Origin of the sequence: Rugamonas rubra, from assembly GCF_900114705.1 — a bacterium.
Lineage (GTDB): Bacteria > Pseudomonadota > Gammaproteobacteria > Burkholderiales > Burkholderiaceae_D > Rugamonas > Rugamonas rubra.
Genome location: NZ_FOTW01000004.1, coordinates 1 through 56,009, shown reverse-complemented (window position 1 = coordinate 56,009; position 56,009 = coordinate 1). Strand labels below are relative to the sequence as shown.

Here is a 56,009-nt window from a genome sequence, read left to right as displayed (position 1 = left end):
GGTTTTTTTACCTTCGGGGCCGGCCTAGAACTTGTAGCCGACGCTCACGCTCAGGGCCACCGGGTCGAGCTTGACGTCCTGCGTCTGGCCGGTCGAGAAGTGCACCTTGGTCTTCAGGTAGGTCTTGATGACGGTGGCGTCGGCGAACCAGCGCTCGTTGATCCTGACCGTGCCGCCGAGCTGGAAGCTGGCGGCGAACTTGTTGTCGAGCTTGAAGGTGGTGCCCGGGCCGCCGGTGTTGAGCAGCGCCGTCAGCTGCGACGAGCCGGTCTCCTTCTGGAAATAGGCGTAGGTGACGCCGACGCCGACGTAGGGACGCACGCGCGCGTCCGCCGCCAGGAAGCGGTATTGCAGCAGCGCCGTCGGCGGCAGCACCTCCGAGTCGCCGACCTTGCCGGTGCCCTTGATGGCGCCGTCGCCGATCAGGTCGTGCTTGTAGGGCAGGCCCAGGTCGAGCTCGGCCGAGATGTTATCGGTGAGCATGTAGGCGAAGGCCAGGCGCGGCTTGGTGTCCGAGCCGACGTCGGCCTTGGTGTGCGGCAGCGCCGGCGCCGACACGTCGCCGCTGTCGACCTTGGGCGTGATCTTGTTGATGCCGAGGGTGGCCAGCCAGCTGCCGGCGCTCTGCGCCGAGGCGTTCGAGGCGGCGGCCAGCGCGGCGGCCAGCGCCAACACTTTGAGCGCGCGGGGGATTGCTTGATTCATCTTGTCTCCTGATTTTCTATCCGGGGCGCCGTCGCCGGCGCCCGCTGTGTGGGTGCGGCGGCGGCTTACAGCCAGCCCTTGACGACCATCTTCTCGGCCACGTAGCGCGCCAGCAGCAGATAGTTGAACGGCGTCGGGTGGACGTCGTCGGCGAAGGCGTAGTGGCTGACGTCGCCGGCGACCAGGTTGCCGCCGTTGCAGCCCAGCGAGCTGACCAGCGGGTTCTTGGCCGGGTTCAGGTCGCAGGCCATGTCCACGACATTTTTCAGGCCGTAGGGTTCCGGGTTGACGGCCTGGTCGTGGCTGACGGCGTATACGTCGACCAGCAACACCTTGGCCTCGCCGGCCAGGCCGCTGGCCAGTTCGCCGTTGATGGCGTTGACCATGGCGACGATCAGTTGCTGGGTGGCGCTCGACTTGGCCCGGCCGGCCGGCGAGGTGGCCACGTCGGGCACGTTGTTGACGACCACGTAGTTGGCGCCCTTGGCCAGCAGCTGGTTCTTCACCAGCGCGACCAGCTCCCTGCCGGTGGCGGCCATCGGCGCCACCAGTTCGGCGCCGTGCAGCGCGGCATAGTCGGTGCCGGCCTTGACGCCGGCGGCTTCGCCGACGGCCTTGGCCTTGAGCACCATCGGACCGTAGACGGCCTGCGCGCCCACCGCCGCGTTGCCCGGCTGGCCGGCGGCGGCGGTGACGGCGGCGCCGACCACGCTGTCGTCGGTGTGGCCGGCGCGGGCCGACTCGGTGGCCATGGCGAGCCCGATCGCCTGCATGGCGGCAGGAACGTTGCTGGCGCCGGCGGCCAGTTGCGGCACCAGGCTGGCGGCGAAGGCGGCCGCGCCGGCGTCGGTGCCGGCCTTGGCGGCGGCGGCCTGCAGGCCGCTCAGCAGGCCCAGCACGTCGTTGCCGCCGATCATGACGAAGACCATCTCGTCGCCCTTGAACTTGCCGCCGACGGCGGCCAGGTGGTTTTGGATCTGCACCGTCACCGGCACGGTCAGCGCGCCCAGCGCGCTGCCGGTGGCCTTGTTGCCGCCGCCGACGGGGTTGCTGACACGGGCACCGCCCTGGGCGTAGCCGTAACAGCCGGCGTGGTTGACCACCGGCACGGCGAAGCCCTTGCTGGCGTCGCCGTCCAGGCCGGTCTGGGCCGGGCAAGGCGCGCCCAGGCCCAACTGGGCGGCCATCAGCTCGGTCCAGTTCTTGCCGGTCAGCGCGGGGTTGCTGGCGCTGTTGTCGCCGTTGATGTTGAACTTGCCGCCGCCCAGCTTTTGCACGGTGCCGACGGCGTAGCTGCCGACGTCGGACAGGCTGTCGCCGAACGAGATCTGGCTGGCGTATTTGATTTTTTGGGTGTTGCCGCCGGGGCTGGCACCATTGCCGCCGCAGCCGGCCAAGACGGCCAGAGCGAGCGCCGCGAGGGCGATTTTGGTATGACGCATGCTGTCTCCTGAGGATATTTTTATGATATTTACGAACGCATGTGCTATTCGCAATCCGACCAATATGCCAGCCTAGTTCGCACTTGTATAGGGTAAAACTTGTAACGTTTGCACCGCGTCCAACAAAAAAGGCGGCCACTCTGGCCGCCTTGCAATGTTTTCAATTCAAACAACACATATTCCCGTCAGGGATTTAACGGTTGGCCGCCCGGCCGAAGAAATCGCGCGTGGCGCGCAGGCAGAACGGCGCCACCAGGCCGGCGTGGTAGCTGTCGCGCACGGCCTGGTCGGCCTGGCTGGCGCTCTTGCCTTCGAGCAGGGCCGACAGACGCAAGACGCCCTTGGCCGCGCCGAAGGCCAGCTGGGTGTCGGCGTAGTCGCCCAGGCTCGCCGTCGCGTCGACGTTGAGCAGGCTCAGCGTGCCGGCCGGCTTGCCCTGGGCGGCGAAGTAGGCGTAGGCCGCCTCGGCGTTCTTGTACGGCACCACCGGGTCCTGGTCGCCGCCGCACAGCAGCAGCGGCACCGCCGGCAGGTAGTTGCGCAGGTCGTTCTTCAGCAGCCACTTGCGCAGCGGATGGGCCGGCGCGCAGCCGAGCGGATTGGCGTTGCTGGCGTTGCAGGGGGTGGCCCGCAGGTCGGCCAGGTAGCCGTCGCGGTAGCTGGTCTTGAACAGGTGGTCGGCGCCGAAGGAGGCGGCGTAGCCGGCCGCCTGCGGCAGCGAGTCCTGGGCGAACAGCACGTCGTTGGGCAGCTTGCCGGCCGCCACCAGGTCGCCGATGCCCAGCGCGCCGGGGAACAGGCTGTCGATGCCGCTGGCGTACTTGGCCTCGTAGACCTCGGCGCTGCTGCTGTACAGGCCGGCGTTGGCGCGCTGGCCGGCGTTGATCAGCATCGGCAGGAAGGCCGCCGCGCCGCTGCTGGGGGCGCCGCCGAAGATGCTGTCGCCGAACAGGCTCAGCGCGTAGGGGCCGGACAGGCCGGCCGCCGCAGTCACGTTGAACTCGCCGGCGTAGCCGCTCTGCATGGCGCGCTGGGTGGCCAGGGCGACATAGCCGCCCTGCGAGTAGCCGGTCAGCAGCAGGCGGCCGCCGTCCTTGGCGCCGACGGCGGCGAAGGACAGGCGCGCCGCGCGCAGGCCGTCGACCATGTCGCTGGACTGTTGCAGCGCGTCCAGATAGGCGTGGTAGCCCAGGGTCGAACCGGCGTAGCCGGCGTAGTTCGGCGCCACCACGATGTAGCCCTGGGCGGCGAACATGGCGGCCACCAGGCGCGGCTCGGTGGCGCTGAGCTTGCTCATGTCGTTCGCCTTCAACACCGAGGTGCCGTGGGCGTACAGCAACACCGGGCGGGCGCCGCCGCACTGGCCGGCCGTGCCGCCGGACGGCACCATGATGGCGGTGCTGGCCTCGGTGTCCTCGCCGGCCGAGCCGACCGTGTGGTACTTGACGGTGTAGGTGGTGACCGCGCAGCTGGGCGTGCCGGTGATGTTGCTGCTGCCGCGTTGCTGGTCGTCGAGGAACTGTTTGAAGACGGCCGGCTCGAGCGTGTTGACGCTGGCGCCGTTGATGCTGACCGGCACCACGCTGGCCGTGCCGATCAGCTTGCCGCGCAGGGACGGCGGGACCACCGGCGGGGTCGGCACCACCACCACGCCGTCGCCGGAACCGCCGCCACCGCCACCGCCGCCGCAGGCGGACAGGACCAGCAGGGGACTGAGCAGCAGCAGGGAACCCAGCGGCAGCGGGCGGCGGGCCGGGCGGGCCGCATGGGATGGCGGGAATGGATGGACAGGGCGCATGGGCTTTCCTCGACGATGGCAGGGTGCGGCCGGCCCATGGGCCGCCGCGTTGGAACGACACGACGCGGCCGGGCGCACTATCGAGTCGACCGGCGGCCCGCCAATGCTAGCATAGTGGCAACAGGCTACGGCATAGCCTTCAGGAAAAAGTCGCGCGCCGCGCGGACGCAGTACTGCGCCGCCAGCCTGCCGTGGTACATCTCGGCCACCGCCCTGGCCGGGTCGCGGCCCTTGTCGCGCGCCTCGGCGCGGACCCGCTCCTTGGCCCTGGCGAAGCCGGCGCGCGCCGCCAGCCACGACGCCGGCGCGGCGGCGTCGGCCGCCTCCAGGTCGAGCAGCAGCGGCGCCGCGCCGCGCGCGCTGAAATAGCGCTGGGCCGCGCTGGCGTTGGCGAAGGGCACCACCGGATCGTCGCCGCCGCCGCACAGCAGCAGCGCGGCGCGCGGCCGATAGCTGCGCAGGTCGTTGCGCGCCAGCCAGCGGCGCAGGCCGTTGCCGGCCCGGCAGGCCGCCGGCTCGACCGGCTCGGCGCCGCAGGGATGGGCCGCCATGTCGGTCAGGTAGGCCTGGCGGTAGCTGCTGCGCACCAGGTTGTGGGCGGCGAAAAAGGCCGCCGCGCCCTGCCCCTGCGGCTGCGAGTCGAGCGCGAACAGGGCGCCGGACGGCAGCCGGCCTTGGCGCACCAGCTCGTCGAAGCGCTGCGCGCCGGGCAGCAGCGCCTCGATGCCGGCGGCGTAGTCGGGCTCGTATAACTCGGCCGGGCTGGCGTACAGGGCGGCGCCGGCGCGCTGGCCGGAGGTGGTCACCAGCGGCAGGTAGGCCGTGCCCCCCAGCAACGGCTGGCCGCCGAAGATGCCGTCGCCCATCTGCAGCAGCGCGTAGGGGCCGGACATGCCGGCCACCGCCACCAGCGGGAACTCGGCGGCGAAGTCGCGCTCGATCAGGCGCTGGGTCGCCAACGCGACGAAACCGCCCTGCGAATAGCCGCTCAGGAACAGCCGCGGCGCCGCCCGCACGCCCAGTTGCGCGTACACCTCGCGCGCCGCGCGCAGGGCGTCGAGCATGTCGCCGGCCTGCTGTTCGGCGTTCAGGTAGGGGTGGTAGGGCAAGGACGAGGCGCCGTAGCCGGCGTAGTCGGGCGCCACGACGATGAAGCCCTGGGCGACGAACATCGCCGCCACCAGGCGCGCCTCGCCGTTCAGGCGGGCCATGCTGAACTGCTTGTCGAGCACGGTGCCGTGGGCGTACAGCAGCACCGGGCGCGGCCCCTGGCAGGCCGGGTCGGCGCCGGACGGCAGCATGACGACGCTGCTGGCGTCGGTCGGCTCGCCGTGGCCGCCCACGGTCTGGTAGCGCAGCGTGTGGATGGTGATGGCGCAGCGCGGCTCGCCGGCGATGTCCATCAGCGCGCCGCCCTGGGCGTGGCGCAGCACGGCGGCCAGCGTGGCGGGGTCGAGGCTGTCGAGGCTGGCGCCGCCGCCCAGGGCGATCGGCACCAGCGTCGGCCCGTCCAGCACCGCGCCACGGGGCGGCGCCGGCGGCGCGTTGGCGCTGGCGGCGTTGCTGATGGCGTTGGCGGCGCCGACGGGGTTGGCCGCCAGACCTTCGTTGGCGGCGGCGGGCGCGGCCGCCGCCAGTAGCAAAGCGAACAATAGTGGAAGCATGCCAACCTCCCGTCGCCGGTCACGCCAGCCGCAGGGGAACGGCGTGGATCAGGACCGCAACAACGCTTCCATCATACCCGATGAGCCGAATACCGCGCGCCGCAATCGGTCGTTCACGCCGAGCCACTCGGCGTCCTGCGGCGGGGTTTCGACCAGTATCAAATCGGCGCCGCTTTGGTCCATCTCGCGCAGCGCGGCGTACAGGCCGTAGGCGTAGCCGGCCGGGGTGGCCGGCAGCGTCACGTGCGGGCCGGCCGGCGCCGCCAGCGTGTGGACGATCAGGGCGACGCGCTTGCCCTTGGCCTGCAGCCGGGCCAGGCTGTCGGCCAGCTGCGCGCGCTCGAGCATCAACACCGGCGTGTGCGGCGCGTAGTGCGACTCCAGCGTGCCGGAGGCGCGCGGCGCGGCCGCGTCGGGCTGGCCGGGCAGCAGGCCGATGACGTCGGCGATCTGCTGCGCGCTGATGTGGCCGGGACGCAGCAGCACCGGGCCGCGCGTGTCCAGCCGCGACAGGTCGAGGATGGTCGATTCGATGCCGACCTGGCTGGCGCCGCCGTCGAGCACGGCGCCGAGCAGCGGCTCGTCGCCGAACTCGTCGCGCACGTGCTGCGCCGTGGTCGGGCTGACGTTGCCGAACTTGTTGGCCGACGGCGCGGCGACGCCGCCCTTGCCGCCCTTGAAGGCGCTCAGCAGCGCGATGGCCACCGGGTGCGAGGGGCAGCGCAGGCCGACCGTGTCCTGGCCGCCGGAGACGGCGTCGGGAATGTGGGCGTTGCGTTTCAAAATCAGCGTCAGCGGGCCGGGCCAGAAGGCCGCCACCAGCTGGCGCGCGGCCGGCGGGATGTCGCTGGACCAGTAGTCTAGGTCGGCGCCGGGCGCCAGGTGGACGATCACCGGATGGTCGTTGGGACGGCCCTTGGCCTGGTAGATGCGGGCCACCGCCGCCGGGTCCTCGGCGTCGGCGCCCAGGCCGTAGACTGTTTCGGTCGGAAAAGCGACCAGGCCGCCGGATGCGAGGATCGCGGCGGCCTGGACGATTTCCGCGGAGGGAGCGGGGCTCCCGGCAGAATGCTTCATGGCGGTCTTACTGGGTCAGCAGGCGCAGCGCCTCGGCGTACTTGGCGGAGGTCTGGTCCAGCACGTCCTGCGGCACGCTCGGCGCCGGCGCCTTCTTGTTCCACGGCTGGGTTTCCAGCCAGTCGCGGACGAACTGCTTGTCGAAGGACTCGGGCGACTTGCCCACCTGGTAGCTCGACATCGGCCAGAAGCGCGAGGAGTCCGGCGTCAGGATCTCGTCGATCAGGTGCACGGTGCCGTTGGCGTCGAGGCCGAACTCGAACTTGGTGTCGGCGATGATGATGCCGCGCGTGGCCGCGTATTCGGCCGCCAGGGTGTACAGCTTGATCGCCGCTTCCTTGACCTGGCGGGCGATGTCGACGCCGACGATGCGCTCGGCTTCGGCGTAGTCGATGTTCTCGTCGTGCGCGCCGGCCGGGGCCTTGGTCGACGGCGTGAACAGCACCTCGGGCAGCTTCTGCGCTTCCTGCAGGCCGGCCGGCAGCGCGATGCCGCAGATGGCGCCGGTCTTCTGGTAGTCCTTCCAGCCGGAACCGATGATGTAGCCGCGCACGATCGCCTCGATGCCCAGCGGGGTGAACTTCTTGACGACGATGGCGCGGCCGGCGACCTGGTCGGCCTCGTCCGGCGAGACCACCGACACCGGGTCGATGCCGGTCTCGTGGTTAGGCATCAGATCGCCGAATTTCTTGAACCAGAAGTTCGACATCTCGGTCAGCATCTTGCCCTTGTTGGGGATCGGATCGTCGAGGATCACGTCGAAGGCCGACAGGCGGTCGGTCTGCACCACCAGCAGCTTGTCGTCGCCGACCGCGTAGATGTCGCGCACTTTGCCGCGATGCAGGAAGGGCAGCGATTTCAGGTTTGTTTCAAGGATTCCAGCCATCATAATTCCTAACGTATTGAAGAACGGCCTATGCGGCCGTGTTACAGGGCGGCCTATGCGGCCGCGCGGGGGACTACTCGGGGGACTACTCGGGGGACTACTTTATGGCACGACGCGCCGCTGAGCTTACAGCTGCGGCAGCACCGAGCCGCGCACCTTGTCGGCCTGGGTCTTGCGGAATTCGAGCAGCTTGGCTTTCAGGCCGGCGTCGTTCAGCGCCAGCACGGAGACCACGGCCAGCGCCGCGTTGGCCGCGCCCGATTCGCCGATCGCCAGGGTGGCGACGGGAATGCCCTTGGGCATCTGCACGGTCGACAGCAGCGAGTCCAGACCCTTCAGGTATTTCGACGGGATAGGCACGCCGTACACTGGCAGGATGGTCGAAGCGGCCACCACGCCGGCCAGGTGGGCCGCAGCGCCGGCGCCGGCGATGAAGGCCTGGGCGCCGCGCGCTTCCATGTCGGCCAGCCAGGCTTCCAGCTCTTTAGGGGTGCGGTGCGCCGACAGCGCGCGCGCTTCGTAGCTGACGCCGAAGTCTTTGCAGATCTGCGCCGCTTCTTTCATGATGTCCCAATCGGAGGTGGAGCCCATGACGATGCCAACTAAAGTTTTTTCAGACATTTTTATCACTCAAATCAAAAATTGCAGGTTCGCCGGCAAAACCCCGAGGCGTAAAACCAGGGTCAGACCCTAGGGTCTGACCCTCGCTTTCGGTCGCGGGTCTACTCGGCGGATCACGGCGCGCGAACGCGCCAATTTACTCGACTTACTGAGTTACTTGACGATCTGCGACAGCTCGCCGGCCTTGTAGCGCTCGGCCATTTTTTCCAGCGCGATCGGCTTGATCTTGGCGGCCTGGCCTTCGCAACCGAAGGACAGGAAGCGCGCCTTGCACACCATCGTGGCCGCTTCGCGGGCCGGCTTGAGGAAGTCGCGCGGGTCGAACTTGGACGGGTTCTCGAACAGGTATTTACGCACGGCGGCGGTCATCGCCAGACGGATGTCGGTGTCGATGTTGATCTTGCGCACGCCGTGGCGGATGCCTTCCTGGATCTCTTCGACCGGCACACCGTAGGTTTCCTTCATGTCGCCGCCGAATTCGCGGATGATCGCCAGCAGTTCCTGCGGCACCGACGACGAACCGTGCATCACCAGGTGGGTGTTGGGGATGCGCGCGTGGATTTCCTTGATGCGGTCGATGGCCAGGATGTCGCCGGTCGGCTGGCGCGAGAACTTGTAGGCGCCGTGCGAGGTGCCGATGGCGATGGCCAGCGCGTCGCACTGGGTGCGGGCGACGAAGTCGGCGGCCTGGGCCACGTCGGTGAGCAGCTGCTCGCGGGTCATGGCGCCGTCGGCGCCGTGGCCGTCTTCCTTGTCGCCCATCATGGTTTCGAGCGAACCGAGCACGCCCAGTTCGGCCTCGACGGTGACGCCGATGGCGTGCGAGAACTTGACCACCTCGCGCGACACTTCAACGTTGTAGTCGTAGGAGGCGACCGACTTGCCGTCCGCTTCCAGCGAGCCGTCCATCATCACCGAGGTGAAGCCGGAGCGGATCGCCGCCTGGCACACCGCCGGCGACTGGCCGTGGTCCTGGTGCATGACCACCGGGATGTGCGGGTAGGCTTCGACGGCGGCGTCGATCAGGTGGCGCAGGAAGGCCTCGCCGGCGTATTTGCGGGCGCCGGCCGAGGCCTGCATGATGACCGGGCTGCCGACGGCGTCGGCGGCGGCCATGATGGCCTGCACCTGTTCCAGGTTGTTGACGTTGAAAGCCGGCAGGCCGTAACCGTTTTCGGCGGCATGGTCCAGCAGTTGACGCATGGATACGAGAGACATGGTATTACTCCAAACAATAGAAAAACTGGGTTGCCGCGCGCACCGCCCACCGCCTGCGCGGCCGGGCCGGTGCGGCGCCGGCGCTTATTCGAATTCCCCGACTTTGACGATTTTCAATGCATTCGTGCCGCCGACCTGGCCCATCGGCTCGCCCCAGGTGACGACGATCATGTCGCCCTTCTTGGCGATGCCGTGGGTGATCATCAAATCCTCGGCCTGCTTCAACACCACCTTGCTGTCGGCCTGCTGCAGCAGGTGGTAGGCGCGCACGTTGCGGTACAGCGAAGCCTTGCGCTGGGTGGTGACGCTCGGCGTCAGCGCGAAGATCGGCGTATCGATGCTGTGGCGGCTCATCCACAGCGCGGTCGAACCGGACTCGGTCAGCGCGACGATCGCCTTGACCCGCAGGTGGTGGGCGGTGAACAGCGCGCCGTAGGCGATCGACTGGTCGATACGGGTAAATGTCACATTCAGGAAATCGGCGTCGAGCTTGTTGTATTCGGACTGCTCGGCCTCGACGCAAATGGCCGCCATCATCTCGACCGTCTCGATCGGGTACTTGCCCGAGGCGGTTTCGGCCGAGGTCATCACGGCGTCGGTGCCGTCCAGCACCGCGTTGGCGACGTCGGACACCTCGGCCCGGGTCGGCACGGCGTTGAAAATCATCGACTCCATCATCTGCGTCGCGGTGATCGCCAGTTTGTTCGAGGCGCGCGCCATCTTGATCATACGCTTTTGCAGCGCCGGCACCGCCGCGTTGCCCACTTCCACCGCCAGGTCGCCACGGGCCACCATGATGCCGTCGGAGGCGTCGAGGATCTCCTGCAGCACAGGAATGGCCTCGGCCCGTTCGATCTTGGCGATCATCATCGGCTTGTGGTGGAAGGGCTCGCCGGCGATGTTGGCCAGCTGGCGCGCCATCTCCATGTCGGTGGCGCTTTTCGGGAAGGAGATCGCCAGGTAGTCGGCCTGGAAGCTCATCGCCGTCTTGATGTCCTCCATGTCCTTGGCGGTCAGGGCCGGCGCGGTCAGGCCGCCGCCCTGGCGGTTGATGCCCTTGTTGTTGGACAACTCGCCGCCGATCTTGACGGTGGTGAAGATCTCGTGGCCGACGATCTTGTCGACCACCAAGACGATCAGGCCGTCGTTGAGCAGCAGGTGGTCGCCGTTGTGCAAGTCGCGCGGCAGGGCCTTGTAGTCGAGGCCGACGCGCTCCTGGTTGCCCAGTTCGCCGTTCTCGCCCCACTTGGCGTCGAGGATGAACTTGTCGCCGTTGGCCAACTCGATCTTGTTGTTCTCGAACTTGCCGACGCGGATCTTCGGTCCCTGCATGTCCGCCATGATCGCCACCTCGCGGCCGCACTCGGCGGCCGCCTCGCGCACCAGACGGGCACGGTCGATATGGTCCTGCGCCTTGCCATGGGAGAAATTGAGGCGCACGACGTCGACGCCGGCACGGATCATTTTGACCAGGACGTTGAAGTCGGTGGAGGCGGGGCCGATCGTTGCGACGATTTTGGTACCACGGGACATAGGATTCCTTAGCGTGAGGTCTGGCGGACAAGCCCCCGGCCGGCGGCCGGGGACGGACAAACAAAGACTGGCTACTGCTGGCGCGGCGGAAAAACTGACTGCTTACTGTTACTGCTGATTGCTTACTTGGCGGCGCGTTGCGTCAGGATCTCGACGGCCGGCAAGGTCTTACCTTCCAGGAACTCCAGGAAGGCGCCGCCGCCGGTCGAGATATAACCGATCTGGTCGGTGATCTGGTACTTGGCGATGGCCGCCAGCGTGTCGCCGCCGCCGGCGATCGAGAAGGCCTTCGAGTTGGCGATGGCCAGCGCCAGCGTCTTGGTGCCTTCGCCGAACTGGTCGAACTCGAACACGCCGACCGGGCCGTTCCAGACGATGGTGCCGGCGGCGCCGATCTGCGCGGCCAGGATCTGCGCCGTTTTCGGGCCGATGTCCAAAATCATGTCGTCGTCGGCCACATCGGCCACGTCCTTGACGGTGGCCACGGCGGTGGGCGAGAACTCCTTGGCGCACACCACGTCGACCGGGATCGGCACCTGGGCGCCGCGCGCCGCCATCATCGCGATGATGGCCTTGGCCTCTTCCACCAACTCGTTCTCGACCAGCGACTTGCCGATGTTCAGGCCGACCGCCTTCATGAAGGTGTTGGCGATGCCGCCGCCGACGATCAGGTTGTCGACCTTGTCGGCCAGCGCCTTCAGGATCGACAGCTTGGACGACACCTTGGAGCCGGCGACGATGGCCAGCAGCGGACGGGCCGGCGCGCCCAGCGCCTTGCCCAGCGCGTCGAGCTCGGCGGCCAGCAGCGGGCCGGCGCAGGCGACGGGGGCGAACTTGGCGATGCCGTGGGTCGAGGCCTCGGCGCGGTGGGCGGTGCCGAAGGCGTCGTTGACGTAGATGTCGCACAGGGCGGCCATCTTCTGCGCCAGCGCGTCGCTGTTCTTCTTCTCGCCCTGGTTGACGCGGACGTTTTCCAGCAGCACCACCTGGCCGGCCTGCAGGCCTTCCAGGCCGGCGCCGTCGATCCAGTTCTGCTTCAGTTCGACCGGCTGGCCGAGCAATTCGGCCAGGCGGGCGGCGACCGGCGCCAGGCTGTCCTCGGGCTTGAACTCGCCCTCGGTCGGACGGCCCAGGTGCGACGTCACCATGACGATGGCGCCGGCGGCGGCGGCGGCGCGGATCGCCGGCACCGAGGCGCGGATGCGGGTGTCCTCGGTGATGTTGCCGGCGTCGTCCTGCGGCACGTTCAGGTCGGCGCGGATGAACACGCGCTTGGCTTGCAGCGCGTTTTGCGCGATCAGGTCTTGCAGACGGATGAAGTTCAGAACAGCTTGCATGGCTACCCAAAGGATGAGTGGAAGAAAGACCGCTATTTTACCGCAAGCGCGGCGGCAAAACGTTTGTTAAAACAACATCGAATTCGCTCAGGCCAGTGACTACGCTAGCGCCAACCGCAGCGCGGTGAACACGGCCATGCCGAACACGATGGTCTGCAGCATGTTACGCCGCAGCAGGTAGAAAATGATCGCCGCCAGGCCGGCCAGCAGCTTCAAATTCGACAGCGACAGGTGCAGCTGCTGGCCCTCGTTGAGCAGCAGGTCGGGCGCGATGATGGCCGCCAGCGCGCAGGCCGGCGCGTAGCGCAGCATCTCGTGCACCCGGCGCGGAATGGTGATGTGGTGGCCGACCAGCCAGAACGAGCTGCGCGTGGCCGCCGTGGCCAGCGCCAGCGCGGCGATGATGAGCCAGATTTCCCAATCAGCCATGTTGTTTGATTCTCCATTTTTCCGACAGTTCTTCCACCGCCATCGCGGTGACCATGCCCAGCAGCACCGCCGCCAGCAGACCCAGCTTGTACGGCAGGCCGGCCGCCAGCACCGCCACGGCGGCGGCCACCAGCACGCCGCACAGCATCGGCCGGGTCGACACCAGCGGCACCGTGATGCAGATGATGGCCAGCGTGCCGGCGAAGCCCAGGCCCCACTGCGGCGGCACGGCGCTGCCAAGGAAGATGCCGGCGATCGAGCCGATCTGCCAGGCCGCCCAGTTCGGGTACAGCAGGCCCTTCAGGTAGGACAGCTTGCCGACCTGGGGCGCCTCGTCGGGATATTTTTGCAGGAACATGGCGACCGTCATGTCGCCGGCCACGTAGCCGAGCAGGAAGCGCTTGCGCCAGGGCAGGTTGGAGAAGTGCGGCGCCAGCAGCGCCGAGAAGATGACGAAACGCAGATTGACCACCAGGGCGGTGGCGAAGATGACCCAGATCGGCGCGTGGGCGGTGATCAGCGGCAGCGAGGCCAGCTGGGCCGAGCCGGCGAACACCACCAGCGTCATGGCCAGCGCCTGCGGCACCGTCAATCCGGTCTTGACCATGGCGATGCCGACCACCAGGCCCCAGGCGCCGATGCCGAACAGGGTCGGCATGCCGTCCTTCAGGCCGGCCTTCCAACCGGCCTCGTCGTGTTCAGCCACATAGGGCTCGGAGGGCGCGCGCATCGGTTCGGTCATGTGGTTTTCCCGCCACAACCCATTTTCTCTGCGCCAACGCGGCGGCCCGCCGGGCCCGCCAACGATGGCTGGGGCGGCAGGGGCACCGCCGGGCGGCCCGGCGCGGGGCGGTAACAAAGCAAGGGCTGCGGAGTCATTTTATTGCTATTTGCTCACCATTTCAAACGAAACAATTGCTAGCAGCTGAAGAATAATTAAGGCGCCATTTTACCGATGAATTTTGCTCCCTGCGCGAATCCGTTAAAATCGAGGTTTAGCGGACCGTCCCGGCCAGGGCCGGTCCGGCCCATTTTCGACCCACGGAGAACCATCAGATGACCCACGCCACCACGCCAGCCAGCGCCGCAGTTGAGCTCGACGGCAAAGATTTGCCGGCCCACTGCCCCAACCCGGCCATGACACTGTGGTCCTCGCACCCCCGCGTGTTCCTCGAATTCAACAAGGACGGCATCGCCAAGTGCCCCTACTGCGGCACCGCCTACAAGATGAAGCCGGGCGCCGTCGCCGCCCACCACTAAGCCGCCCCAAGCCAGCCAGCAGCAGCAGCAGCACACCGATCCCACCGCGTTCCCGGAGTCCGCATGAAACGTCAGAAGCAGTTGAATGGCAGTGCCGTCGAAGTCGAAACCGCTTTTTACGATGCGCTCAACCGGGCCGATGTCGACGCCCTGATGGCCCTGTGGGCCGACGACGAGGAGATCGTCTGCATCCACCCGGGCGGGCCGCGCCTGATCGGCCACGCCGCCATCCGCGCCTCGTGGAGCGCCCTGCTCGAGCACGGCGGCCTGCACATCCTGCCGTCGCAGCTGCACGAGACGCATAACCTGATGAGCTCGGTGCACACCGTCATCGAGGGCACCAGCGCCGCCAGCGGCGAGGCGGCCCACCTGCTGGCCACCAACGTCTACGTCAAGACGCCGCGCGGCTGGCGCATCGTGCTGCACCACGTCTCGGTCGGCCCCGGTCCGGTGCCGACCGAGTCGCCGGCGCAGATCCTGCACTGAACGCGCCGGCCGCCGGGCAAGCCATGCGCTACCCCGCCCCCCTGTGGCTGCCCAGCGGCCACCTGCAAACCATCTACCCGGCCACCTGCATCGCCAAGCCGGCGGTGGCCTACCGGCGCGAGCGCTGGGAGGCGCCGGACGGCGACTTCGTCGACATCGACTTCGTCGACGGCCGGCCGGGGCAACCCTTCGTGGTGCTGTTCCACGGCCTCGAGGGCTCCTCCGACAGCCACTACGCGCGCGCCCTGATGGCCGCCGCCGCCGCGCGCGGCTGGTCCGGCGCCGTGCCGCACTTTCGCGGCTGCTCCGGCGAGGCCAACCGCGCGCCGCGCTTCTACCACTCCGGCGACGCCGCCGAGATCGACTGGATTTTGCGCCGCCTGCGCGGCCGCGGCACCGGCCTGTTCTACGCCACCGGCGTCTCGCTGGGCGGCAACGCCCTGCTGCGCTGGCTGGGCGAGTCGCAGCACCAGGCCGACTTCGTCGACGCCGCCTGCGCCGTCTCGGCGCCGCTCGACCTGGCGCAGGGCGGCGCGGCCCTGGCGCGCGGCTTCAACCGCGTCTACACGCGCATGTTCCTGCAGACGCTGAAGCCGAAGTGCGAGGCCAAGCTGGCGCAGTACCCCGGCCTGTTCGACCTGGCCGCGCTGCGCGCCGCGCGCGACCTGTACGCCTTCGACAACGTGGTCACCGCGCCGCTGCACGGCTACCGCGACACCGACGACTACTGGCAGCGCGCCAGCGCCAAGCACGTGCTGGGCGACATCACCGTGCCGACCCTGGTGCTGAACGCCCGCAACGACCCCTTCCTGCCCGGCGGCCACCTGCCGCGCCACGCCGCGCCGGCGGTGCTGCTCGACTACCCGGCGCACGGCGGCCACGTCGGCTTCGCCGTCGGCGCCCTGCCGGGACGCATCAACTGGCTGCCGCAGCGTATGATGCACTTTCTGCAGGGCGCCACCGACGACGCCCGCGCCCGCAGCAAGGCCGAGGCCTGAGCGGGCGGCACACAACGGGCCGCCGTCGAGGCGGCCGGAAAAGCACAACATGGATGAGATCGTCAAACAAGCCATCGCCAAATGGCCCAACGTGCCGCACTGCTACGGCTGGCTGGGGCTGGACGCGCGCGGCCAGTGGCGCATGCGCGACGAGCGCGCACAACAACTGGACCTGCCGGGCGACAAGTTGCAGCATACCGCCCTGCTCGCCTTCATCGCCCGCAACTACGACGTCGACGAGCGCGGCTGCTGGTATTTCCAGAACGGCCCGCAGCGCGTCTACCTGAACTTGGAGGCGACGCCCTACATCGCCCGCAGCGAGCCCGGCGAGGGCTGGCGCTTGCACACCGGCGTGACGATGGGGCCGCTGGACGCGGTCTACCTGAGCGTGGCCGGCGCGCTGATCCTGCACAGCGGCACCGTGGTCGCCCAGCTCGACGACCGCGACTTCGCCCAGGTGCTGCCCTTGTTGTGGATGGACGGCGCGGCCGTCGCCGACGAGGCGCTGATGGCCTGGCTGGGGGACGGCAAGGGCGAGCTGAGCCTGCACCTGCGCGACGCCGAGCTGCCGGTGGCGCGGCTGGCGGGGGACGAGGTCGCCGCGCGCTTCGGCTTCGTGCGGCGGCCGGCGCCCTAGGCGGCGGCAGCGAAAAACAGCTTCTTCACGGATTCGCGGGATGCCGGCCTTACCCCGCAAGCGAAGGGGTCTGACTCCCCGCCTTGGCGCCGAATGGGGTCAGACCCCGGCTTCCGCGTCCCGGGGTAGGGGTAAAAAACAGCCGCCAGCGGCGCGGCTCGGGCTAGCGGCGCGGAATGCGTGACTCCGGCAGCGCCATGCTTGCCGGGAAGGCGGACGGCGCCATCGTCTCCGCCGGCGTGGTCGACAGGCGCAGCGTCGGCCCCGGCGCGGCCGCCGACGGCCCCGCCAAATCCTTCTTGCCCCGCTCGCCCAGCTCCTCGCGGCGGCGCGCCTGCAGCTCGCGCTCGCGGGCGTCGATCACGGCCTGGTCGTAGAAGGTGGCGTCGGGCGCCTTGCGGGCGATGGCCAGCTGGTCCAGCGCGGCCAGCACGCCGCCCTGCAGCACATACGACTCGGTCAGCGCCAGATGCTGCAAGGCCTGCTTGCCCTGCGCCGCGTAGGCCTCGGCCAGTAGGTCGAACACCTCCGGCTCCTCCTTGTACAGCTGCGCCTGGTCGCGCAGGTACAGCGTCGCCTGCTCCAGCCTGCCCGCCGCGATCAGCGCCTCGCCGTACTGGTGGGCGATGCCGCGCGACAGCGGAAACTTCAAGCGCGCCGCCTCGGCCTCCTTCAAGGCCAGCGCGATGACGGCGGCGTCCTTCCTCTGCTCCAGCTTGATTTCCAGCGCCGTGCTGACGAAGATCGAGCCGCCCGTCTGCGGCCGGGCGCCGCTGAAGGTGCCGGCCGCCGGCGCCTGCTCGGCGGTGGCGCGCGCCTTGTCCAGCCAGCTCTGCGCCTTGGCCATGTCGCCCTTCTTCAGCGCCACCATCGCCAGGCCGTATTGCGCCGCGCAGATCTGCTGCCGGCTTTGCTGCAACATCTGGTTCTCGAAGAACACCTTGGCCTCGGCCAGGCCCTGCGAACTCTCGTCCTGCAGCACGCGGGCGCGCGAGCGCACCAGGTAGAAGTCCAGGCTGTCGAGGCGCTGCTTGTAGGGCTGCTCGCGGATGCGCGCCTGGATGTCGGCGATGCGCTCGGTGGTCAAGGGGTGGCTTTGCAGATAGGCCGGCGTCAGGTCGCTGTAGGAGCGGCTGGCCGTCTGCATGCGCTGGAAGAAGGCCACCATGCCGCTGCTGTCGAAGCCGGCCTCGCCCATGATCTGGAAGCCGATGCGGTCGGCCTCGCGCTCGGCCTCGCGGCCGAAGTTGAGCTGGCGTTGGATCGCCAGGCCCTGGCCGGCGGCGAACACGCCGATGGCCGCGTCGCCGCCGGCGCCGCCCTTCGCCGCCAGCGCCGCCAGGATCATCGCCGCCAGCGGGATCAGCGCGTCCTGCTTCTGCTGGCCCAGCTGGCGGGCGATGTGGCGCTGCGCCACGTGGCCGATCTCGTGGCCCAGCACCGAGGCCAACTCCGACTCGCTCTGCGCCGCCAGCAGCAGCGCCGAGTGGACGGCGATGAAGCCGCCCGGCAGGGCGAAGGCGTTCAACTGCGGATCGCGCACGGCGAAGAAGAAGTAGTCGAAATTGGTCTCGCCGCGCGCGCCCGGCCGCGCCGCCACCAGCGCGTTGCCGAAGTTGTTCAGGTACTCGAGGATGGGGCCGTCGTCCAGGTAGTCGAGGTTGCGGCGGATGTCGCGCATGATCTCCTCGCCCAGCTTGCGCTCGATCAGCGGCGACAAGTCCTGCCGCTCGGTGTCGCCCAAGGTCGGCAGGTTGGGGATGTTGGACGACGGCAGCACGTTCTGCGCCATCAACAGGGGCGCCGCCAGCAGCGTGGCGGCGGTCAGTAGGCGGCGCAGCGCGTGGCCGGATGGGAAACGTTTGGAATTCACGGTGCTATCATACCCGTTTTGCCGCACCGCCGACCACCCGCCACCTTCTAGCGATCCACGCCATGACCACACAGCCCAGCACGCCTCCAGCAGACCACCTGACCCACTTCGACGCCACCGGCCAAGCCCACATGGTCGACGTCGGCGCCAAGGCGGAGACCCACCGCACGGCCGTGGCCGGCGGCACGATCCGCATGAAGCCGGAGACGCTGGCGATCATCGTGGCGGGCACGGCCAAGAAGGGCGACGTGCTGGGCATTGCCCGCATCGCCGCCATCATGGGCGCCAAGCGCACCAGCGACCTGGTGCCGCTGTGCCACCCGCTGGCGCTGACCCGGGTGACGGTCGACTTCGACGTCGACCAGGCCAACCACAGCGTGCACTGCCGCGCCCAGGTCGAAACCTACGGCAAGACCGGCGTCGAGATGGAGGCGCTGACCGCCGTCCAGGTCGGCCTGCTGACCGTCTACGACATGTGCAAGGCGGTCGACCGCGGCATGGTGATGAGCGACATCCGCGTGATGGAAAAGCACGGCGGCAAGAGCGGCGACTGGACAGCGGATCTTGACAAGTAACAGCGTCCCCGCCGCGCTCGACAGCAACGCGCTGGGTACGCGCGGGGAATCTATTTTTGAAAGCAGGATACTGAGATTTCACGGCAACAAACCTCTGTACCTCTATCAGGAGAAACAGATGAAAAATGGTGAATCGATACTTGCCGACAGACTAGCGGAAAATTTGGCCATCATGGTGCTAACTCGCGTGCCCGGCCTGCAACTGAGCCGCCCGGATCGATCAACAGGGTTAGATTTCATTGCCACGCTAAGTAACCACAGCAATGGCAACGGAGACAGTACCGTGTTCGGAGTGCTGATCAAATCAACGATGAACATCGAAAAAATAGTCGGTCCCGATGGTGTGGTGGAGGGGAACACCGCTGCCTCCATAGCCAAAGTCGCCCAAAATTCCACTGTCCCGGCGGCCCTGCTCGTCATCGACTTGGCGACGGAGGAAGCCCGGTTTGGATGGGTACCCCATCCCGCTCACGATTTTGGTAAACACGGCACTTCGACTGGCCAGCTTCAAACCGTCATAGCCACTAAGATGGAACTAGAGTCCGCGATAACAAAATTTCGTTTGGCGCAGAAAATAGGCAGCGCCAGCACGACCAAATGAAGAGGAAAGACGTGGCATCAGTCCACCGGTTCCCGGTTGCTCAGGCAACATAGGGCGCGGTCGGAGGCCCGTAGCGCCTCACTCACTCGCTTCCCTCTTCAACTCATCGGCCGTGCAAGGCCCGCGATGTTCCAGCGTGCCACAGCACGCGGACTGGCGAAGGACTACGGGGTATCGCATCCATCCATCTTGAAGGCGGCATAGGCAGCGTAGCGGGTGGATAATTAGCGCGGCTAAGCCCCAATGCTCTAGCGCGGCTAAGCCCCAATGCTCTATGATGTGATTATCGCAATTGGTGGGACGTGACTATGCCGACAGGACAATGCCGCCTTTGCCAAGAAGTCGCGGAGCTTCAGTCAAGCCATGTCTTACCCGCCTTCGTGTTTAGGTGGTTACGGGAGTCGGCAGGGGGCGGACACTTGCGAGGCAGTGACGCGCCGAATCGCCGGGTGCAGGACGGGGTAAAGCATCATTGGCTATGCTCTACCTGCGAGGGCGTGCTGAGCATTTCCGAAGGCCATTTCGCCAACAGACTGTTCTTGCCCTACACAAACAATTCGGCGACGCGTGTCAGTTATTCGACATGGCTAATGCACTTCTGCACATCGGTGTCATGGCGAGTGCTACGTGCTGCCGTTGAGCGAAACGAGTTCCAGGCTTGGCCTGCCGAAGCAGTCGCCCGTCTTCACGTCGCCGACGCTGCATGGCGCGACGTGCTACTTGGGAAGCTTCCGCATGCTGGGCTTCAACAGCAGCACATGCTTCCCTTGGATCAGATCGAAAGCACTACCGGAGTGGGCCTCGTGCCGAACATCAATCGCTACCTCATGCGTGCGGTGCAAATGGACTTATGCGTTGCCGGCGAGATGATCTTCACGTTCGCCAAGCTAGGAAGGTTCATTATTCTCGGCTTTGTCCATGAGCCGAAGATGGATCGCTGGAAAGGAACAAAAGTGCATGCGACCGCTGGATTCATCGAGCCACGAAAGTACGCGGTTCCCGGCATGCTGGCCCATTATCTGAACGAGAAGGCGGACAAGATGGCGGAAGCACTCCGCAGTATGTCCGACGCGCAGCACACAAAAGTAGATAAGGCTTTCCGCGATAACGTGGATCAGTACATCGACAGTGACGCCTACGATGCAATGGTTGCGGACATAGAGATGTTCGGGGATGCGGCCTTCTCAAAGCGCTGATCCGGGTGGCACGAGGGGCCAGCAAAAGGTGCGATCAGTTACGGTCGGTGGACAAGACGACACTGGTTCGGCAATGCGCTACACTGGTCCTGACAGCGCACGAACGGAGGATAGTATGACTACACTTGCTCAGGACGCCGGCGAGCATTCGCCGGCCGCCCCCCCAACAGAGGTTCGGCATGACGATGCGCATAGTGAAGCACGGCGGCGGCGCGCTGCCGCGCTGAAGCGCATCGCCGGCTTGTGGGCAGATCGCAAGGATATCCCGGCGGACGGTTTGGAGTACCAGCGCGAGATGAGGGCCGAATGGCGCTAGTCCTCTTCGACACGAACATACTTATCGACGCGCTAAAGGGCTATAAGGTCGCGCTCGACGAACTGGAATACTGGAACGAACCGGCGATCAGCGCGATCACTTGGATGGAATTGTTTGCCGGTGCTAAACCCGACGACATCGACGAGCTGACCCGGTTCATCGCCGATTTCGGCTTCGAAATCATCCACACCGACGACGGGATCATGGCTGCGGCCGCACACATTCGCGGCAAGAGCATACGCCAAGGTCCGAAAATCGCCCTTCCTGATGCCATCATCATGGCGACCTCGATTGCGCGAGGCTTAATCCTCATCACGCGCAACAAGAAGGACTTTAAGGGGCCGCATGTGCGCATTCCTTACGAGTTGGAAACGACAACATCAGTGAAGACTGTCAATGTCGTCCCTCGGGGCACACCGCGTCCCCTTTAGCAAGCTCCATTCTTGTCTGATTGTTACGCCACGTTAGCGCGTATATAATTGACGGAGCAGTAATAGGTGTTTCACAGACGGCCAAGGATCAGGCATACTTGTCGGCTGAACATTGTCTTACAACACTATACCGAGCAGGCGAAAAGGGCTTACGAATGAGCAGCAACACTCCGCCGAGCGAAGCGAAGACCCAGGAATACGAATTCGAACAGATGAACTTGCAGGTGGGTGGACGTATCCAGTTCATCACCCACCGCACCATCAAACCGATCCAGCACTTCTCCACGCTGATCGGCTGGGTCAAGGACGAGTACATGATCGTCAAAATCCCGGTCGAGAACGGCGCCCCGATCGCCCTCAACGACGGCGACAAGCTGACCATCCGCGTCTTCTCCGGCGTCAACGTCTGCTCCTTCGCCTGCACCGTGCAGCGCATCTTCCCGCGCCCGCTGTTCTACGTCCACCTGTCCTTCCCCACCACGATCCAGGGCACCAGCCTGCGCGCGGCCATGCGCGTCAAGGTCGACATCCCGGCCCAGGTCAGCTCGCCGGCCGGCACCACCTCGGTGTTCCTGGTCAACCTGAGCGTGTCCGGCGCGTTGATCGAGTCGCCCAAGAAGCTCACCGACGACGACAACATGGTCGGCCTGTCCTTCTACCTGATCGCCCAGCCCGGCAACCGCCAGGTGCGCATCAACCCCAACGCCACCATCCGCAACATCAACATGGTCAAGCCGGCCAGCGCCGACAAGGCCGAGGTGTTCACCTACGGCGTGCAGTTCATCGACCTCGACCCGGTGCACTACACGATGCTGCAAAATCTGACCTACGAGGCGCTGATCGCCGACCGCCAGAAGATCGTCTGAGCGCCGTCCGGTCCGTGTAAACCCAAAAAACCAGGTCGCGAAACCTGGTTTTTTTGTGCGGCGACGCGCCCGGCGTCGCCTTTTCGCAACAGTCACGCCATTACATGCTGTTTTTCTCGATCGCCGCCTTGGCCGCCGGATTGGTCACGGTGGTGGTGATTTTCCAGGCCAGCGCGGTACCGCCGGTTGGCAGGCTAGGCGTGAAGGTGATCGTCAAGCCATCGATGCCGCTGCCCAGGCCGGTGGCCAAGGTTTCCTTGATGACGCCATCGGCCGCCGTGGTCACGCTGGCGACTTCCTTGGTGGCGACGAAGGCGCTGTCCAGCGGAACGCCGTTGCTGCCGCTCTTGCAGTCGGTCAATACCCCGCCGGCTTCCTGGCCGCACAGCGCCACGGCCGTCTTCAGCGAGGCCACCCCGGAGATCGCGTTGGCGATCTTGGCCTTGGCGGTGTAGTCGCTATAGGCAGGAATAGCCACGGCCGCCAGAATGCCGATGATGGCGACGACGATCATCAATTCGATGAGGGTGAAGCCGGCCTGTGCTTGTTTCTTGATCATGGTCATCGATTTCATTTTGCTACTCCTGAGTGAGGTAAAGATGGGGTGCCACACTCAGGTAACAGCAATCGCCGTGCCAGACCACTTCCAGGGTGAAAGTCGGAGGAAAGCGCCGGCTAGCGCCATTTTTTGTCGGCCGAACTGACTTTTTTTGTCAGTTGGACCGACAAGTATCGGCCGACTGACAATTTTCGTCAGTGCGGCGGCGCCGCGCGACCGGCCCGGTTCAGGCCAGGCGGAAGGCCAGCAGGGTGCCGTCCAGTTCGATCACGTCGCCGTGCCGCAGCAGCGTGTCGGCGCCGTCCAGCGCCACGCCGTTGAGCAGCACCGGCAGCGCGCCCTCGCGTTGTTCGATGCGGTAGGCGGCCGGGGTGCGATGGATCGCCACCACCTGAGCGCCGGGCCGGCCCAGCGAGGTCAGCGGCTTGGTCAGCGCCATGCGCTTGCCGGCGTTGTTGCCGTTCAATATTTCAATATCGGCCAGGGCGTGTGTCGCCAGCGCCGCCATAGCCGCCGTGGCGGCGGCGGCCGAGGGGCGCACGCCGTCGGCGCGGAACTCCATCTCGACCTTGGCCAGGCGGATGATGTCCTTGTCTTGCAGAAAATGTTTGCCGACGCGGTGGCCGTTGACGTAGGTGCCGTTGGTGCTGTGCAGGTCTTCTAGGAAGGAGTCGTCGAGGATGGTGACGATGGCGGCGTGGCGGCCGCTGACGGTGGGGTGGGCCAGCACGATGTCGTTCTGGCTGTGGCGGCCCAGGCTGACGCGCTCCTTGCTCAGGGCCACCTGCCGCTCGACCTGCCCATCATGCGAGATGATGATTTTCGCCAATCTATCCTCCAGCCGGGGCCGCTGGACGGCCATGGAATCGCGCTTAAAAATGATAACGGGGAGCACTAGGCTCCCCGCTATTATTCACTACTCGACTGCGATCCGGCTAATTACAGCATGGCCTTCAGCAGACGCGCCATTTCGGACGGGTTCTTGGTGACGGTGATGCCGCAAGCTTCCATGATTTCCAGTTTGGCTTGCGCGGTGTCGGCACCGCCGGAGATCAGCGCGCCGGCGTGGCCCATGCGCTTGCCCGGAGGAGCGGTGACGCCGGCGATGAAGCCGACCACTGGTTTCTTCATGTTGTCTTTGATCCAGTAAGCCGCGTTGGCTTCGTCCGGACCGCCGATTTCGCCGATCATGATGACCGCGTCGGTATCAGGATCGTCGTTGAACATCTTCATGATGTCGATGTGCTTCAGACCGTTGATCGGGTCGCCGCCGATACCGACTGCGCTCGACTGGCCCAGACCCAGTGCGGTCAGCTGACCGACTGCTTCGTAGGTCAGGGTGCCCGAACGCGAGACCACGCCGATGCGGCCGCGTTTGTGGATGTGGCCTGGCATGATGCCGATCTTGATTTCGTCCGGGGTGATCAGGCCTGGGCAGTTAGGGCCCAGCAGCAGGGTTTTCGAACCCGACTTGGCCATACGGTCCTTCAGCGCCATCATGTCACGGACAGGAATGCCTTCGGTGATGCAAATGGCCAGGTCCATCTCGGCTTCGACGGCTTCCCAGATCGCTGCGGCCGCGCCTGCTGGCGGGACGTAGATGACCGACACGTTGGCGCCGGTTTCTTTTTTCGCTTCGGTGACGTTAGCGAAAATAGGAATGCCTTCGAAATCTTCGCCGGCCTTCTTCGGGTTCACGCCGGCGACGAAAGCGGCTTTGCCGTTTGCGTAGTCGCGGCACATGCGGGTGTGGAACTGGCCGGTCTTGCCGGTGATCCCTTGGGTGACAACTTTGGTATCTTTATTGATCAGAATGGACATGTTGATTCCTTAATTAAGCTTGACCGGCAGCGGCGGCGACGACGCTCTTCGCTGCATCTTCCATGGTGTCGGCCGCGATGATCGGCAAACCGGACTCGGCCAGCATTTTCTTGCCCAGATCTTCGTTGGTGCCCTTCATGCGCACCACCAGCGGTACCTGCAGCGAAACGGCTTTCGACGCGGCGATGACGCCTTCGGCGATGACGTCGCAACGCATGATGCCGCCGAAGATGTTCACCAGGATGGCTTTCAGGCCAGGGTTCTTCAGCATGATCTTGAACGCTTCGGTGACTTTTTCAGCCGTCGCGCCGCCGCCCACGTCCAGGAAGTTGGCCGGCTCGCCGCCGAACAGCTTGATGGTGTCCATGGTGGCCATGGCCAGACCGGCGCCGTTGACCAGGCAACCGATGTTGCCGTCGAGCGAGATGTAGGCCAGGTCGAACTTCGAGGCTTCGACTTCGGCTGGATCTTCTTCGTCCAGGTCGCGGTAGGCGACGATTTCAGGCTGGCGGAACAGGGCGTTGGCGTCGAAGTTGAACTTGGCGTCCAATGCGATGACCTTGCCGGAGCCGGTCAGGATCAGCGGGTTGATTTCGGCCAGCGACGAGTCGGTTTCCCAGTAGGCTTTGTACAGGCCTTGCAGGTTGACGCGGGCGTCGACGATCGACTCGGCGGGCACGCCGATTTTGCTCGAGATGGCATCGGCCTCGGCATCGGTCAGGCCGACGGCTGGATCGATGGCGATCGAGTGCAGCAGTTCCGGGTGGGACTCGGCGACTTCCTCGATGTCCATACCGCCTTCGGACGAGGCCATCAGCACGACGCGTTGCGAAACGCGGTCGGTGACCATCGACACGTACAGTTCCTTCTTGATGTCGGCGCCTTCTTCGATCAGCAGGCGGCGAACTTTCTGGCCTTCAGGGCCGGTCTGGTGCGTGACCAGCTGCATGCCCAGGATCTGCTCGGAGAATTCTTTGACTTGTTCCAGCGACTTGGCCACTTTCACGCCGCCGCCCTTGCCGCGACCGCCGGCATGGATCTGTGCTTTTACAACCCAGACTGGGCCGCCCAAGGTTTCGGCGGCTTTGACCGCTTCTTCTACGGACAGGCACGGGATACCGCGCGGAACCGTCACTCCGTATTTTCGGAGGATTTCTTTGCCTTGATACTCATGGATTTTCATGCTGGCTTCCCTTCTGATGCTGATGTGTAAAGATCGGTTGATACTGCGAAATGTGTGAAACGAAAAGCAGATACTGCTACGCGCTAGCCCGGTGCTGCTTTGGCCACCCAGCGCGGGTAAAACTGCGCCACGGCACCACCATCGGTGCGCAGCGCATGGCATTTGTCGAGTTGAAACGGTTTGTCGTGCGGCTGCTCGGCGCTGGCGTTGGCCGAGTCGTGGGTCGACCAGACGTCGTTGGCGAAGGCCTGCACCGCCGCCGTGGGCAGGATCTGCGCCAGTTCGGTCAGGTGGGTGCAGCCGTGCACGCCGGCCAGGCGGGCCTTGAGCTCGTGGCGGAAACCGCGCATCAGGTTCAGGCCGATCAATTTCTTGTAGTCGGGGCCGATGGTGTTGCAAAAACCGGGATAGGGGACGGCATCGGACACGGCTTCGGCGTCGACGATGGTCAGCTGCAAATCCACGGTGATGCGCAGGGAAAGGTCGTGCAGGGCGTCGCCACCGCTGCGCAGGCCGGAGGCCAGCAGGGTGTCCTTGACTTTGATGTCGGTGATACGGGCGTCAAGGTCCCACAGGCCATCGTCGCGGGCGAACGCTTGGATGTCGATTGCGCGCGTGTGCCGCAGCGCACGTCGGGAAACGGGAGTTGACAGGGACATAAGACCGATGCCGCTTGCGCGGCGGAAAATAGTAAGCAGCCATGTGCTGAACGCACGTGTCCGCAGCTTCTACGGACAACTACCGCACCTGCGGCGCTGCAAAAACCGTAAAAGTGTAGCACACCGCGCCCGCAGTTGCGCCAGAACATGTGCTTTGCAGCATAAATGCGACCTGTTAAGCCAGCTTTGCAGTCAGAAATACAAGACAATGCCGGGGCCGGCGGCGGCGCTTTTCCCGGGTTATAGAAACCATACCCATTCGGCATGACGGCGATGCGTATGGTGAATATCTGCCACCCTCATTCGCCGTCGGCGTCCGGCTCCACGCCGCGCAGGGCGGCGTACACGGCGCGCTGGGAAAAGCCGCGCTGCATCAGGAAGCGCATCTGTTTGTTGCGCTCCTGCGGGTCGGCCGCCACCGTGCCGAACTTGCGCCGCCACACCTCGCAGGCGCGCGCCGTCTCGCCTTCGACCAGGCCGGCCTTCAGCTCCTGCAAGGCCTCGCCGCCGACGCCGTGGCTTTGCAGCTCGGCGACGATGCGGCTGTTGCCGTAGCGGGCCGCGCGGCGGTGCACCAAAGATTCGGAGAAACGCTCGGTCGACAGCCAGTTGTTCTTCTCGAGGAAGTCGAGCAGGGCCTCGACGTCGTCGCCCTCCTCGGCGTGGCGCGCCAGCTTGCGCCCCAGCTCGAGCCGGCTGTGCTCGCGCATCGACAGGTAGCGCAGCGCGCGTCCCTTCAGGCTAAGTTGCGGTGCCGCCATAAAACCCCTTGCGCAATGAGAAAACCACCGGGCCGCGAAACGCGGCTCGGTGGCTGACTGGTGTGGCGGGCCGGTACCCGCCAGCAAACTTCGCCGGGGCCGGCGCGCCTGCTGGCCACGCCCGTCCCGTCCTGCTGTGACTAACTAGTTGCGGCGGGCCTAGTCGACCGCCTTCAGCTTGGCCTCGGCCTTGTCGGCCTTGTCGGCTTTTTCCGGCTTGTCGGCTTTTTCGGCCTTGTCGGCGGTCAGCGCCGGCAGTTCACGCACGCCCAGCGACAGGCGCACCTTGTTTTCGATCTCCCAGGCCAGCTGCGGACGCTCCTTGAGGAAGGCGCGGGCGTTGTCCTTGCCCTGGCCGATGCGTTCGCCGTTGTAGCTGTACCACGAACCGGACTTCTCGACGATCTTCGCATCCGAACCCAGATCGAGGATCTCGCCTTCGCGGGAAGTGCCTTCGCCATACAGAATATCGAAGTGGGCTTCCTTGAACGGCGGCGCGATCTTGTTCTTGACGACCTTGACCTTGGTTTCGTTGCCGATCACCTCGTCGCCCGACTTGATCGAGCCGGTGCGGCGGATGTCCAGCCGCACCGAGGCGTAGAACTTCAGCGCGTTGCCGCCGGTGGTGGTCTCCGGGCTGCCGAACATGACGCCGATCTTCATGCGGATCTGGTTGATGAAGATGACCAGGGTGTTGGTGCGGTTGATCGAGCCGGTCAGCTTGCGCAGCGCCTGCGACATCAAACGGGCCTGCAGGCCGGGCAGCGAGTCGCCCATGTCGCCCTCGATCTCGGCGCGCGGCGTCAACGCCGCCACCGAGTCGATCACCACCATGTCGACGCTGCCCGAACGGACCAGGGCGTCGCAGATTTCCAGCGCCTGTTCGCCCGTGTCCGGCTGCGAGATCAGCAGCTCGTGCAGGTTGACGCCGAGCTTTTGCGCGTAGCCGACGTCGAGCGCGTGCTCGGCGTCGATGAAGGCGCAGGTGCCGCCCAGCTTTTGCATCTCGGCGATGGTCTGCAGGGTCAGCGTGGTCTTGCCGGACGACTCGGGGCCGTAGATTTCCACCACGCGACCGCGCGGCAGGCCGCCGACGCCGAGGGCGATGTCCAGGCCGAGCGAGCCGGTCGAGACGACCTGCACTTCTTCGATCGGGGTGCTGGAGTCCATGCGCATGACGGAACCCTTGCCGAACTGCTTTTCAATCTGGGCCAGCGCGGCGGCCAGCGCCTTCGCCTTTTCAGATGCGGGTACAACAGCTTTTTTATCGTCCATAATCTTCTTTCAGCCCGGGTAAGCGCGGTGAATGGGGGAATTGCGAGTCGAATTCTTCGTGACAGACGACACTGTATAAAAAAACAGTGCTTATTGCAAGCGGGATTTTGCCGCCGCCTTGAAATAGCGCAAAGCGAGCGCAAGGCGAGCGCAAAGCGGCCCTGCGCCGCCCAGCAACGGCGGCGCGACAAAAATTGGCCTCGCCGGGGGAAATGCCACACAATACACACTTACCCCGTCGGATTGCTTGCCATGCGTATTTTACTTGCCGAAGATGATAGTGTGCTGGCCGATGGACTGACGCGCTCGCTGCGCCAGTCCGGCTACGCCATCGATTGCGTGAAGAACGGCCAGGAGGCCGACACCGCCCTGTCGACCCAGGAGTTCGACCTGCTGATCCTCGACCTGGGCCTGCCCAAGATGAGCGGGCTGGAGGTGTTGCGCCGGCTGCGCGCCCGCGCCTCGCTGCTGCCGGTGCTGATTTTGACGGCGGCCGACTCGATCGAGCAGCGCGTCAACGGCCTCGACCTGGGCGCCGACGACTACATGGCCAAGCCCTTCGCCCTGTCCGAGCTGGAGGCGCGGGTGCGCGCGCTGACCCGCCGCGGCGCCGGCGGCGGCGCCACGGTGATCCGCCACGGCCCGCTGTCCTACGACCAGGTCGGCCGCAGCGCCTACATCGGCGAGCAGATGCTCGACCTGTCGGCGCGCGAGCTGGGCCTGCTGGAGATCCTGCTGGCGCGCAGCGGCCGCCTGGTGTCCAAGGAGCAGCTGGTCGACCACCTGTGCGAATGGGGCGAGGAGGTCAGCAACAACGCCATCGAGGTGTATGTGCACCGGCTGCGCAAGAAGATCGAGGTGGGCGGCATCCGCATCGTCACCGTGCGCGGGCTCGGCTACTGCCTGGAGAAATTCAGCGAGGCCGCCAAGGCCGGCGCCGACGCGCCCGAGGCCAAGTGAGCGGGCGCGACGGCGCCCAGGCCGACGAGGCCGGCGCCGAGTTCGGCGGCTACCAGCCGCCCGCCAGCGAGCAGGACGACGACATCCAGCACTCGCTGTTCGGCGAGATCCTCGACTGGATGCTGGCGCCGCTGCTGCTGTTGTGGCCGATGAGCATCGCCATCACCTACCTGGTGGCCAAGACGATCGCCAACCAGCCCTTCGACCACGCCCTCGAGGACAGCGTCACCGTGCTGGCGCAGCAGGTGCGCGAGGTCGACGGCAAGCTGGTCAAGCGCCTGCCCGGCTCGGCGCGCGACATCCTGCGCGCCGACGACGTCGACAGCGTCTACTTCCAGATCGCCGACGCCGACGGCGGCTACGTCGACGGCGACCGCGACCTGCCGCAGCCGCAGGAGGACGACGACATCCGCGCCGGCGCGGTGCGCTTCCGCAACGACAACATGCACGGCACGCCGGTGCGCGTGGCCTACTCCTACATCGAGCTCGACGAGCGCGGCCTGCCCGAGGCCGGCATGGCCCTGGTGCAGGTGGCCGAAACGCTGGAGAAGCGCGGCAAGCTGGCCAACGCCATCATCAAGGGCGTCATCCTGCCGCAGTTCATCGTCCTGCCGATCGTCCTGGCGCTGGTCTGGTTCGCCCTGGCGCGCGGCCTGTCGCCGCTGGCCCAGCTGCAGGAGCGCATCCGCGCGCGCGGCTCGGACGACCTGTCGCCGATCGACTCGAAGCAGGTGCCCGAGGAGATCTCGCCGCTGGTGCGCTCGCTCAACGAGATGCTGGCCCGGCTCTCGCTGTCGATCGAGATGCAGAAGCGCTTCATCGCCGACGCCGCCCACCAGATGAAGACGCCGCTGGCCGGCATGCGCATGCAGTCCGAGCTGGCGCTGCGCCAGACCGACAGCGGCGAGATCCACCGCTCGCTGGAACAACTGGCCAAGAGCTCGGAGGCGGCCACCCGGCTGGTCAACCAGCTGCTGGCGCTGGCGCGGGCGGAAAACCAGCCGCAGGCCGGCACCGCCTACGTGCCGATCGCGCTGGCCGAGCTGGCCCGCAGCGGCGTGCAGGACTGGGTGCCGAGCTCGTTCAGCCAGCGCATCGACCTCGGCTTCGAGCCGCCGGCCGAGCAGATCGACATCGCCGGCAACCCGACCATGCTGCGCGAGATGCTCTCCAACCTGATCGACAACGCGCTGCGCTACACGCCGGCCGGCGGCAGCGTCACGGTGCGCGTGCGCGGCGACGCCGAGCACGCCATCCTCGAGGTCGAGGACACCGGCCCCGGCATCCCCGCCACCGAGCGGGCCCGCGTCTTCGAACGCTTCTACCGCATCCTCGGCAGCAACGTCGAGGGTTCCGGCCTGGGCCTGGCCATCGTCCGCGAGATCGCCCAGCAACACGGCGCCGAGGTCGACGTCTACAGCAACCCGCGCTCCCACCAGGCGAAAATGCCCGGCTGCCTGTTCCGCCTCAGCTTCCCGCGGCTGGCGCCGGCGCCGGCCGAAGAGAACGAACCCGACTACTATGGATAATCCGAGCCCCCCGCCCACCCCGCTGCAGGCCGAGCGGCTGCGCCTGGCGCGCCACTGGCAGGCCACGCGGCGCCTGAGCGCCGGCCTGCTGCTGCTGTGGCTGGGCACCGGCTTCGCCGCCGCCTTCTTCGCCCGCGAGCTGGCCGGCCTCAGCCTGTTCGGCTGGCCGCTGTCGTTCTACCTGGCGGCGCAGGGCGCCTCGCTGGTCTACCTGGCCATCATCGGCGGCTACGCCTGGCGCCTGCGCCGGCTCGACCGCGACTACCGCGCCGCCCGCTTCCAGGACGGCGCGTGAAGGCCGCCCGCACCTTCTTCCAGCGCCTGCGCAGCTACTACCTGCTGTTCACCGGCGGCTTCCTGTGCTTCCTGGTGGCGCTCGCCGTGCTCGAGCAGGAGGGCATGCCGCGCGTCTGGATCGGCTACCTGTTCATGTTCGCCACCATCGTGCTGTACGCCACCATCGGCGTGCTGAGCCGCACCTCCAACGTGCTCGAATACTATGTGGCGGGGCGGCGCGTGCCGGCCCTGTTCAACGGCATGGCGACGGCGGCCGACTGGATCTCGGCGGCCAGCTTCATCAGCCTGGCCGGCGGCCTCTACCTGCACGGCTTCGACGGCCTGGCCTACATCATGGGCTGGACCGGCGGCTACTGCCTGGTGGCGCTGCTGATCGCGCCCTACCTGCGCAAGTTCGAGCAGTACACCATCCCCGACTTCCTCGCCGCCCGCTACGGCGGCGACGGCGGCGGGCGCGCCGTGCGCAGCCTGGCGGTGGCCGCCACCATCGTGGTCTCCTTCACCTACGTGGTGGCGCAGATCTACGCGGTCGGCCTGATCGCCTCGCGCTTCACCGGCGTCGACTTCTCGGTCGGCATCTTCCTCGGCCTGGCCAGCATCCTGGTCTGCTCCTTCCTCGGCGGCATGCGCGCCATCACCTGGACCCAGGTGGCGCAGTACATCATCATCCTGATCGCCTTCCTGATCCCGGCCATCTGGCTGTCGGCCAAGCACGCCGACAACCCGCTGCCCCAGCTCGCCTACGGCCAGCTGCTGCCCAAGCTGGGCGCGCGCGAGGCGGCGCTGGCGGCCGACCCGGGCGAGCGCCAGGTGCGCGCCATCTTCGCCCAGCGCGCCCAGGCCTACGCCGACCAGCTGGCCGGCCTGCCGGCCTCGTGGGACGCCGGCCGCCTGGCCACCCAGCACCAGTTGGCCCGGGTCAAGCAGCGCAACGCCTCGCTGCTGGAGATCCGCGGCGCCGAGCGGGCCCTGCTGGCCTACCCGAAGAACCCCGACGAGGCGGCCCGGCTGTGGGACGAGGCGCGCCGCTGGAACCTGGCGCGCGCCGCGCCGCTGACGCCGCACGGCCAGCCCTTCCCCGGCGCCGACCGCGAACAGTCCGACATCAAACGCAACAACTTCCTCGCCCTGGCGCTGTGCCTGATGCTGGGCACGGCGGCGCTGCCGCACATCCTGATGCGCTCCTACACCACCGCCTCGGTGCACGAGGCCCGCGTCTCGGTGTTCTGGACCCTGTTCTTCATCCTGCTGATCTACCTGACCATCCCGGCGCTGGCGGTGCTGGTCAAGTACGACATCTATTCCGGCCTGGTCGGCAGCGACTTCGCCCGCCTGCCCACCTGGGTGTCGTACTGGGCCAACGTCGACAAGTTGACGCCCTTGATCAGCATCAACGACGTCAACCACGACGGCATCGTCCAGCTGGCCGAGATCGCCATCGACGGCGACGTGCTGGTGCTGGCCACGCCGGAGATCGCCGGCCTGCCCTACGTGATCTCCGGCCTGGTCGCCGCCGGCGGCCTGGCGGCGGCGCTGTCGACCGCCGACGGCCTGCTGCTGGCCATCTCCAACGCCCTCTCGCACGACGTCTACTACAAGATGGTCGACCCGGGCGCCTCGACGCAGAAGCGGGTCACCATCTCCAAGCTGCTGCTGTTGGCGGTGGCCTTCATCGCCGCCTACGCCGCCTCGCAGCGGCCGGGCGACATTTTGTCGCTGGTCGGCGCCGCCTTCTCGCTGGCCGCCTCGACGCTGTTCCCGGCGCTGGTGCTGGGCGTCTGGTGGCGCCGCGCCAACGGCCAGGGCGCCATCGCCGGCATGCTGGCCGGCTTCGCCGTCTGCGTCTACTACATGCTGCACAGCCATCCCGTGCTGGGCAGCGGCGCGGCCGGCCAGTGGTTCCACATCGCGCCCATCTCGGCCGGCGTGTTCGGCGTGCCGGCCGGCCTGCTGGCGGCGGCCGTGGTCAGCCTGCTGACGGCGCCGCCGCCGCCGCGCATCCAGGCCATGATCGCCTACGTGCGGGCGCCCGAGCGCGAGGGCTGAATCCTTCCGCCTTGGCGCGGCAAGGCGGCGCGGCAAGGCGGCGCGGCCGCTTGACGGCCCGGGGCGGGCCGTCGATGCAGCGGGTCGCATTTTCGGCAAGCAGATGTTATCCTGTGGAAATTATCTATTTGGAAAAATAGTAACTCGATCAACACGGAGCAAACATGTCAGCACACCCCGTCCTGCGCGCCGGCTGCCTGGCCGCCACCCTGCTGCTCGGTGCCGCCCAGCTGGCCGCGCCGGCCTTGGCGGCGACCGCGCCGCCCGCAGCGGCCGGCACCGCGCCGCCGCTGGCCGCCTTCTTCAACAATGTGCAGATGAGCGACGCCAAGCTCTCGCCCGACGGCAAATTTCTCGCCGTGCGCGTGGCCGCCGAGGCGGCCCGCGACGGCCTGGTCGTCATCGCCGTCGACACGCTGGCGGCCTTGCGCGTGGCCCAGTTCAGCAATGTCGACATCGGCGACTTCGAATGGGTCAACGCGCAGCGCCTGATCTTCGACAGCCGCGACAACACGGTGGCGCCGGGCGACCAGCGCCACGGCGCCGGCCTGTACGCGGTCGACCGCGAAGGCGCCAACTTCCGCCAGCTGGCCGAGAGCAGCTTCGTGCCGCCGTCGACCACCGGCACCGTCATCAAGCGCAACGTGCAGCCTTGGCACACCTTCCTGCTGGGCCAGCCGGGCGCGCAGACCACCAGCCACGTGTACGTGCAGCGGGCCGGCTGGAACGACGCCAGCGGCGACGTCACCCACTGGGACCTGGTGCAGCTCGACACCACCAGCGGCCTGGCCAACGTCGTGCAACGTCCCGGCAAGGTGCAGTCCTGGCTGCTCGACCAGGCCGGCGAGCCGCGCCTGGCCGTCACCGAGGACCAGGGCAGGGACGCCGTGCACTACCTCGACCCGGCCAACGGCAAATGGCGCAAGCTAGCCGAGTTCGCCTCTTTCGGCGAGTCGCCCGGCAACTTCGTTCCGCTCGGCTTCGGCGCCGACGGCAAGCTCTATGTGCGCGCCCGCGCCGGCCGCGACAAGAGCGGCGTCTACCTGCTCGACCTGGCCAGCGGCCAGATCGCCGCCGAGCCGCTGGTCTCGCTGGCCGACTACGACTTCGGCGGCGCCCTGGTCTATGGCAAGGGCAGGCTGCTCGGCATGCAGGTGCTGTCGGACGCCCGCAGCACCGTCTGGTTCGACACCGCCATGAAGGCGGCCCAGCAGAAAATCGACGCGCTGCTGCCGGCCACCGTCAACCTGGTAGCGGCGGCCCACAACGCCGACTCGCCCTGGCTGCTGGTAAACGCCTATTCCGACACCCAGCCGACCGCCTTCCTGCTGTTCAACACCGCGACGGCGGAACTGAAGACGGTCGGCCACACCCACCCGGACATCGTGGCGGCGCAGATGGGCACCCAGGACCTGGTGCGCTACCCGGCGCGCGACGGCCTGAGCATCCCGGCCTGGTTGACCCTGCCGCGCGGCAAGGACAAGCCGCTGCCGATGGTGCTGCTGGTGCACGGCGGGCCGAACCTGCGTGGCAGCGAGTGGGGCTGGGACGCCGAAGCCCAGTTCCTCGCCTCGCGCGGCTACGCCGTGCTGCAGCCGGAGTTCCGCGGCAGCACCGGCTTCGGCGCCAAACACTTCCGCGCCGGCTGGAAGCAATGGGGCCTGGCCATGCAGGACGACCTGGCCGACGGCGTCAAGTGGGCCGTCACCCAGGGCATCGCCGACCCCAAGCGGGTCTGCATCGCCGGCGCCAGCTACGGCGGCTACGCCGCGCTGATGGGGCTGGTCAACGACCCCGGCCTGTACCAGTGCGGCATCGACTGGGCCGGCGTCAGCGACATCGGCAAGATGTTTTCGAACAGCCACAGCGTGCTGTCGGACATGGGCGACGAATGGCGCAACTACGGCATGCCCGAGCTGATCGGCGACCCGGTCAAGGACGCCGCCCGCTTCCAGGCCACCTCGCCGCTGGCCCAGGCGGCCCGCATCAAGCAGCCGCTGCTGCTGGCCCACGGCAGCGACGACCGCCGCGTGCCGCTCTACCAGGGCAAGGACTTCTACCACGCCGTCAAGGCCGGCAACCCGCAGGTCGAGTGGGTGGTCTACGACGGCGAGGGCCACGGCTGGTCGCTGGCCAAGAACCGCATCGACTTCTGGGGCCGCGTCGAGCGCTTCCTGTCCAAGCACATCGGCGCCCAGCGCCAGCAACCCTGAACCGGACCACCCCGAGGACACCATGCCCCTGCCCCTGACCGGCCGCCTGCTGCGGCCCGTCGGCACCGCCCTGCTGCTGCTCGCCTGCCACCACGCGGCGGCGGCGGACGTCGCCGCCGCCCCTGCGCCGGCCCCTGCGCCGGCCGCCGCCGCCGCCATGCCGCCACCCGCCGCCTTCTTCGACGCCGCCGCCATGAGCGGTGCCAAGCTGTCGCCCGACGGCCGCCACCTGGCCCTGCGCACGGCGGCCCCCGGCGCGCGCGCCCTGCTCGCCGTGGTCGAGCTGGCCACGCTGGAGCGGCGCGCAGTGGCCCAATTCAGCGACTTCGACGTCGCCGAGTTCGAGTGGGTCAATCCGCGCCGCCTGGTCTTCAACACCCGCGACTGGAGCCGCCCGCCCGGGGAGCCGGAGCTCAACCGTGGCCTCTACGCGGTCGACCGCGACGGCGCCAAGCTGCGCGTGCTGACCGAGGACCGCCACGCGCCGCCGCCCGGCCCGCTGGTCAAGCGCCACCTGCAGCCGGCCCATACCTACCTGCTCGGACAGGCCGGCGCCCAGGACTCCGACCGCATCTACGTGCGCCGCGCCGCCTTCAACGACAACACCGGCGACTTCAGCCACTGGGAGCTGGTGCAGCTCGATACCGTCAGCGGCGCCGCCAGCCGGGTGCCGCGCCCCGGCCCGGTGCACGAGTGGCTGCTCGACCAGGACGGCGCGCCGCGCCTGGCGCTGACCCGGCAGGACGGCCGCAGCGCCGTCCACTACCTCGACCCGGCCAAGGACGCTTGGCGCCAACTGGCCGAGTTCCCCGCCTACGCCTACGCGGCCGACTCCTACGCGCCGCTCGGCTTCGGTAGCGGCGGCAAACTCTACGTGCGCACCGACGCCGGCCGCGACAAGAGCGCCGTCTACTCCCTCGACCCGGCCAGCGGCAAGCTGGCCGCCGCGCCGCTGCTGTCCCTGCCCGACTACGACTTCGACGGCGCGCTGGTGCACCGCAATGGCCGCCTGCTGGGCCTGCGCGTGCTGTCCGACGCCCCCTCGATGGTCTGGCTGGACCCGGACATGCAGGCGCAGCAGCGCCGCGTCGACGCCCTGCTGCCCAACACCGTCAACCTGGTGTCGACGGCCGCGCAAGCCGACTCGCCGTGGCTGCTGGTCGAGTCCTACTCCGACACCGAGCCGGCCAGCTTCCTGTTGTTCGACCGCGCCAGCGGCAAGTTGAGCCTGCTCGGCCACAGCCGCCCGGCCATCGCGCCGGCGCGGATGGCGCCACGGCAACTGCTGCGCTATCCGGCGCGCGACGGCCTGAGCATCCCCGTCTGGCTGACCCTGCCGCCCGGCGCCACCAAGCCGCTACCGACGGTGCTGCTGGTGCACGACGGCCCGCAGCGGCGCGGCGCCGACTGGGGCTGGCACGCCGAGGCCCAGTTCCTCGCCTCGCGCGGCTACGCCGTGCTGCAGCCCGAGTACCGTGGCGGCCTGGGCTTCGGCACCCGGCACTTCCGCGCCGGCGCCAGGCAATGGGGCCTGGCGATGCAGGACGACCTGGCCGACGGCGCCCGTTGGGCCGTCGCCCAGGGCATCGCCGACCCCGGCCGCATCTGCCTGGCCGGCGCCGGCTACGGCGGCTACGCCACCCTGATGGGGCTGGCCAAGGAACCGGCGCTGTTCCGCTGCGGCGTGGCCTGGGCCGCCATCACCGACATCGGCCAGCTGTATTCCGGCCGCCACGGCGTACTGGCCGACACCAGCGACGACTGGCAGCGCTACGGCATGCCCGAGCTGGTCGGCGACCCGGTCAAGGACGCCGCCCAGTTCCAGGCCACCTCGCCGCTGGCCCAGGCGGCGCGCATCCGCCAACCGCTGCTGCTGGCCTACAGCGGCGCCGACCGCCGCGTGCCGCTCGCCGAAGGCGAGGCGTTCCACGCCGCCGTCAAGGCCGCCAACCCGCAAGTCGACTGGCTGCGCTACGACGGCGAGCAGGACGACTGGGCGCTGGCGCACACCCGCATCGACTTCTGGGGCCGCGTCGAGCGCTTCCTGGCCAAGCACATCGGGCCGCGCTAGGCGGCGCGAACAAGGCTACGCAGCGGCGCCGAAATGCGCTACGCTAGGGTGGCGCGGGCCGCCCGGCCGGCGCCATCCTTGAGGAGGAGTCGCGCATGTCGTCGGGAAAAATTCTGGTCGCACAGGGGGGCGGGCCGACCGCCGTCATCAACCAGTCGCTGGTCGGCGTGGCGCTCGAGGCGCGCCGCTTCCGCGACGTGAGCCGGGTCTACGGCGCGCGCCACGGCGTGCGCGGCATCGTCGACGAGGACTTCGTCGACCTGACCCAGGAGACCAGCCACAACCTCGAACTGGTCGCCGCCACGCCCTCGTCGGCGCTCGGCTCGACCCGCGACAAGCCCGACATCAAGTACTGCCAGGAGATCTTCCAGGTGCTGCGCGCCCACGAGATCGAGCACTTCTTCTACATCGGCGGCAACGACTCGTCCGACACCGTGCGCATCGTCAGCCTGGAGGCGGCCAAGGCCGGCTACCCGCTGCGCTGCGTGCACATCCCCAAGACCATCGACAACGACCTGGTCGGCAGCGACCACACCCCAGGCTTCCCCTCGGCGGCCCGCTTCGTCGCCCAGGCCTTCGCCGGCGCCAACCTGGACAACGCCGCCCTGCCCGGCGTCTACGTCGGCGTGGTGATGGGCCGCCACGCCGGCTTCCTCACCGCCGCCGCGGCGCTGGGCAAGAAGTTCCCCGACGACGGCCCGCATTTGATCTACCTGCCCGAGCGCGTCTTCGTGCTCGAACAGTTCCTGGCCGACGTCAAGGCCATGTACGCGCGCCACGGCCGCTGCGTGGTCGCCGTCTCCGAGGGCATCCACGACGCCGCCGGCCAGCCCATCGCCGCCCTGCTGGCCAAGGAACTCGAGCGCGACGCCCACGGCAACGTGCAGTTGTCGGGCAACGGCGCGCTGGCCGACCTGCTGTGCGAGGAGATCAAGGCCAGGCTGGGCATCAAGCGGGTGCGCGGCGACACCTTCGGCTACCTGCAGCGCTCCTTCATCGGCTGCGTCTCCGACGTCGACCAGCGCGAGGCGCGCGAGGTCGGCGAGAAGGCCGTGCAGTTCGCCATGTGGGGCCAGCGCGACGGCTCGGTGGCGATCCAGCGCACCGGCTTCTACTCGGTCGACTACGCCCTGCTGCCGCTGGAGGCGGTGGCCGGCAAGACGCGCACCATGGAGGACGAGTTCATCAGCGCCAGCGGCACCGACGTCACCGACGCCTTCCGCCTCTACCTGCGCCCGCTGCTCGGTTCCGGCATGCCGGACGCCTACCGCCTGCGCCCGGCGGCGGTGGAGAAGATCCTCAAACGCTAGCGGCCGGGCCTGGGCTAGGCGGCGTCTTTTTCGCCAAGAAAAATCGGCCGGACCGAGGCCGGATCGAGCGCCGCCTTCGCCAAGGCCAGACTGTGGCTGGTCTGCATGCTCATCCAGGATTCCGCCGAGCGGCCAAAGACCAACTGCAAACGCACGGCCATCTCGGGGGAGAGATCGGATTTACCAGCCAGCAATCTGCTGACGGCGGCGGTGGAGACACCGAGGCTGGCCGCTAAATCCTTCTGTGTCAGCCCGTGCGGTTCCATATAACTGACCTGCAGATACTCGCCTGGATGCATGGTGATCATGGTGCCTCCTTCATTGCGCATTGCGCAACACGTAACAATTGGAGCAAAAAATAACAAAGTCCAGCTTTGTTGTCGTACCTTCCGGCCCTGCCACGCGGTTTGATTTACCTTGGATGAAAAGTACCGCAGATCCCATTCGGCGTCAAACCTCTTCCAGGTCCCGGCAACGTCATGACGATCAAGAATCCACACAAGGCCTTCCTGCATCCAGGTTTGCGCCGATTCTGGCTTTCTGGCGCTCAGGATCTGAGCGGCATCTCGCCCACCTGGGCAAAAGCCCTGCGCTTGGCGCTGGTCCATTTGGACAGCGCCAAGAGTCTCGTCGACATCCAAGCCGCCTACGGCCGTATTAAGAACGTGAAGCTGTTGGCTGGCCACAATCGGCGCTATGCAATGGAGATCAACAGCAATTGGCGCCTCACCTTCAACTGCGACGACCCCAGCTCTGGCGAAGTCACACTGCTCGACATTGAGGACCTGCACCGGCGCGGCGGCGCTAAGCGCCACTAAGCGCCTATGCCGACCGCCTCGCCCGCGCGTCCGCTCAGGGGGTGTAGGCGCCGCAGCTGACCACGTAGCCGTCGACCTTGGTGAAGAACATGGTCTTCGGCTCGATCTTGCCGCTCACCGGGTTGAGGAAACGGTAATTGATCGAACCCTCGTTCTTGGTCTTGAGCACCTCGTTGCGCTGGCGCGCGATGTAGGTGCCGTCGGCGTCGCGCATCTCGCTGAGGTCCTTGCCGACCAGCTTTTGGTTGGCGCCGTGCGCCAGGTTGATGTTCTTGCCGTCGAGGATGGTCACATACAGGTCGCGGTCGACGAACTGGCCCTTCGGCTGGTTGACCTCGGCCACCGCCTTGTCGATGCCGTTCTTTTTCAGGTAGGCGGCCGCCTTGCGCACCATGGCCTGCGCCTCGTCCAAGGTAGCGTGCCCCTCGGCCGCGCCGGCGCCGTGCAAATAGCCGCCGGCCGCCAACAACAGGGCCGCGCGTAGAAATAGTCGTCGCATCATGTTTCGTCTCCAAGGTGAGTGTCTCGGCCCGGCCGCGCCTGCGCGGCGGGGTCCGCCACCGAGCTTACTCCTTGCCAAAAGGCAACTCCAGCACTGTTGGCGTGGCGTGGCGGTAAAGCAACAAACGGCGGCCGCGACGCCCGTGTGGTGCGAACTCAACAATATTCTCTCGCCCGGCCGGCCAGCGTGTGCCAGCACACGGAGCCGGCCGCGCCCTATCTCTACAGTGGGATGTGTCGGGGGGCCGCGCAGCGCCCACCCCGGCTCGACCGGCCAAACCTGGCCGGCACACTCACGGGGAAAACATGAAAACCACCACACTCTTTGCGGCATTGGCTCTGGCTTTGGGCAGCGGCGCCGTCTTGGCCAACGACATCCAGATCGACGCCGGTCTGCTGCCCCAGGACGCGTCGGCGCCGTTTGGCCACCTGTTCACCCACGACGTCGGCCTGTTCACCGACACCATCGACTTCACCGTGCCGACCGGCAGCCTGGGCTCGTCGGCCCACGCGCTCAACCTGATGCTCGGCTCGACCTCGATCTATGACATCAGCGCGCTGAGCTACTCGGTCTGGGGCGGCACCTCGGCCAGCGACACCGTCTGGTACGGCACCTTCCCCGGCAACAACATCTCCTACGACATCGGCCTGAGCACGCCCGGCGCCTACCACATCCGCGTCACCGGCAACGCCGACGGCGTCTACGGCGGCGCCTACGCCATCGCGCTGGTGTCCGGCGTGCCCGAGCCGGAAACCTACGGCATGCTGCTGGCCGGCCTCGGCCTGGTCGGCTTCGTCGCCCGCCGCCGCGCCGTCAAAACGGCCTGACGCCCGCCGTCCGCCCCGCCCCGGGCGCGGACGCAAAAACGGCCCGGACGCTGACGCGCACGGGCCGTTTTTTTATGCGGCGCGCGGCGCGCCGGGCGCGCCGCGCGCCGCCAAACGCTTAGATGACGGTGGTCTGGTGCTCGTCGCCGACGCGGGCGCGGATGCGGCCGATGCGCGAGACGGTCTCGCCGGCGGCCTGCAACTGGGCCACGGCGGCGTCCGCGTTCTCCTGCGAAACGATGACGGTCATGCCGATGCCGCAGTTGAAGACGCGGTGCATCTCGGCGTCGGCCACGCCGCCGTGCTGTTGCAGCCACTGGAACAGCGGCGGCATGGTCCACGCCGTCGAGTCCAGCTCGGCCACCAGGCCGGCCTGCAGCACGCGCGGGATGTTTTCCACCAGGCCGCCGCCGGTGATGTGCACCATGCCCTTGACCTCCATGCTGTCCATCAGCGCCAGCAGCGGCTTGACGTAGATGCGGGTCGGCTCCATCAGCACGTCGGCCAGCTTGCGGCCGTGGAAGTCGCCTTCCAGGTCCGGCTTGGCCACTTCGATGATCTTGCGCACCAGCGAGTAACCGTTCGAGTGCACGCCCGACGAGGCCAGGCCCAGCACCACGTCGCCCGGCACGATCTTGCTGCCGTCGATGATCTTGGATTTCTCCACCGCGCCGACGGCGAAGCCGGCCAGGTCGTACTCGCCGGCCGGGTACATGCTCGGCATTTCCGCCGTTTCGCCGCCGATCAGCGCGCAGCCGGCCAGCTCGCAGCCCTTGGCCACGCCCTTGATGACGTCGGTCGCGGTCGGCACGTCGAGTTTGCCGCAGGCGAAGTAGTCGAGGAAGAACAGCGGCTCGGCGCCCTGCACCAGGATGTCGTTGACGCTCATGGCGACCAGGTCGATGCCGACCGTGTCGTGGCGGTTCAGCTCGAAAGCGAGCTTGAGCTTGGTGCCGACGCCGTCGGTGCCGGACACCAGCACCGGCTCCTTGTACTTCTTGCTGATCTCGAACATGGCGCCGAAACCGCCCAGGCCGCCCATCACGCCCTCGCGCATGGTGCGCTTGGCAAACGGCTTGATCGCTTCGACTAAGGCGTCACCGGCGTCGATATCGACGCCGGCGTCACGGTAGGACAGGGAAACATTAGATGGTTGGCTCATGGTGTATTTGGCAGCGGAGGCGGTAAAATAGAAGGCGGAGACCGGAATTGCGCACATGCGGCGGGCGCAGACTCAAATCCGTTCAATCCGCTATTTTATCAAACTGCCCCGTCCATCAGCCTTTTTATTCCTCTTTTTAACCAGCCGAACTCTGAATCCATGCCATTTCCCCTCTCGCTAGAGCAAAAGCAAACGGCATTTTGGATCGCGGTATGGGGCGCATTCCTGCTCCTGCTGCTCGCTTTGGGCCCCGTGCTGACCCCTTTCCTGGCCGCCGCCATCCTCGCCTACGCCCTCAACCCGGGCGTCGACCGGCTCGACCACCTGCGCTTCCGCCGCTTCGACGTGCCCCGCCCGCTGGCCGTGGTGGTCGTCGTCGTGCTGTTCTTCTGCGCCATCGCCGCCCTGGTGTTGATCGTGGTGCCGGTGCTGCAGAAGGAGATTCCGCTGCTGCAGGCGCAGATTCCGGCCTTTTTGGCCAAGCTCAACGACCTGCTCGGCCCCCGTTTGCAGGAGCTCGGCCTCAAGGTGCGCCTCGACAGCGCCGGCATCAAGAAGATCGTCAGCCAGCAGATGGCCAGCAGCGGCGAGGCGATCTGGAGCGCCGTGCTGGCCTCGGCCCGCGTCGGCGGCACCGCCGTGCTGGGCTGGATCGCCACCGTGGTCTTGATCCCCGTGGTGCTGTTCTACCTGCTGCTCGACTGGCACCCGATGCTGGCGCGCGTCGCCGCCGCCGTGCCGCGCCGCTACATCGGCCGCACCCTGGCCATGGCCAACGAGGTCGACACCCTGCTGGCCCAGTACCTGCGCGGCCAGCTGCTGGTGATGCTGGTGCTGGCGGTGTACTACTCGGTCGGCCTGATGATCGCCGGCTTCGACGTCGCCCTGCCGGTCGGCATCATCACCGGCCTGCTGGTGTTCATCCCCTACCTCGGCTTCGGCCTGGGCCTGGTGCTGGCGCTGATCGCCGCCGTGCTGCAGTTTGCCGACTGGAGCGGCGTCATCGCCGTGGCCGCCATCTACGGCCTGGGCCAGGTCATCGAGGGCTTCTTCCTCACCCCGCGCCTGGTCGGCGAGCGCATCGGCCTCAATCCGCTGGCGGTGATCTTCGCCCTGCTGGCCTTCGGCCAGCTGTTCGGCTTCGTCGGCGTGCTGCTGGCTTTGCCCGCCTCGGCCATCTTAATGGTCGCTTTTAAGCACCTGCGCCGCCACTACCTGAGCAGCAGCTTCTATAATGCGTAACGTTACACAGAAAACGCATATGCAAACTATCAGGACAGGGCGAACGCCATGAAACAACTGGTGCTCGATTTAGGCGCAGACCAGGCGCACAGCCTCGAATCGTTCGAGGTGGGACAAAACGCCGAGGCGACCCAGCTGATGGGCCAGTTCGCCGCGCGCAGCTCGCGCGAGCACTTCGCCTACCTGTGGGGCGAGGCCGGCGTCGGCAAGAGCCACCTGCTCAAGGCGCTGGCCGACACCACGCACGGCGACAAGACGGCGCGCTACATCTCGCCGTTCTCGATCGAATCGGAGTTCGTCTACGTGCCCGAGGTCGACCTGTACCTGCTCGACGACTGCGAAAAGCTGTCGCCGGTGGCGCAGATCGACGCTTTCGCCCTGTTCAACGAGATCCGCGCCAACGGCGCCTTCATGGTCTGCAGCGGCGCCGTGGCGCCGGCCGTGCTGCCGGTGCGCGAGGACCTGCGCACGCGCATGGGCTGGGGCCTGATCTACCAGATCCACGGCCTGAGCGACGACGAGAAGGTGGCCGCCCTGAGCAGCGCCGCCGCCGCCCGCGGCTTGACGCTGTCGCCCGGCGTGTTACCCTACCTGCTGTCCCATTTTCGCCGCGACATGCGTTCGCTGTCGACCATGCTGGACTCGCTCGACCAGTATTCCCTTGAAACCCAACGTCCGATCACCCTGCCGCTGCTGCGCGAATGGCTGCAGGCGGAAGCGAAAGAATGATGAATCTCGCCCTATTTGACCTTGACCACACCCTGCTGCCGATCGACTCGGACCACGAGTGGGGCCAGTTCCTGGTGCGCATCGGCGCCGTCGACGGCGCCCAGTTCGCGCGCCGCAACGACGCCTTCTTCGCCCAGTACCAGGCCGGCACGCTCGACCCGGTCGAATACCTCGAGTTCTCGCTCGGCACCCTGGCGCGCTTTCCGCGCGCCGAACTCGACGCCATGCAGGCGCGCTTCATGGACGAGGTGATCCTGCCGGCCATCAAGCCGCAGGCGCGCGCCCTGCTGCAACGCCACGCCGACGCCGGCGACCTGGTGGCCATCGTCACCGCCACCAACCACTTCGTCACGGCACCCATCGCCAAGGCGCTGGGGGTGGACCACCTGATCGCCGCCATGCCGGAGTTCGACGACGCCGGCCGCCCCACCGGCAAGCTGCTCGGCACGCCGACCCAGGGCGCCGGCAAGGTCACCCACACGCGCGCCTGGCTGGCCGGTCTGGGCCACCGGCTCGAAGACTTCGAGACCAGCCACTTCTACAGCGACTCGCACAACGACCTGCCGCTGATGCAGCTGGTCAGCCACCCCGTCGCCACCAACCCCAACGCCGCGCTGAAAACGCACGCTTCAGCCCAAGGCTGGCCACTACTCGACCTATTCAATGATTAAGAAACTGATCCGCAAAATCCTGGGCACCAAAAACAAGGGCGGACGCGACGCCAACACCCCGGTGGTGCTCGGCCCGCAGGAGCACGGCATCGAGCCACGGCTGCTGTCGTCGAACGCGGTGCGCGTCACCAGCACCCTGCAGGAGGCCGGCTTCGAGGCCTTCGTGGTGGGCGGCGCGGTGCGCGACCTGCTGCTCGGCGTCAAGCCGAAGGACTTCGACATCGCCACCAACGCCACGCCCGAGCAGGTGCGCAAGCTGTTCCGCCGCGCCTTCATCATCGGCAAGCGCTTCCAGATCGTCCACGTCATGTTCGGCCAGGACCTGCTCGAGGTGACCACCTTCCGTGGCACCACCTCCGACTCGGCGCCCAAGGACGAACACGGCCGCGTGCTGCGCGACAACACCTTCGGCTCGCAGGCCGAGGACGCGGTGCGGCGCGATTTCACCATCAACGCCATGTACTACAACCCGGCCAACGAGCAGGTGCTGGACTACCACGGCGGCGTCGAGGACATCCGCGCCAAGACCCTGCGCATCATCGGCCAACCCGAGGCGCGCTTCCGCGAGGACCCGGTGCGCATGCTGCGCGTGGTGCGCTTCGCCGCCAAGCTCAAGTTCACCATCGAGCCGGCCACCGCCGCGCCGATCGCCGTCATGGCGCCGCTGATCAACAACGTGCCGGCCGCCCGCGTCTTCGACGAGATGCTCAAGTTGCTGATGAGCGGCCAGGCGCTGGCCTGCCTGCAGCAGCTGCGCAAGGAGGGCCTGCACCACGGCCTGCTGCCGCTGCTCGACGTGGTGCTCGAGCAGCCGCTCGGCGTCAAGTTCGTCACCCTGGCGCTCGATTCGACCGACGCCCGCATCGCCGCCGGCAAGACCGTCTCGCCCGGCTTCCTGTTCGCCTCCCTGCTGTGGCACCAGGTGCTGGAGAAGTGGACCGCCTACCGCGCCGCCGGCGAGCTGCCCATCCCCGCGCTGCACTTCGCGGCCGACGACGTGCTCGACTCGCAGACCGAAAAACTGGCGCTGCAACGCAAGATCGGCTCCGACATGCGCGACATCTGGTCGATGCAGCCGCGCTTCGAGCGGCGCAACGGCAAGTCGCCGCACAAGCTGCTCGAGCACCCGCGCTTCCGCGCCGGCTACGACTTCCTGCTGCTGCGCTGCGGCTCCGGCGAGATCGACGCCGAGCTGGGCGAATGGTGGACCGCCTTCTACGAGGGCGACGAGGCCACCCGCGACGACCTGGTCGCCAACGTCGGCCGCGCCCCCGAGGGCGCCAAGAAGAAGCGCGCGCCACGCCGTGGCGGTCGCGGCAAGGCCGCCATCGTCGGCGGCACCGGCAATCCGGACGGCGAAGGCGAATGAAGGCAGGGTTTGATCCCGTCGCAGGCCCAGTGGCGGCGGCGGCGGACGTCGTCGTCGCCTACATCGGCATCGGCGCCAACCTGGGCGACGCCCGCGCCAACGTGGTCGACGCGCTGGCCCGCCTGGCGCGCCTGCCCGGCTGCACGCTGCAGGCCGCCTCCGGCCACTACCGCAGCGCCCCCATCGACTCCAGCGGCGACGACTACATCAACGCCGTCGCCCGCATCGCCACCACCTTGGACGCCGAGCAGCTGCTGCAGGCGCTGCACGGCATCGAGCAGGCGCACGGCCGCGAGCGGCCCTACCGCAACGCCCCGCGCACGCTGGATTTGGACCTGCTGCTGTACGGCGCGCAGCGCATTTCCAGCGCCACGCTGACGGTGCCGCATCCGCGCCTCGCCGAGCGCGCCTTCGTGCTGGTGCCGCTGCTGGCACTGGCGCCGAACATCGACATCCCCGGCCTCGGCCCGGCGCAAGGCTACCTGGCCGGCGTCGCCGACCAGGCCATCGGCCTCCTCGACTAAGCCAGCATGCAAATTCCTGTCATCGTCCAAACCGTCGGCCTGCTGACGCTGTCGAACGTGTTCATGACCATCGCCTGGTACGGCCACCTGAAAAGCCTGTCGAGCAAGGCCTGGTGGATCGCCGCCCTGATCAGTTGGGGCATCGCCCTGTTCGAATACATGCTGCAGGTGCCGGCCAACCGCATCGGCTACAGCCAGTACAGCCTGGCGCAGCTGAAGATCATGCAGGAGGCGATCACGCTGACCGTGTTCGTCCCCTTCGCCATGTTCTACATGAACCAACCCTTCAAGCTGGACTACGTCTGGGCCGGGCTGTGCCTGGTCGGCGCCGTCTACTTCATTTTCCGCAGCTAGGGTAGCGAACCGGTCGGTTTGGCGCCCGCCGGCGGGCAAACCACAACAGGGCTACACTAGCGCCGTTAGCATTTTCTATTTTAAGGATTTACCATGTCTGCTTATTTGCAAGGCAACGAAATGGCGGCGAGCCAAAAGCCCGCCACCGCAACGACACCTGCGCCGGCCAAGCCGGTCGCGACCAAGGCTGTCACCGTCACCACGCTGGGCGCGCTGCGCGCCGCCGGTGAAAAAATCACCATGCTGACCTGCTACGACGCCAGCTTCGCCTCGTTGATGGACCGCTGCGGCGTGGAAGTGCTGCTGATCGGCGACTCGCTCGGCATGGTCTGCAACGGCCACCACTCGACGCTGCCGGTCACCGTGGCCGAACTGGCCTACCACACGGCCGCCGTGGCGCGCGGCAGCAAGTCGGCCATGATCGTCGCCGACCTGCCCTTCGGCGCCTACGGCACGCCCGAGCAAGCCTTCGCCAACGCCGTGCAGATCATGCAGGCCGGTGCCCACATGATCAAAATCGAAGGCGGCGCCTGGCTGGCCGAAACCGTGCGCTTCCTCACCGAGCGCGCCGTGCCCGTCTGCGCCCACATCGGCCTGACGCCGCAGTCGGTGCACCAGCTGGGCGGCTACAAGGTACAGGGCAAGACCACCGAAAGCGCCGACCAGCTGAAGGCCGACGCGCTGGCCCTGCAGGCGGCCGGCGCCTCGATGGTGGTGCTGGAGGCGATCCCCTCGCAGTTGGGCAAGGAAGTCACCGAGCTGCTGACCATGCCGACCATCGGCATCGGCGCCGGCCCGGACTGCTCCGGCCAGGTGCTGGTGATGCACGACCTGCTGGGCGTCTTCCCGGGCCGCAAAGCGCGCTTCGTGAAGAACTTCATGGAAGGCCAGACCAGCATCGACGCCGCCGTCGGCGCCTACGTCGCGGCGGTCAAGGACGGCAGCTTCCCGGCGCTGGAACACTGCTTCTGATTGTCCCGCGCCGTGGCGAAAGGGTCAGACCCTAGGGTCTGACCCTGGGCATCGGAGCGGTATCCGCACACCATCCCGCCCTACGCGAGCTCTCCCAAACACGCGTCGAGCACCGCCAGCAGCCGCGCCACATCCTCGGCGCCGGTCTGCGGACACACCAACAGCATGTTGTGGAAGGGCGTGATCAACAGCCCCCGGTTGAGCAGATACAGATGGATGATCTGCTCCAACTCGCCATCCAGCATGGCGCCGGCCTCGCTGCCGTTGCGCGGCGCCGTGGCGCCGAACTGGAACTCGGTGCGCGCGCCAACCCGCGTCACACACCAGGGCAGGCCATGCCGCGCGATGGCCGCGCGCAGGCCGTCGGCCAACTGCGCCGCCAACGCGAACATGTGTGCGTAGGCCTGCTCGGTCATCACCTGCTCCAGATTGGCGCGCATCGCCGCCATGGCGAACATGTTGGCGCTCAGCGTGGTGCCGACGCCGGAATGGCCGGCCGGCGCCGCGCGCTTGGCCCGCTCCACCCGCCGCGCCACCTCCTCCGAAAAACCGTACACCGCGCAGGGCACGCCGCCGGCTATCGGCTTGCCCAGCACCAGCGCGTCCGGCGCCATGCCGTGCTCGCGCGCATAGCCGCCCGGCCCGCTGCTGATGGTGTGCGTCTCGTCGATCACCAACAAGGTGCCGTGGCGCCGCAGGATCTGCTGCGCCGCCGCCCAGTAGCCCGGCTGCGGCAGCACCATGCCGATGTTGGTCATCACCGGCTCGGCCAGCACGCAGGCGACGTCGCCGCCGGCCAGCGCCGCCTCCAACGCGGCCAGGTCGTTGAACTCCACCACCACGGTGTGCTCGGTCAGCGCATACACCTGCCCCAGCAAACTATCGCGCTGCACCGGCAGGCCGTCGACCAGGTCGACAAACACGTCGTCGACGGTGCCGTGGTAGCAGCCGTTGAACACCAGGATCTTGTCGCGCCCGGTGGCGGCGCGCAGCCAGCGCAGCACGAAGCGGTTGGCGTCCGAGGCGGACAGGGCGAACTGCCAGAACGGCAGGCCGAAGCGGCGCGCCAGCTCGGCCGCCACCGGCGCCGCGTCCGGCGACGGCAGCATCGCCGTGTAGCCGCGCGTGGCCTGGCACGCGATGGCCTGCGCCACCGGCGCCGGCGCGTGGCCGAACATGGCGCCGGTGTCGCCCAGGCAGAAGTCGATGTAGTCGTGGCCGTCGGCGTCGCTGAAGCGCGCGCCGCTGGCCTCGGCCACGGTCAAGGCGAACGGCGTCGACCAGTCCTTCATCCAGTGCATCGGCACGCCGAACAGCAGGTGTTCGGCGGCCTGCCCGGCCAGCGCCTGCGAGGCCGGGTTGCGCGCCACGAAGGCGGCCCGCTCGCGCGCCGCCAGCGCCTGCGCGCGCGCCCAGTCGACGCCGTGTCTGATTGCTTGCGCCATGGCCGCCCCCTACACCAGCAGCATCAGGTGCTCGCGCTCCCACGAGCTGATGACCCGGCTGTAGGTGGCGAATTCGAGTTCCTTCACCTCGCAGAAGGCCTGCACGAACAGCTCGCCGAGGATTTCGCCGAGCGGCTGGCACTCGCGCAGGCGGACGATGGCGTCCTCCAGGTTGCGCGGCAGCTGGTCGTGCACGTGTTCGGCGCTGTCGGCGGTCGGCTCGGACGGCGTCAGGCCGTCGCGCATGCCGAGATAGCCGCAGGCCAGCGTGGCCGCCATCGCCAGGTAGGGATTGACGTCGACGCCGGGCACGCGGTTCTCCACGCGTCGATTCAGCGGCGCCGAGTTGGGGATGCGGATGCCGCAGGTGCGGTTGTCGTAGCCCCAATGCACATTGGTCGGCGCCGACATGAAGCGCGACAGTCGGCGGTAGGAGTTGACGTGCGGCGCCAGCAGCAGCGTGGCCGGCGCCGTGTACTTCTCCAGCCCGGCGATGTAGTGGAAGAACAGCGCGCTGGCGCCGCCGTCGGCGTCGCTGAAGATGTTGGCGCCCGTGGCGCTATCGAGCACGCTCTGGTGGATGTGCATGGCGCTGCCCGGCTCGGCCTCCATCGGCTTGGCCATGAAGGTGGCGAAGATGCCGTGGCGTAGCGCCGTCTCGCGCACCGCGCGCTTGAACAGGAAGACGCGGTCGGCCAGCTCCAGCGCGTCGCCGTGGCTGAAGTTGATCTCCATCTGGCCGGCGCCGGCCTCGTGGATCAAGGTCTCCACGCCCAGCGAGTGCTGCTTGCAGAAGCTCGACAGCTCGAGGAAGAAGGGGTCGAAGTCGTTCACCGCGTCGATCGAATACGACTGCCGGCCCGACTCGGTCTTGCCGCTGCGGCCCAGCGGCGGCACCAGCGGCTCGTGCGGGTTGGCGCTGCGCGCCACCAGGTAGAACTCCATCTCCGGCGCCACCACCGGCTGCCAGCCGCGCTCCGCGTACAGCGCCAGCACCTTGCGCAGCACCGCGCGCGGCGACAGGCCGACCGGGCTGCCGTCGAAGTTCTGGCAGTCGTGGATCACCAGCGCGACCGACTCGGCCGCCCACGGCACCTGGCGCAGGGTGGCCAGGTCGGGCACGCAGATCATGTCCGGGTCGGTGGCGCCGACGTAGGGCAGATTGTTGGGCTGCTCGCCGTTGACGGTGTTGAGCAGCACGCTCTTCGGCAGCCGCATCTCGCCCTCGCTGAGGAACAAGTCCTTCGGCAGTATCTTGCCCCGGGCGATACCGGTCATGTCGGCGATCACGCACTCCACCTCGTGGATATTGCGCTCGCGCAGAAAGTCGCGCATGGCTTGGTTCATCTCTACTCTCTTGGTTTAGAAGCGGTCTTGGTTTAGAAGCGGTCCAGATAGCGCTTGGTCTCCCAGGCGCTGACATGCTGGCTGTACTCGTTCCACTCGGCGCTTTTCAGCGCGGCGAACTCCGCCACCAAGGCTTTGCCCAGCGCGGCAGCCAGCACCTCGTCGGCCTTCAGCGCGGCGGCGGCCTCGCCCAGGTTCTGTGGCAGCATATGCAAGCCCAGCTCGGCGCGCGCCGCGTCGGACAGCTCGTAGACGTCGTGGTTGACCGGCTCGCCCGGATCGAGCCGCTGCTCGATGCCGTCCAGGCCGGCGGCGATCACGCCGGCCAGCGCCAGGTAGGGATTGGCCGAGCTGTCGGGCAGGCGCCATTCGACGCGCTGGTAGACCACCCGCGCCACCGTGGTGCGGTTGTTGTCGCCGTAGCCGATGAAGGAAGGCGCCCAACTGGTGCCGGACAGCGAACGGCCGCACATCAAGCGCTTGTACGAATTGACGGTGGGCGCGCACAAGGCGGTCAAGGCCGGCGCGTGCAGCAGCAGGCCGGCCATGAAATGATACGCATTTTTAGACAGACCAAGTCCACGCACATCATCTTCCGCCGCGAAGACCGGCTTGCCGTCGGCGTCCGCCAGCGACAGGTGGAAATGCAGGCCGCTGCCGGGCCGGTCGGCGAAGGGCTTGGGCATCATCGAGAACAGCAGGCCCTCCTCCTCGGCGATGTGCTGGGCCGCCATCTTGAACAGCATGAAGTTGTCGGCCGCCTTGAGCGCGTCGGCGTAGCGGTAGTTGACCTCGAACTGGCCAGTGGCGTCCTCGTGGTCGATCTGGAACACGCCCAGGCCGCAGGCGTCCAGCGAGGTGCTCAGCTTGTCGAGAAAGCCGCGTTGGCGCAGCAGGCTCTTGCTGTCGTAGGACGGTTTTTCCAGCATGTCGGCGGCCTCGGAGTCGTAGCCGTTCGGGCCTTTTTGCAGCAGGAAGAACTCCGGCTCCAGGCCGGCGTTCAGGGTCCAGCCGTGCGCCGCCAAACGCTCGACCTGGCGTCGCAGCACCTGGCGCGGACACAGCTCGAAGGGCTGGCCGGCCACATGCCCGTCCAGCACCACGCGGGCGTAGCCGGGCAGCCAGGGCATGGGCTGCAAGGTGCTCAGGTCGGCGCGGCCGTAGTACTCCGAGCGCGGCCCGTTGCGCGGCAGGCCGGTGCCCCAGATCGACGGGCCGGAAAAACCGGCGCCGGGATGGACGATGTCGTCCAGATGGGCCAGCGGGATCAGCTTGCCCTTGGCCGCGCCGTGGATGTCGGTGAACTGCGCGAAGACATACTTGATGCCCTGCGCGGCCAGTTCGGACGGGTGGTCGTTAGTGTTCATTGCTTCTATCTTGCTCATGTTTTCTGCCAGGATGCGATGAGATTGGATCAGACGGGGACGCCGAGTCCCTAGGGTCAGACCCTAGGGTCTGACCCTAGGGTCTGACCCTGCCGATAGAGACCTAGCCGATCTGAATCCAGGTCGTCTTCAACTCGGTGTACTTGTCGAAGGCGTGCAGCGACTTGTCGCGGCCGTTGCCGGACTGCTTGTAGCCGCCGAAGGGCACGGTGATGTCGTCGCCGTCGTACTGGTTGACGTGCACCGTGCCGGCGCGCAGCGCCCGCGCCGTCTGGATCGCCTTGCTGATGTCCGAGGTCCACACCGCCGCCTGCAAACCGTAGGGCGTGGCGTTGGCCTGCCGCACCGCCTCGCGCACGTCGGTGAACGACAGCACCGACAGCACCGGCCCGAAGATCTCCTCGCGGGCGATGGTCATCGAGCTGTCGACCTGGTCGAACAAGGTCGGCTCGACGTAGAAGCCGCCGCTCTCGCCGCGCGCCTGGCGCCCGCCCGACAGCAGCTTGGCGCCGTCGTTCTTGCCGGCCTCGATGTAGCCCATCACGGTTTTCAGCTGGGTGGCGTCGACGATGGCGCCCATCACGGTGGCCTCGTCGAGCGGATCGCCGGGCTGGAAGTCCGGCATCATCGCCAGCGCCTTCTCCAGGAAGCGCTCCTTGATGGACTCCTCGACGAACAGCCGCGACGGCGCGTTGCAGCTCTCGCCCTGGTTGAAGTAGATAGCCCCGATGGCCGAGGCCACCGCCGCGTCCAGGTCCGGGCAGTCGGCGCAGACGATGTTGGCCGACTTGCCGCCCAACTCGGTCCAGGCCCGCTTCAGGTTGGACTGGCCGGCCATCTGCAGGATCTGCTTGCCGGTGCGGGTCGAGCCGGTGAAGCCGATGCAGTCGACGTCCATGTGCAGCGCCAGCGCGGCGCCGGCCTCGTGGCCAAAGCCGGGCAGCACGTTGAACACGCCGGGCGGAATGCCCGCCTCCAGCGCGATGTCGGCCAGGCGCAGCGCCGTCAGCGGCGACTTCTCCGACGGCTTGAGCACCACGCTGTTGCCGGCGGCCAGGGCCGGCGCGATCTTCCACGCCGCCATGATCATCGGGTAGTTCCACGGCACGATGGCCGCCACCACGCCGACCGGCTCGCGGGTGATCAGCGCCAGGCTGTTGGCGGCGGTCGGCGCGATCTCGTCGTAGATCTTGTCGATCGCCTCGCCGTACCAACGCAGCGTGTTGGCCGTGGCGCCCACGTCCACGCTCTGGCTGTACTTGATCGGCTTGCCCATGTCCAGCGTCTCAAGCAGCGCCAGCTCGGCGCCGTGCTGCTGCACCAGGTCGGCGAACTTGATCAGCACGCGCTTGCGCTGCGCCGGCGACTTGCCGGCCCAGCGGCCGTCGTCGAAGGCGGCCCGCGCGGCGGCCACAGCCGCGTCGACGTCGGCGCCGTCGCAGCGCGCCACCGCGCCCAGGTTGCGGCCGTCGATCGGCGACAGGTTGTCGAAGCGCTGCTCCGATTTGGCCCACACGCGCTGGCCGCCGATGAAGGCGCGGCCGTCGATCTGCTGCGCGGCGGCGCGCTCATGCCATAAAGTTGTAGTCATACCCACCTCCAAAAATCTTAGAAACTGACCACGGTCGAGACACCCAGCACGTGGTTGTCGCGACGGTACTCGTCGTCCGAGGTCTTGAACACCTTGGCCGACGAGCGGTCGTAGCGGTACTCGCCCTTGACGTTCACGCCCGGCATCAGCGCGTAGTTCACGCCCAGCGACAGCGCGTAGCGGTTGCTGCCCACCGAAGGGTCGGCCACCACCCAGCCGCTGCCGTCGAAGACCATGCCGGAGCCGAAGCCGTTGCGGCCGTCCGGGCAGTTGGCGTCGGCGCCGGTGACGTCCTTGCAAACGCCGCCGAAGGTCGAGCCGAACACACCGCCGCCGTTGCTCTTGTTGTTGATGTAGTCGAAGCGGCCGATGGTCTCGAAGCGCGGCGTGACCTTGTAGGCGGCCAGCGCGGACAGGCCCCACCAGTGCGAACGCTCGCCGCTGTAGCCGTTGCTCGGCGTCGCCTTCTGCCGGCCGTAGGACAGCTGGCCCTGCACGTTCCATTCGCCACGGTTGAAGTAGCCGTCCACCTCGACCAGGTCGGTGCGGCCGAACTGCGCCTTGTCGTCGAAGCCGGAGTGGATGCCGGAGAAGCCGAAGCCGCTGAACTCGCCCTTGGCGTAGTCGACGCGGTAGAACAGGCCCGGCGTCTCCTGCTTGGCGGTGTCGATGCGCGAGCGGTTCAGGTTCCCCAGCAGGATCTTGGTGTCCCACTGGCCGCGTACCAGTTCGACCCCGGCGCCGGTGTAGAAGTTCGCGGCGGAGAAGTCGAACAGCAGGTTGTGGGTGATCAGCTTGTTGCCGGTCGACGGGATCAGCTCATAGCCGGTCCAGTCGGCCCACTGGCCGCCGATCAGCCGCGTGTTCAGGTCGCCCAGCGGCACCATCACCGTGGCCTCGTGCACCAGGCTGCCGAAGTTGTAGCCGGCGCCGGCGCCCTTGCTCGGCATCATGGACAGCTTGACCTTGGTGCCGCCCTCCAGCTCCTTCTCGAAGTTCAGCATGGCGCTGCCGAAGAAGGTGTTGTCGTAGCCGAAGCTCTCGCCGGAGCCGTTGACCGAGCTGTTGTTGTTGAAGAAGACGAAGCTCGAGGTTTTGGCGTTGCGGTTGTAGATGTAGGTCGGGTCGACATAGCCGGAGATCTTCACACCCTTGAAGCCGCTGGCCTCGTTGGAATCCTCCAGCGCCTCGGTCTTGATGCGGATGCGGTTGAACTCGGCCACGTCGACGCCGTTTTCGGCGGCCTTGTCGGCCTTGGCGACGGCGGCCACCGCCTGCGTGTTGGCCTCGGCCGCCTTGCTGCTGGCGGCCTGCGCCTGGCTGTTGGCCAGCACGGCCTGGCCGCCGACCTTCTCGATCATCGCCTCCAGGCGTTTGACCTGGCTCTTCAAGGCGTCCAACTCGGCCTTCAATTCCTTGGTGCTCTGCGCCATGGCGACGGCTGGATAGGCGATGACGATGGCGACGACAATTTTCTTCAACAAGTGCATGACTAATCCCCTTTTTCTTGGTTCTTGATGCTTGATGGATGAATGCGGTACGGTGGGGTCAGTGCCGACATTCGGACATTCACGCGGTGAATGTCCGAATGTCGGCACTGACCCCGCTTGCTACTCGGCCTTGGCGGCCGCCTGCACCTGCTTCTGGCGCAGCCGTTCGTTGCGCGCCATCCAGATGCTGGAGGCGATCACGGCGACGGTCACCGCCAAAATCGTCAGCGCGGCGACGGCGTTGACGCGCGGGTCCAGACCCAGGCGGGCGCGCGAGAAAATCACGATCGGCATCGTCGACGAGCCGGGGCCGGACAGGAAGGCCGACAGCACCACGTCGTCCAGCGACAAGGTGAACGTCAGCAGCCAGGCCGAGGCCAAGGCCTGCGTGATGTTGGGCAGCGTGACCAGGAAGAACACCTGGTGCGGCTTGCAGCCCAGGTCCATCGCCGCCTCTTCCAGCGACTTGCTCATCTCCTGCAAACGCGACTGCACCACCACCGCCGCGTAGGCCATGCCGAGCAGCGTATGCCCCAGCCAGATGGTCATCATGCCGCGCTCGGGGAAGCCGAACACCTTCTGCACCGACACCAGCATCAGCAGCAGCGACAGGCCGATGATCACCTCCGGCATCACCAGCGGCGCGCTGACCATGCCCGAGAACAGCGTGCGGCCGAAGAAGCGCTGGTAGCGGTTCAAGGTGAACGCGGCGAAGGTGCCCAGCACCACCGAGGCGCAGGCCGTCAACACGGCGATCTTGATCGACAGGCCGAAGCCGCTGATGATCTCCGTGTCGTTCATCAGCTCCATGTACCAGCGCACGGAGAAGCCGCTCCACACCATGTCCTGCCGCGAGCTGTTGAACGAGAAGACGATCAACACCAAAATCGGCAGGTAGAGGAAGACATAGCCGAGCGACAGCCAGCCACGGCCGAACCAACGTTGGAT

Annotated in this window: 54 protein-coding genes; 25 read left to right on the top strand and 29 right to left on the bottom strand. The window is 67.2% G+C overall.

The window, feature by feature from the left end; translation table 11 throughout:
• Positions 1 to 24: 24 nt before the first annotated feature.
• The 12 genes from BM252_RS00285 to BM252_RS00230 all read right to left on the bottom strand — a co-directional run bounded on the left by BM252_RS00285 (position 25) and on the right by BM252_RS00230 (position 13,452).
• Positions 25 to 705, bottom strand: coding sequence for an OmpW/AlkL family protein (locus BM252_RS00285; RefSeq protein WP_174900370.1), 681 nt, complete (start codon positions 703 to 705; stop codon positions 25 to 27).
• A gap of 65 nt (positions 706 to 770) precedes the next feature.
• Positions 771 to 2,147, bottom strand: coding sequence for an SGNH/GDSL hydrolase family protein (locus BM252_RS00280; protein ID WP_093382048.1), 1,377 nt, complete (start codon positions 2,145 to 2,147; stop codon positions 771 to 773).
• A 193-nt stretch (positions 2,148 to 2,340) separates the two neighbouring features.
• Positions 2,341 to 3,945 (bottom strand): alpha/beta hydrolase family protein, encoded by a 1,605-nt coding sequence (locus BM252_RS00275; RefSeq protein WP_093382045.1) that lies wholly within the window; start codon positions 3,943 to 3,945, stop codon positions 2,341 to 2,343.
• Positions 3,946 to 4,070: 125 nt separating this feature from the next.
• A complete protein-coding gene (locus BM252_RS00270) occupies positions 4,071 to 5,609 on the bottom strand; it encodes an alpha/beta hydrolase family protein (protein WP_093382042.1) in 1,539 nt (512 codons plus the stop codon).
• 48 nt (positions 5,610 to 5,657) lie between these two features.
• The gene (locus BM252_RS00265) at positions 5,658 to 6,686 is read right to left on the bottom strand and encodes an L-threonylcarbamoyladenylate synthase (RefSeq protein ID WP_093382040.1); all 1,029 of its coding nucleotides are present in this window, start codon (positions 6,684 to 6,686) and stop codon (positions 5,658 to 5,660) included.
• Positions 6,687 to 6,693: 7 nt separating this feature from the next.
• Positions 6,694 to 7,575: a phosphoribosylaminoimidazolesuccinocarboxamide synthase gene (locus BM252_RS00260; protein WP_093382037.1), complete on the bottom strand. Its 882-nt coding sequence runs from the start codon at positions 7,573 to 7,575 to the stop codon at positions 6,694 to 6,696.
• A 123-nt stretch (positions 7,576 to 7,698) separates the two neighbouring features.
• Positions 7,699 to 8,193, bottom strand: coding sequence for a 5-(carboxyamino)imidazole ribonucleotide mutase (gene purE / locus BM252_RS00255; RefSeq protein WP_093382034.1), 495 nt, complete (start codon positions 8,191 to 8,193; stop codon positions 7,699 to 7,701).
• A 153-nt stretch (positions 8,194 to 8,346) separates the two neighbouring features.
• Positions 8,347 to 9,411: a class II fructose-bisphosphate aldolase gene (fba, locus tag BM252_RS00250; protein WP_093382033.1), complete on the bottom strand. Its 1,065-nt coding sequence runs from the start codon at positions 9,409 to 9,411 to the stop codon at positions 8,347 to 8,349.
• An 84-nt stretch (positions 9,412 to 9,495) separates the two neighbouring features.
• Positions 9,496 to 10,944: a pyruvate kinase gene (gene pyk, locus BM252_RS00245; RefSeq protein WP_093382030.1), complete on the bottom strand. Its 1,449-nt coding sequence runs from the start codon at positions 10,942 to 10,944 to the stop codon at positions 9,496 to 9,498.
• Between the two features lie 122 nt (positions 10,945 to 11,066).
• Positions 11,067 to 12,281: a phosphoglycerate kinase gene (locus BM252_RS00240; RefSeq protein WP_093382027.1), complete on the bottom strand. Its 1,215-nt coding sequence runs from the start codon at positions 12,279 to 12,281 to the stop codon at positions 11,067 to 11,069.
• Positions 12,282 to 12,380: 99 nt separating this feature from the next.
• The gene (locus BM252_RS00235; RefSeq protein ID WP_093382025.1) at positions 12,381 to 12,710 is read right to left on the bottom strand and encodes an AzlD domain-containing protein; all 330 of its coding nucleotides are present in this window, start codon (positions 12,708 to 12,710) and stop codon (positions 12,381 to 12,383) included.
• Entirely contained in the window at positions 12,703 to 13,452 is a 750-nt protein-coding gene (locus tag BM252_RS00230; protein WP_093382023.1) for an AzlC family ABC transporter permease, read from the bottom strand. The genes BM252_RS00235 and BM252_RS00230 overlap by 8 nt, the downstream gene beginning before the upstream one ends.
• A gap of 314 nt (positions 13,453 to 13,766) precedes the next feature.
• Here BM252_RS00230 and BM252_RS00225 point away from each other — a divergent pair, with 314 nt between their 5' ends.
• From BM252_RS00225 to BM252_RS00210, 4 genes are all read left to right on the top strand, one after another.
• On the top strand, positions 13,767 to 13,970 hold the full coding sequence (locus tag BM252_RS00225; protein ID WP_093382021.1) for a zinc-finger domain-containing protein: 204 nt from the start codon (positions 13,767 to 13,769) through the stop codon (positions 13,968 to 13,970).
• Positions 13,971 to 14,033: 63 nt separating this feature from the next.
• Positions 14,034 to 14,456, top strand: coding sequence for a YybH family protein (locus BM252_RS00220; RefSeq protein ID WP_093382020.1), 423 nt, complete (start codon positions 14,034 to 14,036; stop codon positions 14,454 to 14,456).
• Between the two features lie 23 nt (positions 14,457 to 14,479).
• Positions 14,480 to 15,454: a YheT family hydrolase gene (locus BM252_RS00215; protein ID WP_093382018.1), complete on the top strand. Its 975-nt coding sequence runs from the start codon at positions 14,480 to 14,482 to the stop codon at positions 15,452 to 15,454.
• A gap of 49 nt (positions 15,455 to 15,503) precedes the next feature.
• Complete coding sequence (locus BM252_RS00210; RefSeq protein ID WP_093382016.1) at positions 15,504 to 16,091, top strand: DUF2946 family protein; 588 nt, start codon at positions 15,504 to 15,506, stop codon at positions 16,089 to 16,091.
• A gap of 163 nt (positions 16,092 to 16,254) precedes the next feature.
• Here BM252_RS00210 and BM252_RS00205 read toward each other — a convergent pair whose 3' ends face one another.
• Entirely contained in the window at positions 16,255 to 17,964 is a 1,710-nt protein-coding gene (locus BM252_RS00205) for a M48 family metalloprotease (protein ID WP_483880234.1), read from the bottom strand.
• A gap of 62 nt (positions 17,965 to 18,026) precedes the next feature.
• Between BM252_RS00205 and moaC the strand changes: the two genes are divergently transcribed.
• From moaC to BM252_RS00180, 5 genes are all read left to right on the top strand, one after another.
• Complete coding sequence (gene moaC / locus BM252_RS00200; RefSeq protein WP_093382014.1) at positions 18,027 to 18,539, top strand: cyclic pyranopterin monophosphate synthase MoaC; 513 nt, start codon at positions 18,027 to 18,029, stop codon at positions 18,537 to 18,539.
• A complete protein-coding gene (locus tag BM252_RS29810) occupies positions 18,529 to 19,140 on the top strand; it encodes a hypothetical protein (RefSeq protein WP_139236229.1) in 612 nt (203 codons plus the stop codon). The genes moaC and BM252_RS29810 overlap by 11 nt, the downstream gene beginning before the upstream one ends.
• A gap of 497 nt (positions 19,141 to 19,637) precedes the next feature.
• Positions 19,638 to 20,336 carry a hypothetical protein gene (locus BM252_RS29800; protein ID WP_139236228.1) on the top strand — a complete coding sequence of 233 codons (699 nt, stop codon included), beginning with the start codon at positions 19,638 to 19,640 and terminating at the stop codon, positions 20,334 to 20,336.
• Positions 20,337 to 20,642: 306 nt separating this feature from the next.
• Positions 20,643 to 21,083: a type II toxin-antitoxin system VapC family toxin gene (locus BM252_RS00185; protein WP_093382007.1), complete on the top strand. Its 441-nt coding sequence runs from the start codon at positions 20,643 to 20,645 to the stop codon at positions 21,081 to 21,083.
• A gap of 155 nt (positions 21,084 to 21,238) precedes the next feature.
• On the top strand, positions 21,239 to 21,949 hold the full coding sequence (locus BM252_RS00180; RefSeq protein WP_093382005.1) for a flagellar brake protein: 711 nt from the start codon (positions 21,239 to 21,241) through the stop codon (positions 21,947 to 21,949).
• Positions 21,950 to 22,049: 100 nt separating this feature from the next.
• Here the strand turns inward: BM252_RS00180 and BM252_RS00175 are convergent, their stop codons facing one another.
• From BM252_RS00175 to recA, 7 genes are all read right to left on the bottom strand, one after another.
• Complete coding sequence (locus tag BM252_RS00175) at positions 22,050 to 22,523, bottom strand: pilin (RefSeq protein ID WP_093382004.1); 474 nt, start codon at positions 22,521 to 22,523, stop codon at positions 22,050 to 22,052.
• A gap of 211 nt (positions 22,524 to 22,734) precedes the next feature.
• Complete coding sequence (locus BM252_RS00170; protein ID WP_093382002.1) at positions 22,735 to 23,337, bottom strand: FHA domain-containing protein; 603 nt, start codon at positions 23,335 to 23,337, stop codon at positions 22,735 to 22,737.
• 110 nt (positions 23,338 to 23,447) lie between these two features.
• On the bottom strand, positions 23,448 to 24,329 hold the full coding sequence (gene sucD / locus BM252_RS00165; RefSeq protein ID WP_093381999.1) for a succinate--CoA ligase subunit alpha: 882 nt from the start codon (positions 24,327 to 24,329) through the stop codon (positions 23,448 to 23,450).
• Between the two features lie 13 nt (positions 24,330 to 24,342).
• Positions 24,343 to 25,512, bottom strand: coding sequence for an ADP-forming succinate--CoA ligase subunit beta (gene sucC, locus BM252_RS00160; protein WP_093381996.1), 1,170 nt, complete (start codon positions 25,510 to 25,512; stop codon positions 24,343 to 24,345).
• Positions 25,513 to 25,595: 83 nt separating this feature from the next.
• On the bottom strand, positions 25,596 to 26,171 hold the full coding sequence (locus tag BM252_RS00155) for a DUF2889 domain-containing protein (RefSeq protein ID WP_093381994.1): 576 nt from the start codon (positions 26,169 to 26,171) through the stop codon (positions 25,596 to 25,598).
• Positions 26,172 to 26,470: 299 nt separating this feature from the next.
• The gene (gene recX / locus BM252_RS00150; protein WP_093381990.1) at positions 26,471 to 26,932 is read right to left on the bottom strand and encodes a recombination regulator RecX; all 462 of its coding nucleotides are present in this window, start codon (positions 26,930 to 26,932) and stop codon (positions 26,471 to 26,473) included.
• Between the two features lie 159 nt (positions 26,933 to 27,091).
• Positions 27,092 to 28,207: a recombinase RecA gene (recA, locus tag BM252_RS00145; protein ID WP_093381987.1), complete on the bottom strand. Its 1,116-nt coding sequence runs from the start codon at positions 28,205 to 28,207 to the stop codon at positions 27,092 to 27,094.
• Positions 28,208 to 28,459: 252 nt separating this feature from the next.
• Here recA and BM252_RS00140 point away from each other — a divergent pair, with 252 nt between their 5' ends.
• From BM252_RS00140 to BM252_RS00110, 7 genes are all read left to right on the top strand, one after another.
• A complete protein-coding gene (locus BM252_RS00140; protein ID WP_093381984.1) occupies positions 28,460 to 29,167 on the top strand; it encodes a response regulator in 708 nt (235 codons plus the stop codon).
• Positions 29,164 to 30,696, top strand: a complete 1,533-nt coding sequence (locus BM252_RS00135; protein ID WP_245774010.1) for a sensor histidine kinase — start codon at positions 29,164 to 29,166, stop codon at positions 30,694 to 30,696. The genes BM252_RS00140 and BM252_RS00135 overlap by 4 nt, the downstream gene beginning before the upstream one ends.
• Positions 30,689 to 30,991, top strand: coding sequence for a DUF4212 domain-containing protein (locus BM252_RS00130; protein WP_093381982.1), 303 nt, complete (start codon positions 30,689 to 30,691; stop codon positions 30,989 to 30,991). The genes BM252_RS00135 and BM252_RS00130 overlap by 8 nt, the downstream gene beginning before the upstream one ends.
• Entirely contained in the window at positions 30,988 to 33,039 is a 2,052-nt protein-coding gene (locus BM252_RS00125; RefSeq protein WP_093381978.1) for a sodium:solute symporter family protein, read from the top strand. The genes BM252_RS00130 and BM252_RS00125 overlap by 4 nt, the downstream gene beginning before the upstream one ends.
• Before the next feature lie 164 nt (positions 33,040 to 33,203).
• Entirely contained in the window at positions 33,204 to 35,252 is a 2,049-nt protein-coding gene (locus BM252_RS00120; RefSeq protein ID WP_093381977.1) for an alpha/beta hydrolase family protein, read from the top strand.
• 22 nt (positions 35,253 to 35,274) lie between these two features.
• Complete coding sequence (locus BM252_RS00115) at positions 35,275 to 37,323, top strand: alpha/beta hydrolase family protein (protein ID WP_093381976.1); 2,049 nt, start codon at positions 35,275 to 35,277, stop codon at positions 37,321 to 37,323.
• A gap of 95 nt (positions 37,324 to 37,418) precedes the next feature.
• Positions 37,419 to 38,633 carry a 6-phosphofructokinase gene (locus BM252_RS00110; protein ID WP_093381975.1) on the top strand — a complete coding sequence of 405 codons (1,215 nt, stop codon included), beginning with the start codon at positions 37,419 to 37,421 and terminating at the stop codon, positions 38,631 to 38,633.
• A 14-nt stretch (positions 38,634 to 38,647) separates the two neighbouring features.
• Here the strand turns inward: BM252_RS00110 and BM252_RS00105 are convergent, their stop codons facing one another.
• Positions 38,648 to 38,941, bottom strand: coding sequence for a HigA family addiction module antitoxin (locus tag BM252_RS00105; protein ID WP_217429851.1), 294 nt, complete (start codon positions 38,939 to 38,941; stop codon positions 38,648 to 38,650).
• A gap of 171 nt (positions 38,942 to 39,112) precedes the next feature.
• Here BM252_RS00105 and BM252_RS00100 point away from each other — a divergent pair, with 171 nt between their 5' ends.
• A complete protein-coding gene (locus BM252_RS00100; RefSeq protein WP_093381973.1) occupies positions 39,113 to 39,451 on the top strand; it encodes a type II toxin-antitoxin system RelE/ParE family toxin in 339 nt (112 codons plus the stop codon).
• A 34-nt stretch (positions 39,452 to 39,485) separates the two neighbouring features.
• Here BM252_RS00100 and BM252_RS00095 read toward each other — a convergent pair whose 3' ends face one another.
• Positions 39,486 to 39,953, bottom strand: a complete 468-nt coding sequence (locus BM252_RS00095; RefSeq protein ID WP_245774009.1) for a cache domain-containing protein — start codon at positions 39,951 to 39,953, stop codon at positions 39,486 to 39,488.
• A gap of 305 nt (positions 39,954 to 40,258) precedes the next feature.
• Between BM252_RS00095 and BM252_RS00090 the strand changes: the two genes are divergently transcribed.
• On the top strand, positions 40,259 to 40,780 hold the full coding sequence (locus BM252_RS00090; RefSeq protein ID WP_093381972.1) for an FxDxF family PEP-CTERM protein: 522 nt from the start codon (positions 40,259 to 40,261) through the stop codon (positions 40,778 to 40,780).
• 118 nt (positions 40,781 to 40,898) lie between these two features.
• On the opposite strand, the gene purM is transcribed toward BM252_RS00090, so the two are convergent.
• Positions 40,899 to 41,942: a phosphoribosylformylglycinamidine cyclo-ligase gene (purM, locus tag BM252_RS00085; protein WP_093383190.1), complete on the bottom strand. Its 1,044-nt coding sequence runs from the start codon at positions 41,940 to 41,942 to the stop codon at positions 40,899 to 40,901.
• A 159-nt stretch (positions 41,943 to 42,101) separates the two neighbouring features.
• Between purM and BM252_RS00080 the strand changes: the two genes are divergently transcribed.
• From BM252_RS00080 to panB, 7 genes are all read left to right on the top strand, one after another.
• Positions 42,102 to 43,184 (top strand): AI-2E family transporter, encoded by a 1,083-nt coding sequence (locus tag BM252_RS00080; protein ID WP_093381970.1) that lies wholly within the window; start codon positions 42,102 to 42,104, stop codon positions 43,182 to 43,184.
• 48 nt (positions 43,185 to 43,232) lie between these two features.
• The gene (gene hda, locus BM252_RS00075; RefSeq protein ID WP_093381968.1) at positions 43,233 to 43,913 is read left to right on the top strand and encodes a DnaA regulatory inactivator Hda; all 681 of its coding nucleotides are present in this window, start codon (positions 43,233 to 43,235) and stop codon (positions 43,911 to 43,913) included.
• Positions 43,913 to 44,584 carry a histidinol-phosphatase gene (locus BM252_RS00070; protein ID WP_093381966.1) on the top strand — a complete coding sequence of 224 codons (672 nt, stop codon included), beginning with the start codon at positions 43,913 to 43,915 and terminating at the stop codon, positions 44,582 to 44,584. Before hda ends, BM252_RS00070 begins: the two co-directional genes overlap by 1 nt.
• A complete protein-coding gene (pcnB, locus tag BM252_RS00065; protein WP_093381963.1) occupies positions 44,577 to 45,953 on the top strand; it encodes a polynucleotide adenylyltransferase PcnB in 1,377 nt (458 codons plus the stop codon). Before BM252_RS00070 ends, pcnB begins: the two co-directional genes overlap by 8 nt.
• Positions 45,950 to 46,477 carry a 2-amino-4-hydroxy-6-hydroxymethyldihydropteridine diphosphokinase gene (folK, locus tag BM252_RS00060; protein WP_093381962.1) on the top strand — a complete coding sequence of 176 codons (528 nt, stop codon included), beginning with the start codon at positions 45,950 to 45,952 and terminating at the stop codon, positions 46,475 to 46,477. Before pcnB ends, folK begins: the two co-directional genes overlap by 4 nt.
• A 6-nt stretch (positions 46,478 to 46,483) precedes the next feature.
• Positions 46,484 to 46,831, top strand: coding sequence for a DMT family protein (locus tag BM252_RS00055; protein WP_093381961.1), 348 nt, complete (start codon positions 46,484 to 46,486; stop codon positions 46,829 to 46,831).
• 93 nt (positions 46,832 to 46,924) lie between these two features.
• A complete protein-coding gene (gene panB, locus BM252_RS00050) occupies positions 46,925 to 47,803 on the top strand; it encodes a 3-methyl-2-oxobutanoate hydroxymethyltransferase (RefSeq protein ID WP_245774008.1) in 879 nt (292 codons plus the stop codon).
• A gap of 80 nt (positions 47,804 to 47,883) precedes the next feature.
• Here panB and BM252_RS00045 read toward each other — a convergent pair whose 3' ends face one another.
• The 6 genes from BM252_RS00045 to BM252_RS00020 form a co-directional block, all read right to left on the bottom strand.
• Positions 47,884 to 49,248 (bottom strand): aspartate aminotransferase family protein, encoded by a 1,365-nt coding sequence (locus tag BM252_RS00045; protein ID WP_093381959.1) that lies wholly within the window; start codon positions 49,246 to 49,248, stop codon positions 47,884 to 47,886.
• Between the two features lie 9 nt (positions 49,249 to 49,257).
• Positions 49,258 to 50,595 (bottom strand): glutamine synthetase family protein, encoded by a 1,338-nt coding sequence (locus tag BM252_RS00040; RefSeq protein WP_093381958.1) that lies wholly within the window; start codon positions 50,593 to 50,595, stop codon positions 49,258 to 49,260.
• A 32-nt stretch (positions 50,596 to 50,627) separates the two neighbouring features.
• The gene (glnT, locus tag BM252_RS00035) at positions 50,628 to 51,962 is read right to left on the bottom strand and encodes a type III glutamate--ammonia ligase (RefSeq protein WP_093381956.1); all 1,335 of its coding nucleotides are present in this window, start codon (positions 51,960 to 51,962) and stop codon (positions 50,628 to 50,630) included.
• A 121-nt stretch (positions 51,963 to 52,083) separates the two neighbouring features.
• Positions 52,084 to 53,571, bottom strand: a complete 1,488-nt coding sequence (locus tag BM252_RS00030; protein ID WP_093381953.1) for an aldehyde dehydrogenase — start codon at positions 53,569 to 53,571, stop codon at positions 52,084 to 52,086.
• A gap of 17 nt (positions 53,572 to 53,588) precedes the next feature.
• Positions 53,589 to 55,061 carry a DUF3138 family protein gene (locus tag BM252_RS00025; RefSeq protein WP_093381951.1) on the bottom strand — a complete coding sequence of 491 codons (1,473 nt, stop codon included), beginning with the start codon at positions 55,059 to 55,061 and terminating at the stop codon, positions 53,589 to 53,591.
• A gap of 120 nt (positions 55,062 to 55,181) precedes the next feature.
• The coding region (locus tag BM252_RS00020) for an ABC transporter permease (RefSeq protein ID WP_245774007.1) at positions 55,182 to 56,009 on the bottom strand (828 nt) is incomplete at its 5' end.

Bases quoted from the DNA above. Each gene is read 5' to 3' on its own strand.
- fba (WP_093382033.1), bottom strand. From the start codon at position 9,411: ATGTCTCTCGTATCCATGCGTCAACTGCTGGACCATGCCGCCGAAAAC.
- BM252_RS00155 (WP_093381994.1), bottom strand. From the start codon at position 26,171: ATGTCCCTGTCAACTCCCGTTTCCCGACGTGCGCTGCGGCACACGCGC.
- BM252_RS00275 (WP_093382045.1), bottom strand. From the start codon at position 3,945: ATGCGCCCTGTCCATCCATTCCCGCCATCCCATGCGGCCCGCCCGGCC.
- BM252_RS00045 (WP_093381959.1), bottom strand. From the start codon at position 49,248: ATGGCGCAAGCAATCAGACACGGCGTCGACTGGGCGCGCGCGCAGGCG.
- BM252_RS00140 (WP_093381984.1), top strand. From the start codon at position 28,460: ATGCGTATTTTACTTGCCGAAGATGATAGTGTGCTGGCCGATGGACTG.
- BM252_RS00280 (WP_093382048.1), bottom strand. From the start codon at position 2,147: ATGCGTCATACCAAAATCGCCCTCGCGGCGCTCGCTCTGGCCGTCTTG.
- BM252_RS00235 (WP_093382025.1), bottom strand. From the start codon at position 12,710: ATGGCTGATTGGGAAATCTGGCTCATCATCGCCGCGCTGGCGCTGGCC.
- BM252_RS00120 (WP_093381977.1), top strand. From the start codon at position 33,204: ATGTCAGCACACCCCGTCCTGCGCGCCGGCTGCCTGGCCGCCACCCTG.
- BM252_RS00115 (WP_093381976.1), top strand. From the start codon at position 35,275: ATGCCCCTGCCCCTGACCGGCCGCCTGCTGCGGCCCGTCGGCACCGCC.
- BM252_RS00185 (WP_093382007.1), top strand. From the start codon at position 20,643: ATGGCGCTAGTCCTCTTCGACACGAACATACTTATCGACGCGCTAAAG.
- hda (WP_093381968.1), top strand. From the start codon at position 43,233: ATGAAACAACTGGTGCTCGATTTAGGCGCAGACCAGGCGCACAGCCTC.
- BM252_RS00180 (WP_093382005.1), top strand. From the start codon at position 21,239: ATGAGCAGCAACACTCCGCCGAGCGAAGCGAAGACCCAGGAATACGAA.
- BM252_RS00025 (WP_093381951.1), bottom strand. From the start codon at position 55,061: ATGCACTTGTTGAAGAAAATTGTCGTCGCCATCGTCATCGCCTATCCA.
- BM252_RS00240 (WP_093382027.1), bottom strand. From the start codon at position 12,281: ATGCAAGCTGTTCTGAACTTCATCCGTCTGCAAGACCTGATCGCGCAA.
- BM252_RS00265 (WP_093382040.1), bottom strand. From the start codon at position 6,686: ATGAAGCATTCTGCCGGGAGCCCCGCTCCCTCCGCGGAAATCGTCCAG.
- panB (WP_245774008.1), top strand. From the start codon at position 46,925: ATGTCTGCTTATTTGCAAGGCAACGAAATGGCGGCGAGCCAAAAGCCC.
- folK (WP_093381962.1), top strand. From the start codon at position 45,950: ATGAAGGCAGGGTTTGATCCCGTCGCAGGCCCAGTGGCGGCGGCGGCG.
- BM252_RS00080 (WP_093381970.1), top strand. From the start codon at position 42,102: ATGCCATTTCCCCTCTCGCTAGAGCAAAAGCAAACGGCATTTTGGATC.
- BM252_RS00055 (WP_093381961.1), top strand. From the start codon at position 46,484: ATGCAAATTCCTGTCATCGTCCAAACCGTCGGCCTGCTGACGCTGTCG.
- BM252_RS00095 (WP_245774009.1), bottom strand. From the start codon at position 39,953: ATGATGCGACGACTATTTCTACGCGCGGCCCTGTTGTTGGCGGCCGGC.
- BM252_RS00175 (WP_093382004.1), bottom strand. From the start codon at position 22,523: ATGAAATCGATGACCATGATCAAGAAACAAGCACAGGCCGGCTTCACC.
- BM252_RS00225 (WP_093382021.1), top strand. From the start codon at position 13,767: ATGACCCACGCCACCACGCCAGCCAGCGCCGCAGTTGAGCTCGACGGC.
- BM252_RS00030 (WP_093381953.1), bottom strand. From the start codon at position 53,571: ATGACTACAACTTTATGGCATGAGCGCGCCGCCGCGCAGCAGATCGAC.
- pcnB (WP_093381963.1), top strand. From the start codon at position 44,577: ATGATTAAGAAACTGATCCGCAAAATCCTGGGCACCAAAAACAAGGGC.
- BM252_RS00285 (WP_174900370.1), bottom strand. From the start codon at position 705: ATGAATCAAGCAATCCCCCGCGCGCTCAAAGTGTTGGCGCTGGCCGCC.
- BM252_RS00270 (WP_093382042.1), bottom strand. From the start codon at position 5,609: ATGCTTCCACTATTGTTCGCTTTGCTACTGGCGGCGGCCGCGCCCGCC.
- BM252_RS00100 (WP_093381973.1), top strand. From the start codon at position 39,113: ATGACGATCAAGAATCCACACAAGGCCTTCCTGCATCCAGGTTTGCGC.
- BM252_RS00070 (WP_093381966.1), top strand. From the start codon at position 43,913: ATGAATCTCGCCCTATTTGACCTTGACCACACCCTGCTGCCGATCGAC.
- BM252_RS00210 (WP_093382016.1), top strand. From the start codon at position 15,504: ATGGATGAGATCGTCAAACAAGCCATCGCCAAATGGCCCAACGTGCCG.
- BM252_RS00130 (WP_093381982.1), top strand. From the start codon at position 30,689: ATGGATAATCCGAGCCCCCCGCCCACCCCGCTGCAGGCCGAGCGGCTG.
- recX (WP_093381990.1), bottom strand. From the start codon at position 26,932: ATGGCGGCACCGCAACTTAGCCTGAAGGGACGCGCGCTGCGCTACCTG.
- BM252_RS00090 (WP_093381972.1), top strand. From the start codon at position 40,259: ATGAAAACCACCACACTCTTTGCGGCATTGGCTCTGGCTTTGGGCAGC.
- glnT (WP_093381956.1), bottom strand. From the start codon at position 51,962: ATGAACACTAACGACCACCCGTCCGAACTGGCCGCGCAGGGCATCAAG.
- purM (WP_093383190.1), bottom strand. From the start codon at position 41,942: ATGAGCCAACCATCTAATGTTTCCCTGTCCTACCGTGACGCCGGCGTC.
- BM252_RS00260 (WP_093382037.1), bottom strand. From the start codon at position 7,575: ATGATGGCTGGAATCCTTGAAACAAACCTGAAATCGCTGCCCTTCCTG.
- sucC (WP_093381996.1), bottom strand. From the start codon at position 25,512: ATGAAAATCCATGAGTATCAAGGCAAAGAAATCCTCCGAAAATACGGA.
- BM252_RS00105 (WP_217429851.1), bottom strand. From the start codon at position 38,941: ATGATCACCATGCATCCAGGCGAGTATCTGCAGGTCAGTTATATGGAA.
- BM252_RS00230 (WP_093382023.1), bottom strand. From the start codon at position 13,452: ATGACCGAACCGATGCGCGCGCCCTCCGAGCCCTATGTGGCTGAACAC.
- BM252_RS00040 (WP_093381958.1), bottom strand. From the start codon at position 50,595: ATGAACCAAGCCATGCGCGACTTTCTGCGCGAGCGCAATATCCACGAG.
- pyk (WP_093382030.1), bottom strand. From the start codon at position 10,944: ATGTCCCGTGGTACCAAAATCGTCGCAACGATCGGCCCCGCCTCCACC.
- BM252_RS00215 (WP_093382018.1), top strand. From the start codon at position 14,480: ATGCGCTACCCCGCCCCCCTGTGGCTGCCCAGCGGCCACCTGCAAACC.
- moaC (WP_093382014.1), top strand. From the start codon at position 18,027: ATGACCACACAGCCCAGCACGCCTCCAGCAGACCACCTGACCCACTTC.
- BM252_RS00110 (WP_093381975.1), top strand. From the start codon at position 37,419: ATGTCGTCGGGAAAAATTCTGGTCGCACAGGGGGGCGGGCCGACCGCC.
- purE (WP_093382034.1), bottom strand. From the start codon at position 8,193: ATGTCTGAAAAAACTTTAGTTGGCATCGTCATGGGCTCCACCTCCGAT.
- recA (WP_093381987.1), bottom strand. From the start codon at position 28,207: ATGGACGATAAAAAAGCTGTTGTACCCGCATCTGAAAAGGCGAAGGCG.
- sucD (WP_093381999.1), bottom strand. From the start codon at position 24,329: ATGTCCATTCTGATCAATAAAGATACCAAAGTTGTCACCCAAGGGATC.
- BM252_RS00220 (WP_093382020.1), top strand. From the start codon at position 14,034: ATGAAACGTCAGAAGCAGTTGAATGGCAGTGCCGTCGAAGTCGAAACC.